Origin of the sequence: Acinetobacter parvus DSM 16617 = CIP 108168 (assembly GCF_000368025.1) — a bacterium.
Taxonomy (GTDB): Bacteria; Pseudomonadota; Gammaproteobacteria; order Pseudomonadales; family Moraxellaceae; genus Acinetobacter; species Acinetobacter parvus.
Genome location: NZ_KB849212.1, coordinates 361,673 through 419,343, shown reverse-complemented (window position 1 = coordinate 419,343; position 57,671 = coordinate 361,673). Strand labels below are relative to the sequence as shown.

59 protein-coding genes, 4 tRNA genes and 3 pseudogenes (2 of these 66 running past the window's edge) are annotated in these 57,671 nt (G+C 41.8%); 38 read left to right on the top strand and 28 right to left on the bottom strand.

Translation table 11 applies throughout. The annotated features are described in order from the left end of the window. Positions 1 to 70 carry the 5' portion of a replicative DNA helicase gene (gene dnaB / locus F988_RS08515; RefSeq protein WP_004682499.1) on the bottom strand. It extends 1,376 nt beyond the left edge of the window, so 70 of the gene's 1,446 nt are visible here — the first part of the coding sequence; it begins with the start codon at positions 68 to 70; its stop codon lies beyond the left edge, outside the window. A 119-nt stretch (positions 71 to 189) separates the two neighbouring features. Beyond that, complete coding sequence (locus F988_RS08510; RefSeq protein WP_004682497.1) at positions 190 to 525, bottom strand: winged helix-turn-helix transcriptional regulator; 336 nt, start codon at positions 523 to 525, stop codon at positions 190 to 192. A 134-nt stretch (positions 526 to 659) separates the two neighbouring features. Between F988_RS08510 and F988_RS08505 the strand changes: the two genes are divergently transcribed. Further along, a complete protein-coding gene (locus F988_RS08505) occupies positions 660 to 1,214 on the top strand; it encodes an NAD(P)H-dependent oxidoreductase (protein WP_004682496.1) in 555 nt (184 codons plus the stop codon). An 85-nt stretch (positions 1,215 to 1,299) separates the two neighbouring features. Here F988_RS08505 and rplI read toward each other — a convergent pair whose 3' ends face one another. From rplI to F988_RS08485, 4 genes are all read right to left on the bottom strand, one after another. Beyond that, entirely contained in the window at positions 1,300 to 1,746 is a 447-nt protein-coding gene (rplI, locus tag F988_RS08500) for a 50S ribosomal protein L9 (RefSeq protein WP_004676981.1), read from the bottom strand. A gap of 9 nt (positions 1,747 to 1,755) precedes the next feature. Beyond that, on the bottom strand, positions 1,756 to 1,983 hold the full coding sequence (gene rpsR / locus F988_RS08495) for a 30S ribosomal protein S18 (protein ID WP_004676982.1): 228 nt from the start codon (positions 1,981 to 1,983) through the stop codon (positions 1,756 to 1,758). Positions 1,984 to 1,994: 11 nt separating this feature from the next. Then, on the bottom strand, positions 1,995 to 2,378 hold the full coding sequence (gene rpsF, locus F988_RS08490; protein WP_004676984.1) for a 30S ribosomal protein S6: 384 nt from the start codon (positions 2,376 to 2,378) through the stop codon (positions 1,995 to 1,997). A 189-nt stretch (positions 2,379 to 2,567) separates the two neighbouring features. Further along, entirely contained in the window at positions 2,568 to 3,212 is a 645-nt protein-coding gene (locus F988_RS08485; protein WP_004682495.1) for a TetR/AcrR family transcriptional regulator, read from the bottom strand. Between the two features lie 107 nt (positions 3,213 to 3,319). Between F988_RS08485 and F988_RS08480 the strand changes: the two genes are divergently transcribed. Genes F988_RS08480 through F988_RS08465 form a run of 4 tightly spaced genes read left to right on the top strand, consistent with a single transcriptional unit; the run spans position 3,320 to position 8,367 of the window. Continuing rightward, a complete protein-coding gene (locus tag F988_RS08480) occupies positions 3,320 to 4,330 on the top strand; it encodes an HlyD family secretion protein (protein WP_004682493.1) in 1,011 nt (336 codons plus the stop codon). 6 nt (positions 4,331 to 4,336) lie between these two features. Further along, complete coding sequence (locus tag F988_RS08475) at positions 4,337 to 6,109, top strand: ATP-binding cassette domain-containing protein (protein WP_004682491.1); 1,773 nt, start codon at positions 4,337 to 4,339, stop codon at positions 6,107 to 6,109. Continuing rightward, complete coding sequence (locus F988_RS08470) at positions 6,106 to 7,230, top strand: ABC transporter permease (RefSeq protein ID WP_004682489.1); 1,125 nt, start codon at positions 6,106 to 6,108, stop codon at positions 7,228 to 7,230. Before F988_RS08475 ends, F988_RS08470 begins: the two co-directional genes overlap by 4 nt. An 18-nt stretch (positions 7,231 to 7,248) precedes the next feature. Further along, complete coding sequence (locus F988_RS08465; protein ID WP_004682488.1) at positions 7,249 to 8,367, top strand: ABC transporter permease; 1,119 nt, start codon at positions 7,249 to 7,251, stop codon at positions 8,365 to 8,367. A 40-nt stretch (positions 8,368 to 8,407) separates the two neighbouring features. On the opposite strand, the gene cyoE is transcribed toward F988_RS08465, so the two are convergent. From cyoE to F988_RS08435, 6 genes are all read right to left on the bottom strand, one after another. Next, a complete protein-coding gene (cyoE, locus tag F988_RS08460) occupies positions 8,408 to 9,286 on the bottom strand; it encodes a heme o synthase (RefSeq protein ID WP_004682485.1) in 879 nt (292 codons plus the stop codon). 10 nt (positions 9,287 to 9,296) lie between these two features. Further along, positions 9,297 to 9,626, bottom strand: coding sequence for a cytochrome o ubiquinol oxidase subunit IV (locus tag F988_RS08455; RefSeq protein WP_004676987.1), 330 nt, complete (start codon positions 9,624 to 9,626; stop codon positions 9,297 to 9,299). Then, positions 9,626 to 10,282: a cytochrome o ubiquinol oxidase subunit III gene (gene cyoC / locus F988_RS08450; RefSeq protein ID WP_004682484.1), complete on the bottom strand. Its 657-nt coding sequence runs from the start codon at positions 10,280 to 10,282 to the stop codon at positions 9,626 to 9,628. The genes F988_RS08455 and cyoC overlap by 1 nt, the downstream gene beginning before the upstream one ends. A gap of 4 nt (positions 10,283 to 10,286) precedes the next feature. Continuing rightward, positions 10,287 to 12,278 (bottom strand): cytochrome o ubiquinol oxidase subunit I, encoded by a 1,992-nt coding sequence (gene cyoB, locus F988_RS08445; RefSeq protein ID WP_004682482.1) that lies wholly within the window; start codon positions 12,276 to 12,278, stop codon positions 10,287 to 10,289. A 3-nt stretch (positions 12,279 to 12,281) separates the two neighbouring features. Then, on the bottom strand, positions 12,282 to 13,337 hold the full coding sequence (gene cyoA, locus F988_RS08440) for a ubiquinol oxidase subunit II (RefSeq protein ID WP_004682480.1): 1,056 nt from the start codon (positions 13,335 to 13,337) through the stop codon (positions 12,282 to 12,284). 311 nt (positions 13,338 to 13,648) lie between these two features. Further along, a complete protein-coding gene (locus F988_RS08435) occupies positions 13,649 to 14,422 on the bottom strand; it encodes an RDD family protein (RefSeq protein WP_004682479.1) in 774 nt (257 codons plus the stop codon). 189 nt (positions 14,423 to 14,611) lie between these two features. On the opposite strand from F988_RS08435, the gene F988_RS08430 reads away from it, so the two are divergent. After that, positions 14,612 to 15,046: a hypothetical protein gene (locus F988_RS08430; protein ID WP_004682477.1), complete on the top strand. Its 435-nt coding sequence runs from the start codon at positions 14,612 to 14,614 to the stop codon at positions 15,044 to 15,046. A gap of 72 nt (positions 15,047 to 15,118) precedes the next feature. Here F988_RS08430 and ppsA read toward each other — a convergent pair whose 3' ends face one another. Next, positions 15,119 to 17,497: a phosphoenolpyruvate synthase gene (gene ppsA / locus F988_RS08425; RefSeq protein ID WP_004682475.1), complete on the bottom strand. Its 2,379-nt coding sequence runs from the start codon at positions 17,495 to 17,497 to the stop codon at positions 15,119 to 15,121. Positions 17,498 to 17,654: 157 nt separating this feature from the next. On the opposite strand from ppsA, the gene ppsR reads away from it, so the two are divergent. Further along, positions 17,655 to 18,491, top strand: coding sequence for a posphoenolpyruvate synthetase regulatory kinase/phosphorylase PpsR (gene ppsR, locus F988_RS08420; RefSeq protein ID WP_004676999.1), 837 nt, complete (start codon positions 17,655 to 17,657; stop codon positions 18,489 to 18,491). Between the two features lie 88 nt (positions 18,492 to 18,579). Here ppsR and F988_RS08415 read toward each other — a convergent pair whose 3' ends face one another. Beyond that, positions 18,580 to 19,581 carry an LLM class flavin-dependent oxidoreductase gene (locus F988_RS08415; RefSeq protein ID WP_004682473.1) on the bottom strand — a complete coding sequence of 334 codons (1,002 nt, stop codon included), beginning with the start codon at positions 19,579 to 19,581 and terminating at the stop codon, positions 18,580 to 18,582. A gap of 153 nt (positions 19,582 to 19,734) precedes the next feature. Then, a complete protein-coding gene (locus F988_RS08410) occupies positions 19,735 to 20,232 on the bottom strand; it encodes a hypothetical protein (protein ID WP_004682471.1) in 498 nt (165 codons plus the stop codon). A 245-nt stretch (positions 20,233 to 20,477) separates the two neighbouring features. Here F988_RS08410 and F988_RS08405 point away from each other — a divergent pair, with 245 nt between their 5' ends. Then, positions 20,478 to 21,191 (top strand): pseudouridine synthase, encoded by a 714-nt coding sequence (locus tag F988_RS08405; RefSeq protein WP_004682469.1) that lies wholly within the window; start codon positions 20,478 to 20,480, stop codon positions 21,189 to 21,191. Positions 21,192 to 21,275: 84 nt separating this feature from the next. On the opposite strand, the gene F988_RS08400 is transcribed toward F988_RS08405, so the two are convergent. The 4 genes from F988_RS08400 to F988_RS08385 all read right to left on the bottom strand — a co-directional run bounded on the left by F988_RS08400 (position 21,276) and on the right by F988_RS08385 (position 23,772). Continuing rightward, on the bottom strand, positions 21,276 to 21,719 hold the full coding sequence (locus F988_RS08400) for a GNAT family N-acetyltransferase (RefSeq protein ID WP_004682468.1): 444 nt from the start codon (positions 21,717 to 21,719) through the stop codon (positions 21,276 to 21,278). A 98-nt stretch (positions 21,720 to 21,817) separates the two neighbouring features. Further along, positions 21,818 to 22,126, bottom strand: a complete 309-nt coding sequence (locus F988_RS08395) for a type II toxin-antitoxin system RelB/DinJ family antitoxin (protein ID WP_004682467.1) — start codon at positions 22,124 to 22,126, stop codon at positions 21,818 to 21,820. A gap of 109 nt (positions 22,127 to 22,235) precedes the next feature. Beyond that, a complete protein-coding gene (locus F988_RS08390; RefSeq protein WP_004682466.1) occupies positions 22,236 to 23,144 on the bottom strand; it encodes a pseudouridine synthase in 909 nt (302 codons plus the stop codon). A gap of 1 nt (position 23,145) precedes the next feature. Next, positions 23,146 to 23,772: a hypothetical protein gene (locus F988_RS08385; RefSeq protein ID WP_004682464.1), complete on the bottom strand. Its 627-nt coding sequence runs from the start codon at positions 23,770 to 23,772 to the stop codon at positions 23,146 to 23,148. A gap of 106 nt (positions 23,773 to 23,878) precedes the next feature. Between F988_RS08385 and tsaE the strand changes: the two genes are divergently transcribed. The 5 genes from tsaE to F988_RS08360 all read left to right on the top strand — a co-directional run bounded on the left by tsaE (position 23,879) and on the right by F988_RS08360 (position 28,776). After that, entirely contained in the window at positions 23,879 to 24,355 is a 477-nt protein-coding gene (gene tsaE, locus F988_RS08380) for a tRNA (adenosine(37)-N6)-threonylcarbamoyltransferase complex ATPase subunit type 1 TsaE (RefSeq protein WP_004682463.1), read from the top strand. After that, positions 24,345 to 26,288 carry a DNA mismatch repair endonuclease MutL gene (mutL, locus tag F988_RS08375; RefSeq protein WP_004682461.1) on the top strand — a complete coding sequence of 648 codons (1,944 nt, stop codon included), beginning with the start codon at positions 24,345 to 24,347 and terminating at the stop codon, positions 26,286 to 26,288. The genes tsaE and mutL overlap by 11 nt, the downstream gene beginning before the upstream one ends. A gap of 6 nt (positions 26,289 to 26,294) precedes the next feature. After that, positions 26,295 to 27,236 (top strand): tRNA (adenosine(37)-N6)-dimethylallyltransferase MiaA, encoded by a 942-nt coding sequence (miaA, locus tag F988_RS08370; RefSeq protein WP_004677019.1) that lies wholly within the window; start codon positions 26,295 to 26,297, stop codon positions 27,234 to 27,236. Positions 27,237 to 27,329: 93 nt separating this feature from the next. Next, positions 27,330 to 27,836 carry an RNA chaperone Hfq gene (hfq, locus tag F988_RS08365; protein WP_004682460.1) on the top strand — a complete coding sequence of 169 codons (507 nt, stop codon included), beginning with the start codon at positions 27,330 to 27,332 and terminating at the stop codon, positions 27,834 to 27,836. A 79-nt stretch (positions 27,837 to 27,915) separates the two neighbouring features. Continuing rightward, positions 27,916 to 28,776: a DMT family transporter gene (locus F988_RS08360; RefSeq protein WP_004682458.1), complete on the top strand. Its 861-nt coding sequence runs from the start codon at positions 27,916 to 27,918 to the stop codon at positions 28,774 to 28,776. A gap of 87 nt (positions 28,777 to 28,863) precedes the next feature. On the opposite strand, the gene nfsB is transcribed toward F988_RS08360, so the two are convergent. From nfsB to F988_RS08345, 3 genes are all read right to left on the bottom strand, one after another. Further along, the gene (gene nfsB / locus F988_RS08355) at positions 28,864 to 29,517 is read right to left on the bottom strand and encodes an oxygen-insensitive NAD(P)H nitroreductase (RefSeq protein ID WP_004682454.1); all 654 of its coding nucleotides are present in this window, start codon (positions 29,515 to 29,517) and stop codon (positions 28,864 to 28,866) included. Positions 29,518 to 29,623: 106 nt separating this feature from the next. Continuing rightward, complete coding sequence (locus F988_RS08350) at positions 29,624 to 30,340, bottom strand: UDP-2,3-diacylglucosamine diphosphatase (RefSeq protein ID WP_004682453.1); 717 nt, start codon at positions 30,338 to 30,340, stop codon at positions 29,624 to 29,626. Positions 30,341 to 30,361: 21 nt separating this feature from the next. Further along, entirely contained in the window at positions 30,362 to 30,871 is a 510-nt protein-coding gene (locus tag F988_RS08345; protein WP_004677029.1) for a peptidylprolyl isomerase, read from the bottom strand. 167 nt (positions 30,872 to 31,038) lie between these two features. On the opposite strand from F988_RS08345, the gene F988_RS08340 reads away from it, so the two are divergent. The 9 genes and pseudogenes from F988_RS08340 (at position 31,039) to F988_RS08300 (ending at position 38,368) form a co-directional block, all read left to right on the top strand. After that, positions 31,039 to 32,766, top strand: a complete 1,728-nt coding sequence (locus tag F988_RS08340; protein ID WP_004682452.1) for a glutamine--tRNA ligase/YqeY domain fusion protein — start codon at positions 31,039 to 31,041, stop codon at positions 32,764 to 32,766. A 266-nt stretch (positions 32,767 to 33,032) separates the two neighbouring features. After that, a complete protein-coding gene (locus tag F988_RS08335; protein WP_004682451.1) occupies positions 33,033 to 33,680 on the top strand; it encodes a hypothetical protein in 648 nt (215 codons plus the stop codon). An 18-nt stretch (positions 33,681 to 33,698) separates the two neighbouring features. Further along, positions 33,699 to 34,664: a 2-hydroxyacid dehydrogenase gene (locus F988_RS08330; RefSeq protein ID WP_004682450.1), complete on the top strand. Its 966-nt coding sequence runs from the start codon at positions 33,699 to 33,701 to the stop codon at positions 34,662 to 34,664. A 104-nt stretch (positions 34,665 to 34,768) separates the two neighbouring features. Next, positions 34,769 to 35,089: pseudogene (locus tag F988_RS08325) on the top strand (1-acyl-sn-glycerol-3-phosphate acyltransferase); the annotation flags it as partial. A 47-nt stretch (positions 35,090 to 35,136) separates the two neighbouring features. Continuing rightward, positions 35,137 to 35,888 (top strand): IS5 family transposase gene (locus F988_RS14635; protein WP_112987637.1). Its coding sequence is split into 2 segments (ribosomal slippage): positions 35,137 to 35,473 and positions 35,473 to 35,888, totalling 753 coding nucleotides; the frame shifts between segments, so codons are not numbered across the junction. Beyond that, positions 35,889 to 36,173: pseudogene (locus F988_RS08310) on the top strand (1-acyl-sn-glycerol-3-phosphate acyltransferase); the annotation flags it as partial. A 182-nt stretch (positions 36,174 to 36,355) separates the two neighbouring features. Beyond that, entirely contained in the window at positions 36,356 to 37,738 is a 1,383-nt protein-coding gene (locus tag F988_RS08305) for a M48 family metalloprotease (RefSeq protein WP_228127231.1), read from the top strand. An 18-nt stretch (positions 37,739 to 37,756) separates the two neighbouring features. Next, positions 37,757 to 37,964: pseudogene (locus tag F988_RS14630) on the top strand (hypothetical protein). Positions 37,965 to 38,008: 44 nt separating this feature from the next. Next, entirely contained in the window at positions 38,009 to 38,368 is a 360-nt protein-coding gene (locus F988_RS08300) for a hypothetical protein (RefSeq protein WP_004682442.1), read from the top strand. A gap of 81 nt (positions 38,369 to 38,449) precedes the next feature. On the opposite strand, the gene F988_RS08295 is transcribed toward F988_RS08300, so the two are convergent. Continuing rightward, a complete protein-coding gene (locus F988_RS08295; protein ID WP_004677044.1) occupies positions 38,450 to 38,896 on the bottom strand; it encodes a GatB/YqeY domain-containing protein in 447 nt (148 codons plus the stop codon). A 23-nt stretch (positions 38,897 to 38,919) separates the two neighbouring features. After that, positions 38,920 to 39,135 carry a 30S ribosomal protein S21 gene (rpsU, locus tag F988_RS08290; protein ID WP_004652785.1) on the bottom strand — a complete coding sequence of 72 codons (216 nt, stop codon included), beginning with the start codon at positions 39,133 to 39,135 and terminating at the stop codon, positions 38,920 to 38,922. Positions 39,136 to 39,280: 145 nt separating this feature from the next. On the opposite strand from rpsU, the gene tsaD reads away from it, so the two are divergent. Both tsaD and F988_RS08280 read left to right on the top strand, forming a co-directional pair. Beyond that, positions 39,281 to 40,288, top strand: a complete 1,008-nt coding sequence (gene tsaD, locus F988_RS08285) for a tRNA (adenosine(37)-N6)-threonylcarbamoyltransferase complex transferase subunit TsaD (RefSeq protein ID WP_004682440.1) — start codon at positions 39,281 to 39,283, stop codon at positions 40,286 to 40,288. A 181-nt stretch (positions 40,289 to 40,469) separates the two neighbouring features. Next, on the top strand, positions 40,470 to 40,967 hold the full coding sequence (locus tag F988_RS08280) for a hypothetical protein (RefSeq protein ID WP_004682438.1): 498 nt from the start codon (positions 40,470 to 40,472) through the stop codon (positions 40,965 to 40,967). A gap of 80 nt (positions 40,968 to 41,047) precedes the next feature. Here F988_RS08280 and F988_RS08275 read toward each other — a convergent pair whose 3' ends face one another. The 3 genes from F988_RS08275 to F988_RS08265 form a co-directional block, all read right to left on the bottom strand. Next, complete coding sequence (locus F988_RS08275; protein WP_126038012.1) at positions 41,048 to 41,587, bottom strand: IS630 family transposase; 540 nt, start codon at positions 41,585 to 41,587, stop codon at positions 41,048 to 41,050. Then, a complete protein-coding gene (locus F988_RS08270) occupies positions 41,583 to 42,059 on the bottom strand; it encodes a helix-turn-helix domain-containing protein (protein WP_004677047.1) in 477 nt (158 codons plus the stop codon). Before F988_RS08270 ends, F988_RS08275 begins: the two co-directional genes overlap by 5 nt. A gap of 88 nt (positions 42,060 to 42,147) precedes the next feature. Further along, a complete protein-coding gene (locus F988_RS08265) occupies positions 42,148 to 43,020 on the bottom strand; it encodes an ATP-binding protein (RefSeq protein WP_004682436.1) in 873 nt (290 codons plus the stop codon). A gap of 176 nt (positions 43,021 to 43,196) precedes the next feature. Between F988_RS08265 and F988_RS08260 the strand changes: the two genes are divergently transcribed. The 6 genes from F988_RS08260 (at position 43,197) to F988_RS08235 (ending at position 46,203) form a co-directional block, all read left to right on the top strand. Then, the gene (locus F988_RS08260; RefSeq protein ID WP_004682434.1) at positions 43,197 to 44,705 is read left to right on the top strand and encodes a DUF3336 domain-containing protein; all 1,509 of its coding nucleotides are present in this window, start codon (positions 43,197 to 43,199) and stop codon (positions 44,703 to 44,705) included. Further along, positions 44,680 to 45,498 carry a protein kinase domain-containing protein gene (locus F988_RS08255; RefSeq protein WP_004682432.1) on the top strand — a complete coding sequence of 273 codons (819 nt, stop codon included), beginning with the start codon at positions 44,680 to 44,682 and terminating at the stop codon, positions 45,496 to 45,498. The genes F988_RS08260 and F988_RS08255 overlap by 26 nt, the downstream gene beginning before the upstream one ends. 107 nt (positions 45,499 to 45,605) lie before the next feature. After that, positions 45,606 to 45,690 (top strand) — tRNA-Leu (locus F988_RS08250). Positions 45,691 to 45,757: 67 nt separating this feature from the next. Next, positions 45,758 to 45,831 (top strand) — tRNA-Trp (locus F988_RS08245). Positions 45,832 to 45,977: 146 nt separating this feature from the next. Beyond that, positions 45,978 to 46,062 (top strand) — tRNA-Leu (locus tag F988_RS08240). Between the two features lie 67 nt (positions 46,063 to 46,129). Beyond that, positions 46,130 to 46,203, top strand: a tRNA-Trp gene (locus F988_RS08235). A 277-nt stretch (positions 46,204 to 46,480) separates the two neighbouring features. On the opposite strand, the gene F988_RS08230 is transcribed toward F988_RS08235, so the two are convergent. After that, positions 46,481 to 47,641 carry a ribosomal protein uL16 3-hydroxylase gene (locus tag F988_RS08230; RefSeq protein ID WP_004682430.1) on the bottom strand — a complete coding sequence of 387 codons (1,161 nt, stop codon included), beginning with the start codon at positions 47,639 to 47,641 and terminating at the stop codon, positions 46,481 to 46,483. A 166-nt stretch (positions 47,642 to 47,807) separates the two neighbouring features. Here F988_RS08230 and dnaX point away from each other — a divergent pair, with 166 nt between their 5' ends. The 8 genes from dnaX to F988_RS08190 form a co-directional block, all read left to right on the top strand. Next, positions 47,808 to 49,886, top strand: coding sequence for a DNA polymerase III subunit gamma/tau (gene dnaX, locus F988_RS08225; protein ID WP_004682428.1), 2,079 nt, complete (start codon positions 47,808 to 47,810; stop codon positions 49,884 to 49,886). Between the two features lie 187 nt (positions 49,887 to 50,073). Beyond that, positions 50,074 to 50,709: a vWA domain-containing protein gene (locus tag F988_RS08220; RefSeq protein WP_004679788.1), complete on the top strand. Its 636-nt coding sequence runs from the start codon at positions 50,074 to 50,076 to the stop codon at positions 50,707 to 50,709. 34 nt (positions 50,710 to 50,743) lie between these two features. Then, the gene (locus tag F988_RS08215; RefSeq protein ID WP_004682427.1) at positions 50,744 to 51,799 is read left to right on the top strand and encodes a TerY-C metal binding domain-containing protein; all 1,056 of its coding nucleotides are present in this window, start codon (positions 50,744 to 50,746) and stop codon (positions 51,797 to 51,799) included. Positions 51,800 to 51,836: 37 nt separating this feature from the next. After that, entirely contained in the window at positions 51,837 to 53,681 is a 1,845-nt protein-coding gene (locus F988_RS08210; RefSeq protein ID WP_004682425.1) for a protein phosphatase 2C domain-containing protein, read from the top strand. Beyond that, complete coding sequence (locus F988_RS08205) at positions 53,674 to 55,203, top strand: helix-hairpin-helix domain-containing protein (RefSeq protein ID WP_004682420.1); 1,530 nt, start codon at positions 53,674 to 53,676, stop codon at positions 55,201 to 55,203. Before F988_RS08210 ends, F988_RS08205 begins: the two co-directional genes overlap by 8 nt. Beyond that, on the top strand, positions 55,200 to 56,261 hold the full coding sequence (locus tag F988_RS08200; protein ID WP_004682418.1) for an ATP-grasp domain-containing protein: 1,062 nt from the start codon (positions 55,200 to 55,202) through the stop codon (positions 56,259 to 56,261). Before F988_RS08205 ends, F988_RS08200 begins: the two co-directional genes overlap by 4 nt. A gap of 43 nt (positions 56,262 to 56,304) precedes the next feature. Then, positions 56,305 to 57,444 carry a phosphoribosyltransferase domain-containing protein gene (locus F988_RS08195; RefSeq protein WP_004682417.1) on the top strand — a complete coding sequence of 380 codons (1,140 nt, stop codon included), beginning with the start codon at positions 56,305 to 56,307 and terminating at the stop codon, positions 57,442 to 57,444. Next, positions 57,437 to 57,671, top strand: the 5' end (the start) of a protein-coding gene (locus F988_RS08190) for an HAD family hydrolase (protein ID WP_004682412.1). Its footprint extends 587 nt past the window's final position; 235 of the gene's 822 nt are visible here — the first part of the coding sequence; it begins with the start codon at positions 57,437 to 57,439; its stop codon lies off the right edge, out of view. The genes F988_RS08195 and F988_RS08190 overlap by 8 nt, the downstream gene beginning before the upstream one ends.

The following is a 57,671-nucleotide window of genomic DNA, read 5'->3' as shown; positions in this document are numbered from 1 at the left end:
GACCTGAGTCATTCACGTTACTCTCTGTCTTTGGAGTATTTTTTGCAAAACTGGCATTTGCCTGTGACATAACAAGACCTAATAAAAAGATGAAACCGTAAAAGAGTGACTATCTTAATCCAAATGGAGGTCAACGCGACAATTTAATTCATTGAAAATTGTGTAAGTGGTGAAAAAGTGTGGGTGAGTTCAGAGCCGATTGGCTGCCCCCCATTGGCACATCATATCTAATAGAGGAATCAATGATAGTCCTCGTTCTGATAAGCTATATTCAACTTTAGGGGGAATTTGTGGATATTCCTTACGGATAATTAGTTGATCTTTTTCCATTTCTTTCAAGGTTAAACTTAAGGTTTTGAATGAAATATTACCAATTGAGCGTTTTAACTCATTGAATCGCATAATAGATTTATGTTGATAAAGCCAATACATAATAATCATTTTGTATTTACCATTGATTAAGGAAAGCGTATATCCAAAATCAGTTTGTCCTAAGTCAATATGTGGTGGTGCGCAGGTTTCCATCGTTATCTTCTGACACTAACTTTTGGTTTAGTATATAACCATAATGACCGTACTTATATAATTTGTAGCATGCTTTTATAATTAATTTCATACTTGTTAGTGAAAGACTTAAATGTCTGTTGTGATGGTTTGAAATGAAGAAAACACTCGTGATTGTTGCTCATCCAGATATTGAAAACTCTGTCATAAATAAACGATGGATTGAGGAGTTAAGCCAATATTCAGATGAATTTACTGTGCATCAACTGTATCAACAGTATCCTGATGGCCATATTGATGTGGCAAAAGAACAAGCATTGGTTGAATCACACCAAAATTTGGTTCTTCAGTTTCCGATTTATTGGTTTAACTGTCCGCCATTATTGAAACAGTGGCTTGATGATGTACTGACTTATGGTTGGGCCTATGGTTCAGCAGGAAATCAGTTAAAAGATAAGAAAATAACGCTAGCAGTTTCTGCTGGCATTAAAGAAAAAGATTATGCAGCAGATGGTCGCTATCAATTTTCTCTAAAAGAGTTGTGTTTACCTTTTGAATTAACTGCGCGATATGTAAAAGCCGATTATCAACCCATGTATGTTTTTTATGGAATGGATACAAATCCTGAAGAAGGAGAGACTCAACCTACGAGGAATGAAATCAATCAGAGTGCGGTGGATTATGTGAAATATTTATTGCAGATAGGTTAGCTGTATGTTCAATAAATAGAATAATTTACAAATCAGCAGACATAAAAAAAGAGCATGTAAAACATGCTCTTTTTCTTTGCAGAAATTACTCAGATACGATAGTAACGAGAACTTCAGCAACAACATCATGATGCAATTGGATTGCGATGTTGAATTCACCAGTGTGACGAAGCGCACCGTTTGGTAAACGAACTTCTGCACGGTCTACAGCAAGACCAGCATTGGTCAAGGCATCAGCGATGTCACGAGTACCGATCGAACCGAAAAGTTTACCTTCATCACCAGCTTTAGCTGTGATGACGATATTCACTTCGTTTAATTGTTCAGCACGTGCATTTGCAGCAGCCAAAATAGCAGCTTCCTGTTTTTCAAGTTCAGCACGACGAGCTTCAAAAGCAGCAGTGTTTGCTTCAGTTGCAGCTACAGCTTTACCTTGAGGGATCAGGAAGTTACGACCGTAACCAGCTTTAACTGATACTTTGTCGCCCAATTTACCAAGGTTCTTAATGCGTTGTAATAAGATAATATCCACGGCTCAACCTCACTTATGATTGTCAGTGTAAGGAATCAACGCTAAATAGCGCGCTTGTTTAATCGCTAACGCTAATTGACGTTGATAACGAGCTTTAGTACCTGTAATACGGCTAGGAACAATCTTGCCGTTTTCAGTGATGTACTGTTTTAAAGTGTCGATATCTTTGTAGTCGATGTACGCAACTTTCTCAGCTGTAAAGCGGCAGAACTTGCGACGACGGTAAAAACGTGCCATTGATGTTCTCCTTATTCAGCTTCTTGAACTGCGTGTTGTGCTTCTTCACGTTGCGCCTTACGGGCACGTTTTTCTTCAGCACTTTTCGCAAGTAGAGATTCTTCAGTGATTGCGTGTTCACGACGGATGATGATGTTGCGAATGATCGCGTCGTTATAACGGAACAATTCTTCTAGTTCATCAAGAGTCGTTTGACCACATTCAACATTCATAAGAATGTAGTGTGCTTTATGAATCTTGTTAATTGGGTAAGCCAATTGGCGACGGCCCCAATCTTCTAAACGGTGAATTTGACCTTCAGCTTCTTTGATCTGAGAGATATAGCGTTCAACCATACCTACAACTTGATCGCTTTGGTCTGGGTGTACCAATAGTACGATTTCGTAGTGACGCATTGTCAGCTCCTTACGGTTTAAGCAGCCCCTGACTTGATAAAGCCAGAAGCAAGGAGTCATAACTAATTTAGTTATGTCGCAAATTGCGAAGCGACAATTCTAGTCATGTTTGGCTCAAATCGCAAGTTATATTGGCGTTTTGTGATGATCTAAACAATGGAAAATACATATTGGCAAGGGAGAAGTAGCTTATTTTATGTGGTTTGGGAAATTAGCTTGTAACCCAGCTAAAGCAAACTGACTAAAATGTCGGGCTAATTGTTCTGGTGGTAGATGGATAATGGGAAGCAATGGACTATGTGGAATATTGGTACTGGTGGCAATAATTAACATCATACAGGGCGCAACTATGCTTAATGTCATTGGTAGTAACATAGGATGCTGTTCATCTATTCCCGAAATCTGACAAATGATATTTTGTATTAATTGTAGTTTTCTAGCCACTTCATGCTGCATAAAATCCTGTAAGTGAATAGATGAAGACAAGAGTTCCCGAATAAAAACTTTGCTATGCCATTGTCCTGTATCACAGATTTTTTCAATTAAAGTTTTAAAAAATTGCTGTAACTTTTCTTCTGGTATCAATGCACTTTCTACCAAATCAATGAGATATTGCTCATCAATATAATGTGCATGGGCTTCGATTAATACGGCTTTATATAAGCCATCACGTCCATTGAAATGATAGTTAATCGCTGCCAAATCGACTTCGGCAGCTTGGGCAATGGCTTTGTTACTGGTCTGGGCAAAGCCATGTAGGGCAATCAGGTTGCCTGCGGCATCCAGAATTTTGGCTTTGGTTGCATCACCATCACTGCGTCTATTACAGGACATGATTGCCTCACGATATTTTTCTAGCCCAAGTATATCTTTTTTTGCCAATCTGGTGTAGTTTAAATTTAAATTTAATTTAAACTTTAGGGTAAAAAGGTTTGCAGCTCATGAAAAAAACTGCCATTGCTGTATCTGTGCTGATTGCGATTGCTATTTTGGCAGTTGCGATATGGTTTTTTCAACGGGATGAACAGAAAGATGCTGCGCTCACCTTATATGGCAACGTTGATATTCGTCAGGTGTCACTGGCATTTGAGGAGTCGGGACGGATTCAAAGTTTAAATGTGCAGGAGGGCGATAAGGTACGGCAAGGGCAGCTATTGGCACAGTTGAATACCGATGCGTTAAAAATTCAGGCAAAACAAGCTCAAGCCCAGTTAGATGTGCAGAAACAAGCCATCATTAAACAGGACGTAGGCACACGCCCCGAAGAAATCACCCAAGCGAAAGCCCAGATTGTTTCGGCGCAAGCCCAACTGGAAAAAGCCAATAAGGATTTGCAGCGTTTACAGGTTTTAAATCAAAGTACCGCAGGGCAAGCGATTAGCAAGCAGGAACTGGATTATGCCAAAAGTAATCAGGCAACCGCAGCAGCGACTTTAAAAGAGCGTGAAGCCAATCTACAACTTTTACAAAAAGGCACGAGAGCGGAAGATAGGGCAGCAACTAAAGCCCAATATGAAGTGAGTCAATCCAGTCTGGATTTAATTCAATACAGGATTGCACAAAGTGCATTACGTTCACCTGTCAATGCTGTGGTGCGTGCCAGATTGCAGGAAGTGGGCGATATGACCACACCGCAAAAAGCAGTTTATACACTGGCTTTAACCGACCCGAAATGGGTACGCGTGTATGCCAGCGAGAAGGATTTAAGTCAGATAAAAATGGGTTTAACCGCACAGGTTATTCGTGATGCTCAACCAAATCAACCAATGACGGGTCAAGTCGGTTATATTTCTTCGGTCGCTGAATTTACCCCGAAAACCGTACAAACCGAAGATATTCGCACTACGCTGGTCTATGAAGTACGGGTGTATGTTGATGACCCGAATGACCAGTTAAAAATGGGACAACCTGTGACGGTTAAAATTGCTCAATCAGCCATAGCACAAGAGTAAAACACCATGCGTGATTCTCGTGTTGTGGTGGCGTGCGATTTACAGCAAACCTTTAAATCTGACAATAAAAAAGTGCCCGATATTGCAGCATTGCAGGATTTAAATATGCAGATTCAGGCAGGGCAGCTTACTGCCTTGGTTGGTCCTGATGGTGCAGGAAAAACCACTTTTTTACGTCTGATTGCAGGTTTATATCAACCGACCTCGGGTTCGCTGGAAGTGCTGGGGATTGATGTGGCAAAAAATCCACAGGCTGTACAAGACCGCATCAGCTATATGCCGCAACGCTTTGGCTTATATGAAGATTTAAGTATTCAGGAAAATCTGGATTTATATGCCGATTTACATGGTGTGCCGCAAGATGTAAGGAAAGAACGCTTTGCCCGTTTATTGAGCATTACTGATTTAGCCCGATTTACTGAACGTCCTGCTGGAAAATTATCTGGTGGTATGAAGCAAAAACTGGGTTTGGCGTGTACTTTGGTGCGTTCGCCTGAATTGCTGTTGTTAGATGAGCCAAGTGTTGGGGTAGACCCATTATCCAGACGGGATTTATGGCTGATTATCGAGCAGTTGGTGCGGGAAGAAAATTTAAGCGTCATCATCAGCACGGCTTATATGGACGAAGCTGAACGCTGTGCCGAAGTTTATGTGATGTATGAGGGTAAAGTTTTAAAGCAAGGCACACCACAGCAACTCAGCGAACAAGTACGAGGGCTAACATGGCAGGTGCAACCGCCTGAAAAGATGAAAGCCCGAACTTTACAGGCGTATTTACTGGATAATCATCAATATATTACCGATGCTGTACCGAAAGGTGATGTAGTACGTTTTATTAGCAAAGTGGATTATCCACAATTTCCCATTGAACACTTGCCACAAGGTGCGGTTGTACACGCCAGACCGCCCGAACTGGAAGATGCCTTGATGTTATTTTTACATCAGGCACAACATCAGGATAAACCACAAAACAATCTTGATGATACATTAATTTTACCGAGCCAAACTGAAATTTCAGCACAGCAATCGCCTGTGATTATTGTGAAAGATTTGGTTCGCAAATTTGGTGATTTTACCGCAGTTGCCAGCACCTCATTTGAAGTACAACGTGGCGAGATTTTTGGTTTATTAGGACCAAATGGTGCAGGAAAAACCACAACTTTCCGCATGTTATGCGGGTTGTTACCTGCCAGTAGTGGCATGTTGCAAGTGGCAGGTATGAATTTACGCACCGCACGAGCCGAAGCACGGGCAAAAATTGGCTATGTATCACAAAAATTTGCTTTGTATGGCAATTTAACCGTACTGGATAATCTTAAATTTTTTGGCGGTGCGTATGGTTTATCGGGCAAAAAACTGAAACAACAGATTGACCAAGCCTTACAACAATTCGAGTTAAAACCACATGCTAAAAGTGGTGATTTACCCAATGGTTTTAAACAGCGTTTGTCGATGGCAGCAGCCTTATTACATCAGCCTGAAATCGTGTTTTTAGATGAACCGACCAGTGGCATTGACCCTTTGGCAAGACGTGCCTTTTGGTACATCATTGGCGAATTAGCCAATCAGGGTATGACCATTATCATCACCACGCATTTTATGGAAGAAGCGGAATATTGCGACCGTATTGCCATTCAGGACGCAGGAAAAATGCTGGCATTGGGTTCACCGCAACAGGTACGACAGCAGGTCGGCAATGCAGGAGCAACCGATATGAACAGTGCCTTTATTGCCATTGTGGAACAGGCTCGTTCACAGCAAGAAAGGGGAAGTAAATGAAATTTACGCCCTTTTTTCGACGTTTAATTGCCTTGACTGGTAAAGAAAGTCATCAGCTATTGCGGGATAAAAGCAGTTTAATGATTGGACTAATTTTACCGATAGTTTTGATTTTATTGTTTGGTTATGGTTTATCTTTTGATTTAAGTCATGGGCGAGTAGGCGTGGTGGTGCAAAACAGTAGTCCACAAAGCCAACAACTCATTGCAGGTTTAAAAGGAACACAATATCTCGATGTCAGCCAGTATTCAAATTTTTATCAGGCACAGCAGGCAATCGGGCGGGCTGAAATAGATGCGATTGTCAATTTGCCGAGTGATTTTGCCCAGCAAAGCGCCAAAGGTACAGCGACCATACAGGTGATTACAAATGGTCGTTCCACCAGTATTGCATCAGCTTTACAGGGGTATATTTCAGGGGCATTGGCAACCACACAGTCCATTCAGGCAGACCGTCAGACGACCTCATCCAGTGGTGTGGTGACGGTTGAACAACGTATGTGGTTTAACGAATCGGCAAATAGTACTTGGTTTATTGTTCCTGGATTGATTGTGTTGATTCTGACTTTAATCGGGGCATTTTTAACTGCCTTATTGATTGCTCGTGAACGGGAACGAGGCACATTGGAAGCCTTATTTGTCACACCTGTGCGTCCACTGGAAATTGTCCTTGCCAAACTGATTCCCTATATCTTGATTGGCATGATAGATATTGTGGTCTGTCTAATCGCAACACATTTTTTGTTTGCAGTACCCATGCGTGGTTCGTTACTGTCGATAATGAGTGCTGCATTCCTGTATTTAATGGTGTCCCTGTTGATGGGGTTGACTATTTCGGGTTTTGCCCAGAATCAGTTTAAAGCCAGCCAGATTGCATTATTGGTCAGTTTTATGCCTGCCATGATGCTGTCTGGTTTTGTGTTTGATACCCGTAATCTGCCTTTTGTTATCCAAATCATCAGCCAGATTTTACCTGCAACCCATTTTATGGTGCTGATTAAAACCCTGTTTTTAGGGGGAGATAACTGGACATTATGGCTCAAGGAATGTGCTGTTTTAATGCTGTATGTGATGATTTTTATTGTGGCGTCCTGTAGGTCGCTGCAAAAACGCTTGAACTGATTTTATAGAGATACGCCCATGATAAATAAAATCATTAACTGGCTAAATTATCTTCTGGTCTTGGTTAAAAAAGAATTTCTGATTATTTTCAGTGACCCTGCCAATCGGGCAATATTATTTGTGCCTGCATTACTGCAAGCTTTATTATATGGCTATGCGGGCACTTATAATGTGAATCATGTCGATTATGCAGTATTAGACCAGAGCAAAGGACAAATATCAGTACAGTTACTCAATCATTTAGATGGTTCAGGGATTTTTAAACGCACAGCGACACTGGATAATAATACCCAGATTCAACAGGTGATTGATGACCGAACTGCTTTAGCCGTGATTATCATTCCAGCTGATTTTGAGGATAAACTTAATCAGGAACAGGCTTCACCGATTCAGGTTATTCTGGATGGTCGGAATTCTTCAACTGCAAGTATGGCAGGGGTGTATATCAACAGTGTCGTTGCTAGAGTGAATCAGCAATATCTGGGAACGGGTACGGTGGTCAATGTGGAAACACGTACATGGTATAACCCCAATCTGGAATCACGATGGGGAATCATGCCATCTTTGATTGCAGCGTTAAGCATGATACAAACGTTATTGTTATCGGCTTTATCAGTAGCACGAGAGCGGGAACAAGGTACATTTGACCAGTTGCTGGTGACGCCTTATACCCCGATTCATATTATGATAGGTAAAGCCTTACCGCCTATTTTTGTCGGTTTGATGCAATCGACTATTATTCTGCTCATTATCCTGTTCTGGTTTAAGATTCCCATGAATGGCTCACTGGGTTTACTTTATTTTGGTTTACTGTGTTTTAACATTGCAACGGTGGGCGTGGGATTATCCATTTCGGCAATTTCCCTGAATATGCAGCAAGCCATGTTATTTACTTTCTTTTTAATTATGCCGTTGATGTTGTTGTCTGGTCTTTTAACCCCCGTACAAAATATGCCGTATGCTTTGGAAATAGCCACTTATGCCAATCCTTTACGGTTCGGAATTGATTTGGTGCAACGGGTTTATCTGGAAGGGGCAACTTTTCAGCAGGTCAAAGGCGATTTTCTGCCAATGCTAGTTTTGGCGGTAGTCACTTTGCCATTAGCGGCATGGTTGTTTAGAAATCGTCTGGCCTAGATATAATACTAAATAAAAAGATAGAGTGTTCTCTATCTTTTTAAAAAATAGGGAGGAATGGTGCAGGGCTTTTAAAGGTAAAGCTAAAGCTCAGACTAATGACAGTGATGAGAATCACGGAGAATAAGAAAAAGCGTTTTGCCCAAAGCTGATCATCCTCAGCCTTGAATCCTAAAATACCAATGTAGAACCAGTAGGCACAAAGCAGGTTACAGATCACCAGAAAAACAACATTGGTGTATCCATAAACATATAGCGCATTCATGGCAAAGGTAAATAAAACCACATAGATCAGTGATTCTATTTTCGTTCTATGGATAGAGCGAGCTACAGGTAAGATCGGCACTCCTGCATTTTTATAATCATCAAAACGATAGATTGCAATTCCCCATGAATGTGGCATTTGCCATAAGGCATAGGCTACAAAAATCAGTAGGGCCGCCATATCGAAATGGTGGCTTACAGCCGTATAACCAATGACAGGTGGACTCGCTCCAGAAATACTACCAATGACGGTTTGATGGATTGTGGTACGTTTGGTCCACAAGCTATAGAAACCGACATAGACCACAAAACCAATCACAGCGAATAAAAACGCATACGCATTGACATAAAACCAAAGCATGCCAAAGCCAATCATACCCAACACAAATGCATAAAGCAGTGCAATGGTAGGGGAGATGGTTTTCTTAACAAGGGCACGGTTCATGGTGCGTTGCATTTTTTGATCGATGTCTTGATCAATTACATTATTTACGACACAACCAGACGCAACCACAAAAGTCGTTCCAATCAGTGTAAGTAATAATAAGAGGCAGTCTATGGAGCCTTGGGCGGCTAGGAAAAAGCCGCCCAAGGTGGTAATAAAATTACCGAAGAGAATTCCTGGCTTAGTCAGGAATAAATACTTTTTAAACATGACGACCAGTTTAGATCATCATGTTGTAGTGTAGGTAGTTCATTACCCACACAGAACCGACTAAAAGTACCGCAATACAAAGAATCGTATAGATAAATGCAATCAGGTTCCAGCGTTGTTCAGATGAGGTATTCATGTGTAGGAAATACACAAGCTGTACAATAACCTGAGCAACAGCAGTGATTGCAATCACAGTCACTAAAACGCCACGACCGAAACCACCTGCCATCACCATCCCGAATGGGATGATGGTAAGGATGACAGATAGGATAAAACCAACCGTGTATTGCTTAAAGTTACCGTGTGATGCACCAGCAGCATTATGGTCATGACTACTCATTAGAGAACTCCCAGTAAGTAAACGACGCTGAATACACAGATCCAAACGATGTCAAGGAAGTGCCAGAACAAGCTTAAGCAAGCAAGACGACGTGTATTCGGAAGTGTCAAACCATTCTTCTTGATTTGATACATAAGCACGAGCATCCAAACTAAACCAGAGGTTACGTGGATACCGTGTGTACCAACCAAAGTAAAGAATGCAGATAAGAATGCACTTGTAGTTGGTCCAGCTCCATGAATAGTTTCACCCAATGAGTTTACATATTCATAATGGAAAGCTAAATGATTGAATTCATAGATTTCCATCCCAATGAACGATGCACCAAATAAGAAAGTAACAAACAACCAAGCAATCACTTGATTAACGTTCTTTTTATATGATGCAAGCACTGCAAAACCAAAAGTCACAGAAGAGATCAAAAGGGCAAAAGTTTCGGTTAAAACAAAACCTAAAGAATCACCAAAAAGATCTTTCGCACTTGGAGTACCAGGCGGAATATGACTGCTTAATACAGCGAACGCAATGAAGAGTGATCCGAAAAGAATCAAGTCACTCATCAAATATGTCCAGAAACCAAAGACCGTTAAGTCTGTGTCATCGTGTTCGTGATGACCGCCATGACCGTGGTTGTCGTGATGAAGTACTTCAGCCATTTCCTTAGTCCTTCTTCAAGTGTTTTTCAAGTAACGCATAGCGTTCGTTTTCAATACGCTCTACTTCAGCAGCAGGAACATAATAATCAACATTCTTGGTGAATGAGCTTACGATCAAGCTAACAACTGCAGCAACGAATGAAACAACGACTAGCCACCAAATATGCCAGATCAATGCAAAACCAAGAACAGTAATGAACATTGCAATGATGAAACCAGCTGCACGATTAGTCGGCATATGGATATCTTCATATTTAGTATCGCGTGCGTATGCTACACCATTTTCTTTGTCAGTCCAGAAACGGTCAACACCGTCAGCTGCTGGAAGATGCGCAAAGTTATAGAATGGAGCAGGGGAAGACGTTGCCCATTCAAATGTACGGCTATCCCAAGGATCACCTGTATAGTCCATGTTGTCTTTGCGTTGTAGGAAGCCAACGATGATTTGCATAAGGAAACATGCAATACCGATAGCAATCAATACTGCACCGAACAATGCAATTGCCAAATATGGGTCCCATTCAGGGTTGTCATATGTATTCAAACGACGTGTCATACCCATGAAGCCAAGGATATAAAGTGGCATGAATGCAAAGTAGAAACCAATAAACCAGAACCAGAACGCAGCTTTACCCCAAGCTTCATTGAGCTTCCAGCCAAACATCTTCGGCCAGTAGAAGATGATGCCAGCAAACATACCGAACACCACACCACCGATAATCACGTTATGGAAGTGAGCAATCAGGAACAGTGAGTTGTGTACAAGGAAGTCTGCAGGTGGAACAGCCATAAGTACACCAGTTAAACCACCAATACCGAATGTTACTAGGAAGCCAAGCGTCCATAACATTGGAGTAGTAAAGGTGATGCGACCTTTATACATGGTGAATAACCAAGAGAAGATTTTCACACCTGTAGGAATCGCAATAATCATGGTCATGATACCGAAGAACGCATTCACGTTCGCGCCAGCACCCATGGTGAAGAAGTGGTGAAGCCATACAACAAATGCAAGTACAGTAATCGCAATAGTTGCATACACCATAGACTTGTAACCGAACAACGCTTTACGAGAGAACGTCGCCACGATTTCAGAGTATAGACCAAATGCTGGTAATACCAGGATGTATACTTCAGGGTGACCCCATGTCCAGATCAGGTTCACGTAAAGCATTGGGCTACCGCCAAGCTCATTGGTGAAGAAATGGAAGCCAAAGTAACGGTCTAGCGTCAACATTGCAATTGTACCTGTTAATACAGGGAATGATGCAATGATCAGTACTGCCGTACAAAGTGAAGTCCAGGTAAAGATTGGCATGTCCATTAATTTCATGCCAGGTGCACGCATTTTAATAATGGTAACGAAGAAGTTAACACCTGTTAATAGCGTACCTAAACCTGAAACTTGCAGTGCCCAAATGTAGTAGTCAACACCTACACCAGGAGAATATTGAATGCCAGATAGAGGAGGGTAAGCCATCCAGCCAGTCGCAGCAAATTCACCCAATACAAGTGAAACCATCATCAAACCAGCAGCGCCTGCGAATAACCAGAAACTTAAAGAGTTTAATAATGGGAATGCTACGTCACGAGCACCGATTTGCAATGGAACAGCAATGTTCATCATACCTACAACGAGACCCATCGCTACGAAGAAGATCATGATTACACCGTGTGCTGTAAAGATCTGATCGTAATGGTCTGGATGTAAGTAACCTTCGCCACCGCCTTTCGCGAGGAAAAGTTGTAAACGCATCATAATTGCATCGGCGAAACCACGCAGAAGCATGACTACTGATACGATGATATACATGATACCAATTTTCTTATGGTCTACAGATGTGAACCATTCGTTCCATAAGTATCCCCATTTTTTAAAATAGGTAATACCGCCTAGAACTGCAATGCCACCAAGAGCCATCATGACCATGGTAACGAGTACAATCGGCTCTGTTGGAATAGAATCCCAGCCTAATTTGCCAAAAATCATATCCATGTCTTATTCCCCTTGAGCAGCATGTTCAGCTGCAGCATGAGTTTCTGCTGTTGCATGTCCAGCAGCAGAGTGGTCAGCACCGTGATAATTACTCATATAGTGGTTGATAATTGTTTCAAACAATTTTGGCTCAACTGAAGAGTAATAAGTCACAGGGTGTGGCTTGTTCGGGAACGGTTTCATAGCTTCAGCTTTAGCAAGTGCTTCTTCATCACCAGCAGCCTTAGCACGGTTTACAAGAATTTCGATCTGATGTTTAGAACGATCGCCATCTTTAAGCGTTGCTAACTCAGCTTGGTCAAGTGTACCTTTTTGAATTGCTTCAGCATTGATACTTGTACCATTACCCGCTTTAATAGCTTCTACCCATTGTGCAAACTCTGGTTCAGTTACGCTATGCGCCTTGAAGCGCATTTGTGAGAAACCATAACCTGAATAGTTTGCTGAGAAACCAAGGAATACACCAGGTTCATCTGCCAATAAGTGAAGGTGAGTCTGCATACCCGCCATAGCATAGATTTGGCCGCCTAACTGTGGAATGAAGAATGAGTTCATTGTGAAGTTAGAGGTGATCTTGAAGCTAATAGGTGTTTTTTCTGGGAAGCGTACTTCGTTTACCGTTGCAATGTTTTGCTCAGGATAAATAAAAATCCATTTAAACTGTTCAGCGACGGCTTGAATAGTTAAAGGCGCTTTATCTGACTCTAACGGACGGTAAGGGTCGTACTTGTGGGAACCCCACCAAGTTAACCAAGCTAAAATACCAATAATAATGACAGGTACACCCCAAACAACGATTTCAATTGTCGTAGAGTGTGCCCAGGTAGGTTTATAGTCTGCATCTTTATTCGATGCGCGATATTTCCAACTAAACCATAATGCCATCACGATTGATGGAATCACCACCAACAGCATTAAATAGATCGCAGTCATCATCAGGCTACTTTGACCTTGACCTACTGGACCTTTATTGTTTAGAAGTACCATATCACCGCCACACCCTGTCAAGAGCGCAGCCATCGTTGATAAAGACAATACAGCTAAAATCGTTTGTCTCATTTTACAACCTCGGTGAAGAGTCCCATTCCCTAAATAAATTATGGGATAGCGATTAAAGTGTCGCACGATTGATAAGAAATAATTGTGAATTGCTTAGTAATCATGCGACACCGCTACGTTGTAGGGCATTATGCCTCATATTGAAAAACTAAGCTACTGATAAAGTGGTCTGAAATACTTGTTTTAAAACCCGATTTATTTAGCAGGGATTGGATTAAAGCCTGATCTTTTTTTTATATATCAACACGCTATATTGAAAGGCTGTATAAAATGTATTTTATATACAGCTTTGTGCAAATAATTGATGAGGCTTATTTCTGAACCACTTTGGTCTTTGCCAATTTGTCATGTAATGCCTGACGATTTTTCCCTAATGCAAACAGCGATTCAATCACGGAAATCAACGGCAAAATGATCATGTTTAAAATAACAAAAACCATACTTCTGAGCCAGAATCCCCTTACTGAGCTGACAGGAGCAGAGGTTTCAGCATCCACAATCTTGATTTTTAGCAATTTTTTGCCAATGCTTTGACCTGATTTTCCAATCAGGAAAGCCTGTACCATAAGCATGGCAATGATATAGACACACATGGCCATCCAGGCTTGGGTGGGAATAATCGCAAGAATTTCAGTCTGGACTTTCTGGGCTAGGGCAATGTCTGATGAGCGGTCTGCCATTAGTCGAAACAGTTGTTCATTCAACTGGGTAAACTTTTGTGCCTGTTCGGGTGTAAAAAAAGCGGTGAGTAGGAATGTTGCGGGAAACCATAAAAATACATCAATCAGTTTTGCAAAAAAACGTGAATGGATGGAGGCTAACTGAGATGTCTTTTGTTCGACTTTGATATTAAATGCTGAGTTGGGATGAGTCTCAGTTTTAATCTGGGCACTAAAGGGAGCGTAACCAATAGGCTCATAAACAAGTTTACCTTGTGTAAGTTCACCAAGCGCTTTCCATTCCGTTAATCCTTGATGCCAAGCTAAATCTGTTAAAAGTACTTGCTGGCTTGCAAGCATTTGATTCAGTTGTTCAATTGAATACGGACCAGCTTGTTGGTTATTTCTCGCCAAGTAAATTTGCATAAAACTCAATTCTCAAAATAAATCTAAAAGTACAAAATTGGTAGATGAAAATGAACATAACCGCAACTTTGTTCACCTACTTTTTTAAACCACTATGTATACTAGATTTTTGAATGTATTAACATTAAATTTACACGAAATCTTAAAATATCAAGAAAAATTAACCTATTTAGCAGGAGAGCGGTAACTGTGAAACTTCGTTTATCATTTAATGTAAGTGGCGAAAACTTTAATACACAATTATGTATCGAACGTTTGTATTCAAATGAGTTAAAGGCAGAATATGATGTTGATTGTCCAAATCATCTTTCATGGGTGCATCCAGATGAATTTACAGATTATCGTGATTATGAGAGTCGTTCAGCTTATGAGAAAGCATACTTAAACTTTATTATTACCAATATAAATATTCTAGATAGGTGTGGGGCGGATGATTTCTCTATATTTACAGAAATATATATACAGGCTGATGAGCAGTGTAATTTCGAAACATTAAGTGAAGGTTTTTATCCATATATCTGGAAATATACGATTCGTATGCCTACAAGTGTTTATATTTGCGATGAAGAAGGTGGGTGTGCACAAGATTTTCTTTTAACCAATCCTAAATCTGATATTTTATAGAATATTAAAATCAAAGTTTAAAAAATATACATAAAAAAGACCCTGCTAGAGGGTCTTTTTAAACAGCTTTGATTAAGATTGTTTAATCTTTTCTTCTGCAAGGAAGAACCAAGTATCTAAAACTGAGTCTGGGTTTAATGAAACAGATTCAATACCTTGTTCCATTAACCATTTTGCAAGATCTGGGTGATCAGAAGGGCCTTGACCACAGATACCTACATATTTACCCGCTTTACGGCAAGCATGAATTGCCATAGAAAGTAATGCTTTTACTGCTGGGTCACGTTCGTCAAACAAGTGAGAAACGATACCAGAGTCACGGTCTAAACCAAGTGTTAACTGAGTTAAGTCATTTGAACCGATAGAGAAACCATCGAAGTGTTCAAGGAACTGTTCAGCCAATAATGCATTGGTTGGCAATTCACACATCATGATGATTTTCAAGCCGTTCTCACCACGTTTCAAGCCATTTTGAGCAAGTAGCTCAATCACACGTTTCGCTTCATTTACAGTCCGAACGAACGGGATCATGATTTGAATGTTGGTGAGACCCATTTCATCACGTGCTTTTTTCAAGGCACGGCATTCAAGCTCGAAACAGTCGCGGAAATTGTCAGAAACGTAACGGCTGGCACCACGGAAACCAAGCATTGGGTTTTCTTCTTCAGGCTCGTAAAGCTTACCACCAATCAAGTTCGCATATTCATTTGACTTAAAGTCAGACATACGCACAATCACTGGTTTTTCAGCAAATGCGGCTGCCAGCGTTGAAATGCCTTCCACCAGTTTTTCAACATAGAATTCGATTGGGGAAGAATAACCCGCAGTACGTGTCATTACAGCGGCACGCGTTTCACGTGGCAGGCTCTCAATATTCAACAATGCTTTTGGATGCACACCAATCATACGGTTGATGATGAACTCAAGACGTGCAAGGCCAATCCCTTCATTTGGAATCTGGGCAAAGTCAAACGCACGGTCAGGGTTACCCACGTTCATCATGATCTTGAACGGAAGCTTCGGCATCGAGTTGATCGAGTTACGTTGAACCTCAAAGTCCAGTGCACCCTCATAGATGAAGCCCGTATCACCTTCGGCACAGGAAACTGTCACTTCCTGACCATCCGTTAACAGTTCAGTGGCATTGCCGCAGCCCACAATTGCAGGAACACCCAGTTCACGTGCAATGATTGCCGCGTGACAGGTACGTCCACCACGATTGGTGACAATCGCAGCGGCACGTTTCATTACTGGTTCCCAGTCTGGGTCAGTCATGTCGGATACAAGAACATCACCGTCTTGTACTTTATCCATTTCTTTAATTGAGGTGACGACACGAACTTTGCCCGAACCGATACGTTGACCAATTGAACGACCTTCACAGATGACTGTGCCACGTTGTTTTAATAGGTAACGTTCCATTGTGCCGACATTTTGACGGCTTTTCACAGTTTCAGGGCGTGCCTGAACGATATAGATTTGACCATCATCACCATCTTTTGCCCACTCGATATCCATCGGTGAACCGTAGTGTTGTTCAATGATTAATGCTTGTTTTGCAAGTTCATGAAGCTCATGGTCGTTTAACGCGAATTGTTGGCGCTCAGGTTTTTCAACATCAACTACAACAACAGATTTACCCGCAGCACCTTCTTCACCATAAATCATTTTCTGGTGCTTGGAACCCAGGTTGCGGCGTAGGACAGCGTGTTTACCACCTTTTAAAAGTGGTTTTGACAGATAGAATTCGTCAGGGTTGACGGCACCTTGCACCACCATTTCACCCAAGCCATAGGATGCGGTAATAAACACCACATCACGGAAACCTGATTCTGTGTCTAGTGTAAACATTACACCTGCAGCACCCGTTTCAGAGCGAACCATGCGTTGCACGCCCGCGGAAAGAGCAACCACACTGTGTTCAAAACCTTGGTGTACACGATATGCAATCGCACGATCGTTATATAATGATGCAAAAACTTCTTTAATCGCGATCAGGATATTATCGATACCACGAATATTGAGGAATGTTTCCTGTTGGCCCGCAAATGAGGCATCTGGTAAATCTTCAGCGGTGGCAGAAGAGCGTACCGCCACGGCAATGTCTGGATTACCGTTTGAAAGTGCTGCAAATGCTTCACGAATTTCTTGTTCTAATGCGGCAGTCAGTGGAGTATCAACAATCCATTTACGGATTTTTGCACCTGTTTCAGCAAGTGCAAGCACATCATCAACATTCAGTTGAGTTAGTTCAGCCTGAATTCGAGCATTTAAGCCGCTTTGATCCAGGAATTCACGATAGGCGGCCGCAGTTGTTGCAAACCCCCCTGGTACCGATACACCAGCATTGGATAAATGACTGATCATTTCACCCAGAGATGAGTTTTTCCCACCTACGAGTTCGACATCGTGTTTCCCTAATTTTTCCAGACCGATTACGCGCGCTTCCAAAGTATTTACTCCACTTTTTTTGCAGTATGAATGACCATCATTGGTATGAAATTATACGAAAGTGCCTAGATATAGTGTTTACTAAGCGACAGTCATGTTAGATGAGTTTACTATAAAGATTATAGTGCACTAAGACAAATGTTTAAGGAGAATTTTGATGCCCGAAAGTAAACAAATTAAACGGAGCGTATTTTTTATATCAGATGGTACGGCAATCACCGCGGAAACCCTTGGACATTCACTACTTGCGCAATTTCCAAACGTGGATTTTGACATTCATATCATGCCTTATATTGCCACTGAAGAGGCTGCTATGGTCGCGGTTGCAGAGATCAATGCATGCCAGTCCCGTGATGGTTCCCTACCACTGGTTTTTGACACTTTAGTTGATCCATTGGTACGCGATATTATCAATACTGCCAAAGCCGTTAATCTGGATGTGTTTGAGGGTTTGATCAGTAAACTTTCAGAAGAGTTGGGAACGTTGCCAACCACATTGGTTGGGCAGACCCATGCGGTGACTGACTCTGAATATTATAAGGCACGTATTGATGCGGTTCATTTCGCGCTGGACAATGACGATGGTGCCCGAACACGTCACTACGATAAAGCCGATATTATCCTGATTGGCGTGTCACGTTCGGGTAAAACACCAACCTCGATCTATTTGTCATTACAGTTTGGTATCCGCGTGGCAAACTATCCACTTACTGAAGAAGACTTAGACGACAACCGTTTACCAAAAGTTCTAAAAGAGCATAAAAACAAGCTGTTTGGTCTGATGATTGATGCGGAGCGTCTGGTTGCGATTCGTAATGAACGTAAGGCCAATAGTCGCTATGCAAGTTTTAGCCAGTGTCAGATGGAACTGCGCGCCATTGAGGGGATTTATATTTCAGAAGGCATTAAGTATTTAAATGTCACTGAAATGTCGATTGAGGAAATCTCAACCCGTATTTTACAAATGACAGGTTTAAAACGCCGTATTGGCTAAATATGATATTCAAATGAGAAGCGTGGGGATGGGGGTGGTGAAATAAGCATTGCGGAACAGGGCAATGCTTATTTGAAAATAGGATTGTCTACTGGTTTTTCAGCTCCATGAGTAAGCTAAAGTTTTCCAGACGTTTATGTGTGTCGTAAATATCACAGGTGAAGATAAACTCATCCACATCATATTGTGCGGCAATTTTTTCCAACCCCGCTTTGACAGTTTCCTGCGAGCCAATTTGAGCCATTGCATGGAAATTCTGAATAGCGAGTTGCTCGGCGCTGCTTGCCAGACCTTGTGTTGATTCAATTGGCGGTTTGAGTTTTAGGCTATGTCCCCGAATCAGGTTTAAAATCCGCTGATAAGAACTGGTGGCTAAATATTGTGCATCTTCATCTGTAGCAGCAACAACGGTGGGTATGCCCATTGAAACATAAGGTTGATCCAAATATTCAGATGGCTGGAAATTATCCCGATAAATCTGGATGGCCTGTCCCAACATTCTTGGCGCAAAATGTGAGGCAAAGGAGTAGGGAAGTCCCAACTTTGCGGCAAGCTGCGCACTAAACAGGCTTGAACCTAACAACCAGATGGGTACATGGGTGCCCTGGCCTGGGGTGGCAATGATTTTTTGGTTGGGTTGCGGGTCTTTAAAATATTGCAGAATTTCCAGTACATCCTGCGGGAACTGATCTTCAGTTTCCTGACGGCCACGGCGTAAGGCCCGCATGGTCAGTGGATCAGTTCCAGGGGCACGGCCTAAGCCAAGCTCAAAACGGTTTGGGTAAAGTGTCGCCAGTGTACCAAATTGCTCAGCCACTACCAAAGGTGCATGGTTTGGAAGCATGACACCACCTGAACCTAGGCGAATCTTTTGGGTGTGGGCGGCAATAAATCCTAATAGAACGGCAGTTGCCGAACTGGCGATGCCATCCATGTTGTGATGCTCAGCTAACCAAAAACGTTCATATCCCAGCTTTTCAGCATGTTGAGCCAATTCAAGTGCGTGGCGTAGAGAAAACTCAATATTTTTATCCTCTCTAACAGGTGCCAACTCTAGAATGGAGAACTTTATATCTTTTAATATTTTCATCGCTGATTCTCGGAACTATATATCGAAATAATACGATATAAGTTTGGTTTTGTATATCGTTTTTATTCGATTTAATGTTTCTATATTTGTACATGAAAATGTATAAATAAAAAAAGGCACTCGAAAGTGCCAAAGGGGTAAGGATAAAATCTATTAACGATGTTTGTACCAGCCATGGTGCTTGCCATTGTCATGACGATAGTTATAGCGTGAGTTGTAGTAGCGGCGGTCATTGTACGAACGGCGGTTGTCATAACGACGGTCATAGCGTTCCTCTTCGGCACGATCCTGACCCACTTTTTGACCCAATGCGGCACCACCAGCCGCACCCAGTGCCGCACCGATGTAACCCCCATTGGTTCCACCCATGTTACGGCCTACGGTATAACCACCAGCACCACCTAGACCACCACCAATTGCGGCTTCAGTACGGCCACGCTTATTGCTGGATGCTGCGGCCCCACCTGCGCCACCAAGCGCAGAACCAATCATGGCACCTGTTTGTCCGCCAAGCTGTTGACCAATCGCGGTACCGACCACACTACCAAGGGCAGAGGTTGCTGCAGCACGTGTTGCGTTGTCTGCATGTGCAACAGACACTATTGACGTGGTTGCCAGGATAACGCTACATAACCAGATATTCGATTTCATGGGGAAACTCCTTGTCCTTTGTTTTGGGACAGCATTTTTTTACTTGAGACCAATTTAGCAGGACATTTGAGTGAAAATGTGGAGCAGCTCGTCCTGTGTACGATGTTTTAATGAGGGTTTTGTATCTGTTATATTGCAGATGGAGGAAATATGAACAAATTATAAAAATAAAGAATGAATGTCCAGCGAACAGCGGCGAACAGTTTAATCGAGTACAATAAAGTGATTTCGCTTAGGGTGCTTTTATGCTGCTGGAAAAAATTTTGCAATCTCAAGGCTTTGGTTCACGTAAATATTGCCAGCAGTTGATTAAGAATGGCTCTGTCCTTATTGAAAATCAGGTTTATGACAATCCCAAACAAAACTTGAATACGGATGATCTTAATTTCACTGTTTTTGGTGAACCATACCAATATAGGGAAAATGTCTATATTGCCTTGAATAAGCCACAGGATTATGAATGTTCGCATCAGGCGACACATCACCAAAGCGTATTTAGTTTACTACCTGAAATCCTGATTCATCGCGGCGTGCAATGTGTGGGGCGCTTAGATCAGGATACGACAGGATTATTATTATTAACGGATGATGGTCAGTATCTACAGTCACTGACGCATCCCAGAAAGCATGTACCCAAGATTTATCATGTCACCACAGCCGATCCAGTGACTCCTAAACAAATTCAGGCTCTGGAGCAGGGTGTCGAACTTCGTAATGAAAAAGGGATTTTCGCTGCAACAGATGTACAGTTGATTTCTGCGAACCAGCTTTGCATGACCGTTCATCAGGGGGTATATCATCAAGTTAAGCGTATGCTTGCAGCTGTAGGCAACAAGGTTGACGCGTTGCATCGCCATCAAATTGGGCAGCTTGAACTACCTGATTTAGCGGAGGGTGAATGGATATATTTAACGGCTTGGCAAAAACAGTTAAGTCAAAATATTGTGCTGGATTACTAGACTGCTTGCGAAAGTATAAAAAACCCCTTTGTTTTCCCCCTTGGCAAGGGGGAATTATAGGGGGTTTCGCAAGCAGTCTACTGATTATTTTAAAAAACAGTGGAAAATCTTGAACTCATCGTCCCGAATAAAGCCCATCTGTTCATAAAGACGGTGGGACTGGTAATTGTTCTTTTGTGTCTCGAGGCTGATACGCTGGGCATTTTCATGGCGTGCGAAGAGAATGGCTGTATCAATCAATTGTTTCGCTGAACCTTGTTTGCGATAAGTGGGAGTCACATAAACATCATCCAGAATATAGTAGGTTTCACAGGCCACAGAGGAAAAAGCGAGATAAAGCATAACAAAGCCTGTAAACACATCATCCTTAACATGGATAAAAATGACACTGTCTTTATTGTCGAAACGATGTTTGAGAAATTGATAGGATTGTTCAATATTTGATGATGCGCCATAGAACTGACGGTATTCGTCAAACAAGACAGCAAGTTGATGAAGATCTTCTTTGTTGGCTCGCTTAACAATCATCCTGACCTACCCTTAACCTTATTGTTTTAGTTGGAATTACAGGATAGCGAAAAAAAATCAGCTTAAAAAATAAAAACTTGTGTATAAATGCAACATTGTTAAGTTTTGTCACTTTCACCTAAAAGTGCGTTGAGTTCTTTAAACAGGTCTTCGTGGTCATCTTCAAGGTGATTGGAAGCTGAATCTTCGGTTGTTTGGTTTGCTTTGGATTTACGCAGTTTAAGCAACTGTTCCATATTGATATTCTGGTTTTCAATCGCAAAGGGAATGGATTTGGTCAGTACCACCTGTTTAAAGAAAAGTCGCACAGCCTGAGCAGGGGAGATACCGAGCTGCTTAAAAACGGCAAATGCCTGTTTCTTTTCCTGAGAATCAAGACGAACCTGATAAACTTCTGTTTTTCGCATGAAAGATATGACCAAATATTTTTAGTTATCGCCATGTATTTTAAACGATCACAGGCTAATTTCAATATTTTTGAAGTGAAAATAGTAATTTTTTGTCATTACGTTGTGTTTACAGTGTGAGTTCAAAATTGGAAATAAAATGCATTTTCTGTTGGGAAATGGGATCAACAAACTGAATCTGCTTGGCCAGTAATTGCAATGGGCAGCTAAAGTCATCATCTGCCTTATGCTGGACAGTTGGGTAAAAAGGGTCGTGGAGGATTGGGATACCCAGGTAATTGAGGTGTACACGGAGTTGGTGTTGTTTGCCCGTTTTGGGTTTAAGCAGATATTTGGCTTTGTGCTGTGTATGTTCCAACAGTTCTATGTGTGTTTCTGTATTGCTTGGTTTTTCTGGATTAATTTGCATGGTGTAAAAAGGATTACCCTTTTCTAGATGCAGTTGAACAGTCTGTGGAAATTTGAGTTTGGGATGATAGGCAGCAATCGCATGATAGACTTTCTGAACTTTGCGTTCGGCAAAAAGTTGTTGGTAGATTCCCCGCGATTCAGTTTTTTTGCTGAATAAAACCACGCCTGCCGTTTCCCGATCCAGTCGATGAATCGGGGTTAGGTCTTGATTAGTTGTTTGTCTTTTCAGGCGAACCAGTAAGGTTTCCTGAACGTATTGTCCAGTTGGTGTCATGCTCAGGAAGTGAGGTTTATCCACCACCAGTAAATTTTCATTTTCAAATAAAATTTCATGTTGAAAAGGCACATGAATTTCATGGGCCAGAAAACGATAATAAAAAATATGGCTATTGGGCGTATAGATACTGTCTATTTTTAATTTTTCACCGTTCGCAGCATAGATTAATTCATCGCTAAAACGTTGTTGCCATTCGCTTGATTGAATATGTGGAAAGTGTTGGCAAAGATAAGCAAAAATGGTAGGTGCAGAAATGTCATCGGGTAAAAAGACTTTACTGGCACTGACACCGTTGATCAGTGGTGGAGTAAAATTTTCAATGATATTCATATTATTTGAATGAGGCTGAATGGTGAAAACGAGGTATAAATCCCTCATCAAATGCTTTGACAAAAGATTCTGGCGTGAGTACGTTCACAATCAGGTCATTTGGTAATTCAACTTCCTGTTGATAGCCATCAAAAGACCAAACCAAATAATGATTGTCTGTAAAAACCACGATTGCTTTTGAGTCATGCTCAAAGAAAGTGCCAATTGGTAAATCAGAAATTTTAGCTTGAAATGTTTTCTTGTCTTTATCCGCTGTTAGGCGGTCTTGATGAATTTTTTTATCCATCTCTTTTACAGGTAGTGAAATACCAATGTTGTTTGCATAAATCCATGCATTTTTAAACTGTTTATAGCGTTGGTTCTGACATTCTCCACAAGGACGGTGACCTGCCGCCAAGGCAGTTGCTTCATCTAGAAAGAACAGTTCAGAATAAGACTGTCCAAAAACCTCTCTTTTGACATTACCGAATGTGGTTAAGCAGTTGATCCAGGATTGAGTGGAAAATTGCTTAATGATTTGCTTGTCTGCATTATGCAGCTTACCACCACGATTCCCCATTAAAGTCGCACTTTTTGAGGGATGCGTATTCAATTTCCCCCAAGGATCAACCCGATTTTGTAGAGTCATGTCTTCTCTTCAATGTTGTAAAAAAGAACCAACGTATTGCTATGGATTAGGCTTTACCTCAGGGCAATGTTATCATAGCGGTTATCCCAATTTTATTCTATTTGCCATGTCATATTCAGTGAAATTTACTTTAAATCATGAACAAGACACTCAAAAATTTGCGCAAGTGCTCTCACAACAAGTGCATTCAGGCGTTATATATTTGATTGGTGATTTAGGGGCTGGAAAAACGACATTTACGCGTTACTTTATCCAGAATCTTGGGCATCAAGGTTCAGTAAAAAGTCCAACTTATACCTTGGTTGAACCCTATACCATTCAAGGCAAAGAAATTTTCCATTTCGATTTATATCGTTTAGATGATCCCTATGAATTAGAGTTGATGGGAATCCGTGACTATTTAGAAACACCTGATGCTTTATTCCTATTTGAATGGCCATCGAAAGGTGGAAATGAAATTCCTCAAGCCGATGTAATCATTGATATTCAAAAATCAGATGATGAGTTAACTCGATTTGTGACATTGACCACAACATCTGAGCCTTTAGCTCAAATTTTGCAGGAACAATTGAATGGTGCATGATTCAACTCGTCGTATTCATACACTTGATGCAGCCTTAGCCAATCAGATTGCAGCGGGCGAGGTCATTGAACGTCCGTCTTCAGTGGTTAAAGAGTTATTGGAAAACGCGATTGATGCTGGAGCAACCGAACTGATTATTCGGGTGGCACAAGGTGGTTCAACACTGATTGAAATCATTGATAATGGTCATGGTATTCATGCTGAAGACTTACCATTAGCCGTGATGCGTCATGCGACGAGTAAAATTCAAACTGCTGAAGATCTACATGCGATTGTCAGTTTAGGATTTCGTGGGGAAGCGTTGGCTTCGATTGCAGCAGTGTCTCGTTTAACTTTAACCAGTAGTCAAGATGAGCAGGGTATCGGCTATCAAGTTGAAGTCAATGGAACGGCTTTTGATCATCAGCAAATACAGGCCGTTGCAGCACAAAAAGGTACACATATCCGTGTGCAGGACTTATTTTTTAATGTGCCTGCTCGCCGTAAATTTTTAAAAAAACCAAGCACAGAATTTGGTCATATTGAAGAAATAGTTCGCCGTTTGGCTTTGACTCATTTTGAAATTCGTTTTGTACTCGAACATAATGATAATATTCGTTTGAATTTACCCATCGCAGATAGTGGTGAATTACGTTATCAACGAGTGCAACAATTATTGGGTCAAGCATTTATCCAAAATGCATATTGGATGGATGCTGAAAGTATCAATATGCGGTTATCAGGCTGGTTGGGGCATCCGTCTGATGCACGGGCACAGGCTGATTTGCAGTATGTCTATGTGAATGGTCGTATTGTGAAAGATAAAACCATTTCGCATGCTTTGCGTATGGCCTATGAGGGGATTTTGCATGGACACCAATATTCCTCTTATTTGCTGTTTTTAGAGGTTGATCCTGAAAATATTGATGTCAATGTACATCCGACCAAGCATGAAATTCGTTTTCTGAACCAGCGTGAAGTACATGAATTTGTACGGCATTATGCCAAAGCAACCTTGTCTCAATTTCAAACCGCAACTGCTGATTTAGCACAAGCGATGAAAATGGATGATGCCGCGACAGAGAATTTTAATTATCAGCCACAACCAAAATATCAGGAACAATTTAATTTACATCGTGCTGAAGTTGAACCTGAACCACAGCTCAATCAGCAAGTAGAAATATCAACAGATTTGCTGACTGAGTTTAATCAAAGCCGTCCGCAAGCAGTTCAATATAATGCATCGCAACCACAACAGCCGCGTTACAGTGGTTCCGTACAACTCAACAATGCCTTAAAAAGTTATCTGGCTCCCTTGCGTGAAGAGGTTGATTCTGAGCAGGACCAGACAGTAGCAAAGGTAGATGAATTTCCACTAGGTATTGCGATTGCACAACTTCATGGCATTTATATTTTGGCGCAAAATACTGAAGGTTTGATTATTGTCGATATGCATGCAGCGCATGAGCGTATTCTGCTACAACAAATGAAAGCCGCATGGGATAAACCAGAATTCTGGACTTCACAACAGTTACTGATTCCAAAAATAGTGTCGATCACACGAATGCAAGCCACCCGTGTTGAGGAGTTGCAGTCACAATTGCAACGTTTAGGATTGGAAATTGATCAGTATGGTGATGAGCAGGTGATTGTTCGTGGCGTGCCTGCGATTTTGCACAAAGCAGATTTTGGTCATTTAATTCCTGAATTGTTAAATGATCTTGACCCGAATGATGAAGTGAGAGGTTTATTACAAAAACGTGATGAACTGTTGGCTGGAATGGCCTGTCATGGGGCTGTAAGAGCACACCGACAACTCAGTCTGTCTGAAATGAATGCATTGTTGCGCCAAATGGAGCAAACCGAGTTTGCCAGCCAGTGTAACCACGGTCGCCCCACCTGGCGGGCATTTCCACTACATCAACTAGATAAATTATTTGCTCGAGGAGAGTAGGGTTTCATGTCAAATCAATTGCCCGTGATTAATTTAATGGGGCCTACCGCAAGTGGTAAAACCGCTTTGGCATGTGAACTGTATGAGCGTGGAAATTTTGAACTGATTTCTGTGGATTCAGCTTTAGTTTATAAAGACATGGACATTGGAACGGCGAAACCGACTAAAGAAGAGCAGCAACAATATCCACATCATTTGATTGATATTATTACACCATTGGAAGTGTACTCGGCGGCCCAGTTTGTTGAAGATGTTTGCCCCTTGATTGACGATATGCACGCACGGGGCAAGACACCAATTCTGGTCGGCGGAACCATGCTGTATTTCAAGTCGCTGCTTGAGGGACTTGCCGATAACCTGCCCAATGCGGATCAGGCGATTCGTGATACCATTATTGCCAAGGCTGAACAGGAAAGCTGGCAGGCGGTTTATGATGAACTGGTTGCTGTTGATCCCATCGCAGGTCAAAAGTTTAAGGTTTCAGATCGGCAACGTATTATTCGGGCATTGGAAGTGTACCGAATTACGGGTGAACCAATAACAAAACTACAGGCAGAACAACCTAAAAATCAACCATATCGTTACAATTTTTATAACTACGCCCTTATGCCAGATCGGTTAGAATTACATCAACGCATTGAGCAAAGATTGAGCAAGATGTGGAATATTGGTTTTTTAAATGAAGTAGAGGAATTAATTAAAAAATACGATTTAAATGATAATTTACCCGCTATGCGGTCTGTAGGTTATCGTCAAGCTTTAGATTTTTTATTGAAAAGTGACTTGAGTCTCAAAAATAGGGTTGAAATGGAGACTAGAGCACTATTTGCGACACGACAACTTGCCAAACGTCAATACACTTGGTTACGTTCTTTGCAAGAATTACACGATTTTAAAACTTATGTGACGATAAAGCAGGCGAAAGAAGACTTGCGAAACTTCTTTTGATAACGCAAAATTCGCAGGCTGTCTTTTTATAATTTTTAGTTAAAAAATAAAGATAGTTTTTTTGCGCTGATTTAAAATTTTTTGGAGTTAAAAATGTCTAAAGGTCAAACTTTACAAGATCCGTTCTTAAATTCTCTCCGTAAAGAACGTATTCCAGTTTCTATTTTCCTTGTTAACGGTATTAAACTACAGGGGCATATTGAATCTTTTGACCAATATGTGGTTTTACTTAAAAATACAGTAAGCCAAATGGTTTATAAGCATGCGATTTCGACTGTCGTTCCTGCACGCAATCCACGTCCAGCTGGTGCTCAGGGCACTGGTGGCTTCCCTGCACAGGGTGCTGCTGGCGGCTTTGGTGGTGGTCAGGCTACAGGTGGCGGCTTCGGTGGTCAGGGCGGCTTCGGTGGTCAAGGCGGCTTCGGTGGTCAGGGCGGCTTCGGTGGTCAGGGCGGCTTCGGTGGTCAGGGCGGCTTCGTTGGTCAGGGTGGCTTCGGTGGTCAGGGTGGCTTCGGTCATCAGGGCGGCTTCGGTGGTCAGGGCGGTTTCGACGGCGAAACTAAATTTGAAGATGGTCAAGAAGACGAAAATAATCGTTAATTGATTGATGATCTTTAAAAAATGCCAGTCTGTTTTCAGACTGGCATTTTTTTATGTCTAAAAAGCTAGAATAGATCTCATGGAAATTATTGTTGCGGCTGCCTGTTGCAGCGTTATCGTGTCAATTTTGCTGAAATATCTGAAAGAAAAAGGTTTTGATGTTTGGCAAATGATTGCGTGGAACTATTTAAGTGCCAGTGTGTTATGCGCCTATTGGTTTAAAACGGATATCACCCATGTTTCATGGCAACATACGCCGTGGTGGCTGATTTTAATTTTGGCGGTGTTGTTACCTAGCATCTTTCTATGTTTAGCCAAGTCATTGCAGTTTGCGGGTATTGTGAAAACGGAGATTGCCCAGCGTTTGGCAGTGATTCTTTCTTTATTGGCTGCCTATTTTATATTTGGTGAGCAGTTTAGCCTGTTAAAGCTGATTGGCGTTGCTTTAGGTGTGGTGGCAATTTTTTTCATTATTCTTGGGCAGGCGGCGGAGAAAGCCACACAAGGCCTAAATCTAAAATCTGCCCTATTTCTGTTTTGTGTCTGGGCAGGTTATGCTGCGGTTGATATCTTACTTAAATATAGCAGTAGCCTGGGTCTACAGTTTGCAGTCACATTAAATCTCATCTTCATTGTGGCGTTTGTTTTATCAATTGCGTATCTCGCCATCACCCAGCCGAATTGGCAGCCCAAGAATATTTTTGCAGGTCTAGTCCTTGGTGCAATCAATTTTGCCAATATTGCCCTGTATGTGAAAGCACATATGATGTTGAAAGACACACCAGCGATTGTGTTTGCAGGCATGAACATTCTTGTGGTGATTTTTGGGGTAATTAGTGGGGTGGTGCTGTTTCGGGAACGGCTTAAAGCCTATACATGGATTGGTCTAGTATGTGGAGTACTGGCTGTATTGTGTTTGGCAAAAGCGATGATGTTGTAGCGGTTAATGTTCTCATTCCAGCAGAACACAGTTTAATTTGGGCAGATGGTTATCTGCCCTTACAAACAACCACAATCATTATGATGATTATAAACGGGTAAAAATCACATCATTCGCAAGGCGTGATTTGGGTAGCTTCGCATTAAAATCATTTTCGCTACGATAGCCCAAAGCCACAATTACGGAGGCTTTCAAGCCTTTTTCAGCCAAACCAAATTCCTGATTAATAATATTTCTGTCAAAGCCTTCCATTGGTGTGGCATCAATGTGTTCAAGGGCTGCGGCGAATAACAGTTGTCCAAGGGCGATATAAGTCTGGTTTTCCATCCATGCTGAAAGGTTCTTCAATTCATTTCGGTAAAACTCAACATAACCCGAACGGGTATCTTTTTGTCCCTGTTTTGCTGCCTCATCCTTAAAGCGGCCACTGACATCATCTTGTTCAAGTAACTGCTCAAGATATTCATTGGAAATATCGGTACGTGTACAGAAAACAAGGGTATGTGAACAATTGAGCACTTTTGCGGCATTATAAGCATAGCCACCTGTTAAACCTGCTGCAATACGTTGTTTTGCCTCATCTGTTTCTGCGATCAGAAAATGCCAGGGTTGAATATTTACCGAAGAGGGGCTGAAACGTAAAATTTCTAATAATTTTTCAAACTGTTCTTTTGGAATCTTTTTACTCGCATCGTATGCCTTGGTGGTGTAACGTGTTTTTGCGGTGTGTAGGGAATCCATTTATGATTAACCAAAATAAAAAAATCAGTTTATTTTACTGGATCTAGCAGGTATGAAAAGTGTCTAAATGTGATTTAAATATAGATAAAGTCGAATGGAGCAAAGGTCAATAGAGCCACTTTTTAAAATCCAGGCTACTATTTTCTTGTTCGTTAATTTCTAGAATCCATGCAGAGTCTGCTCGCCAGTCACCCAAAACAATACGCTGTTTATTGCCCAACAAATGAATTTCTGGACGATGGGTATGACCGTGAATTAAAAAATCCACCTGTTCTATCACTGAATCTACAGCCTGGGCATTCACATCCATGATGTCATAGTTTTTGAGCTGTTTGGTTTCACTGCTCTTTTTACGGAAACCATTGGCAAGTTTCTGTCTAAAGCTTAATGGGGTCCGTTTCAATAAACTCAGCAGAACTGGATTGCGGATTACGCTTCTAAAGCGTTGATAGGCAATGTCATTAGTACATAGGGCATCGCCATGCTCCAGACGGAATTTTTGATGGTTAATTTCCAGCGTATAGACATCAGGGAGTAGGATTCCATTAAATTGGTTGAGGAAATTTTTTCCTAAAACAAAATCACGATTACCGACCTGAAAATAAACCTGATTGCCTGCCTGATTGAACTCTTTTAAAGCCTGAACGATTTCATCTAGCCAAGGGGCGGTGTAGTCGTCCCCAATCCATGCGTTAAACCAGTCACCTAAAATATAGAGCTGGGTGTTTTTATCTTGATATTGTTTTAGTAAGTCTAAAAACCCTCGAACCAGTCGAGGGTGATCAGGTGACAAATGCAAATCTGATATAAACAGATGGGTCACAAAGAATCCTGTTGGATCAAATTATTCAGAGATAATTTTAGCAGATTCAATCACGACGTTCTCTAAAGGAACATCTGCGTGATAACCACGGTTACCTGTACGTACGCCTTTAATTGCATTTACAACGTCCATGCCTTCAACAACCTTACCAAATACCGCATAACCCCAGCCTTGTGCAGTTGGTGCTGTATGGTTCAGGAAAGAGTTGTTTTTAACGTTGATGAAGAATTGGGCAGATGCAGAGTGAGGCGCCTGGGTGCGTGCCATTGCAATGGTGCCTTCATCGTTGCTTAAGCCGTTGTCTGCTTCATTTTCGATTGAGTCACGGGTTGCCTTTTCTTTGAAGTTTTCGTCCATGCCACCGCCCTGGATCATAAAACCATCAATCACACGGTGGAAAATCACACCGTCATAGAAACCGTCACGTACATATTCTAAGAAATTTTCAACCGTTTTTGGCGCTTTTTCAGCGTTAAGCTCAAGAACAATACGACCTTTATTGGTATTTAATTCGACTTGAGGAAAACTCATTACATTAATCTCCTAAACATGGGCTTGTGACCATGGGTTTTTGGTTGAGAGAAGCATAAGCAAACTGTAAACTACAAGGCAAGTAAAAAACGTTAAAATCTTTGATAAAAAGCAAAGATTGCGTTTTTATGTTCTATTTTTTTACCGTAAGAAGTGATTTACACCCTATGAAGCCAAATGATGTTGTTTCAGAACTGCCAAAGACCCCGACACCGAATACTCATGCCTCTGTCGATGCTGCGCAGCAAGAACAACAGGCAGGCTTGGACTTTGTACGTCAGGTGATTACCGATGATTTAAAAGATGGCCGCACCCAGAAAGTGGTGACACGTTTTCCACCTGAACCAAATGGTTATCTGCATATTGGTCATGTCAAAGCAATTTGTTTGAACTTTGGTATTGCCGAAGAGTTTGACGGCGTATGTAACCTGCGTTTTGACGATACCAACCCTGATGCTGAAGAGCAGGAATATGTGGATGGCATTGCCAACGATGTGAAATGGCTGGGTTTTCACTGGAATGGTGAACCTCGCTATGCTTCAAGCTACTTTGACCAGCTTTATGCATGGGCTATTCAATTGATTGAACAGGGCGATGCTTATGTGGATTTGCAGACACCTGAAGAAATCAAGTTGAACCGCGGTAGCTTTGTGGAGCCAGGTAAAAATTCGCCATACCGTGATGCGACGGTGGAAGAAAACCTGTCTCGTTTTGAGCAGATGCGTAATGGTGAATTGGGCGAGGGTAAAGCGGTTTTACGTGCCAAAATTGATATGGCAAGCCCGAATGTACACATGCGTGATCCAATCCTTTATCGTGTGTTGCACTCAGAACACCACCAGACAGGTGACAAGTGGAAAATGTATCCAATGTATGACTATGCTCATCCATTGTCTGATGCAATTGAGGGTATTACCCATTCACTCTGTACCCTGGAGTTTCAGGACCATCGTCCGTTCTATGACTGGGTGATTGAGAAAGTGCACTCTCAGGCTGTGCCACGCCAATACGAATCATCGCGTTTAAACATTGACTATACCATCACATCTAAACGCAAGCTGCGTAAGCTGGTTGAGGGGAGTTATGTCAATGGTTGGGATGATCCGCGTATGCCAACTGTGGTGGGGATGCGTCGTCGTGGTTTTACCCCAGAGGGCTTGCGTGATTTCTGTAAGCGTGTGGGTGTGTCAAAAACCGATGGTATTGTGGATGTGGCAATGCTGGAGTTCTGTATTCGCCAGTCTCTGGAAAACACCGCAGCCCGTGGTATGGCAGTGTTGAATCCTTTAAAAGTGACGCTCACCAATTTGCCAGAAGAACTCGATTTAACCCATGCTCGTCATCCGAATGTGGATATGGGTGAGCGTGTGATTCCCTTGACACGTGAAATCTATATTGACCGTAAAGACTTTGAAGAAGTGCCACCAAAAGGTTTCAAACGTTTAATTCCAGAGGGTGAAGTGCGTTTACGCCATGCCTATGTGATTAAATGTGATGAAGTCATTAAGGATGCCAACGGTGAAGTGGTTGAATTGAAGTGCTCAATTGACCCTGAAACTTTAGGCAAAAATCCTGAAGGACGTAAGGTTAAGGGCGTGATTCACTGGGTATCGGCAACAAAAGGTATTCCAGCCGAAGTTCGTATTTACGATCGTTTATTTAGCAAAGCTGCACCTGATGCCGATGATGATTTCCTGGCAAATCTAAATCCTGAATCATTAAAAGTCGTTCAAGCGGTGATTGAACCAGCTTTGGCACAGGCAAAACCAGAAGATCGGTTCCAGTTTGAACGTGAAGGTTATTTTGTGGCAGACCAATATGATCATGTTCCTGCAAAACCTGTATTTAACCGTATTCTTGATTTAAAGGATAGTTTCAAGGTCGAGAAAAAATAACACCTATTCAAGAATGGATAGTCAACCGAGTTAAGCGATTAACTCGGTTTTTTATTTATTCATGGATTTGATATAGGTATATTTAAATTATCTAGAGCTGTTTATCCAACAGCGTGTAAGAAGTTGCCCTTGCCAATGATGTGATTGCACAAAAGCAAGCCATTTAGGGTGGAGTGGTTTATGCTAGACTATGAGGAATTGAAAGTAATGTTATAAATACTTTTAACATGACACATCCTGATAGATGAAAGGAATAAATAGCGAAGATGATCGGGCGGCAGCGAAACATATTGGCAACTTTGGGAATAGATGTTTGGATTCCTCGAGAAGTCGTATGCGAAAAAAATATCGCGCCGAGCTTATGGCGAGATCAAGAGCCTGAACAGATTCAGTCCTTGCCAATACAATTCGAAACGCCAGTACAAAACAAGCCTGAGCTGCAAATAAAGCATGAACCAGTTCAGCCGATCACGATGGTTGAACCGCGGAATAATGCTGAAATCATTGTGAAACCCAAAGCTGTTGAGATGATGTCTGACAAAGAGCAGGTTATTGTCACAACACAGGTCCAAAGCTTTGAGTTGCAAATGTATATTCTGGAAAGCTGTGCAATCCTGGTGGAAAGCAGTCGATTCAATGAAACACAGCAACAACTCTGGCACAATATTCAGAAAGCGAAACTGGGGCATTATGCCGAGTTAAAATGGCCTTTTCCATTGGCTGATTTTCAGGAAAGCCGCGGCTTGCCCTCCTATATTCAGGGCTTTCTGGATGCGACTGCCATGAATAAAAAGATTCTATGTCTAGGTCATCTCGATTTTATCCAGCACTCTAATATTCTACATTTAGCAAGTTTAGAAGAAATGATTGCCCAGCCTTTATTAAAAAGACGACTGTGGCAACTGATGCAATAAAAGATCGGAATTGTAACAATGAAGAAAGTTGTCGTATTCAGTCAAATAGATCAAGATGTTCTAGCACGGTTACAGCAAAATTATCAGGTGGTAGTGCTCAACCCAAAACTCGGTGAGATCAATGAGCAAATCCGTACTGAAGTGGTTGATGCCGATGCCATGATTGGTGCAGGACGTTTACTCAATGAAAGCAATCTGGCACCTGCACAAAAACTCAAGATTATTTCGACCGTCTCCGTTGGTTATGACAATTATGATGTGAATTATCTAAATCAGCGAAAAATCTGGCTGGCAAATACCCCGCATGTGCTTACCGAAACCACCGCCGATTTAGCCTTTAGCTTACTTTTGAGTGCAGCACGTAAGATTCCACAACTGGATGCATGGACCAAACAGGGGCAATGGAAGCGTACCGTTTCGACTGAACAATTTGGTGTGGATGTATTTGGTAAAACGCTGGGAATCATTGGTCTGGGCCATATTGGCGCAGCCATTGCAAGACGTGGCTTTTATGGCTTTAACATGAATATTCTGTACCATAACCGCCGTGAAAAAATTGAGGTGGCCCAGGCTTTCAATGCGCAATATCGTAATTTAGACCAGCTTCTACAGCAGTCTGACTTTATTGTGGTTGCGGTTGACTTAAATCATGATTCACAGGCACTGATTGGAGAGGTGCAGTTTGACCTGATGCAGAAACATGCTGTATTTATCAATATTGCGCGTGGTTCGGTGGTTGATGAAAATGCGCTTATTGATGCGTTGCAGCAAAATAAAATCTTTGCTGCGGGTTTGGATGTATATGCCAAAGAACCATTACAAAGCTCTGCATTATTTGACCTGGCAAATGTTGTGACTGCGCCACATATTGGTTCAGCCACCGCCGAAACACGCAAAAAAATGGTCGATCTGGCCTATCAGAACCTAATTGATGCTTTAGAAGATCGTACACCCCGTTATCTTGTCAATCCAAAATTTGAATAAATGCTTACAAATTTATTGCTGAATTATTCAGCTACAGCATCTTTTTAAACTGGTGAATATTGATACAATTGCGCCCTTTGTAATTTATTTTGGGGTGTCTGCTTGTGTTTGAGAAATTGGCTGAGAAAAGTTTAAATTTAATGGGGTGGGAACTGGATAATCACTGGGACCTCAATGTGGACCAGTGTGTCATGATTGCCGCCCCGCATACCAGTAACTGGGATGCTTTATATGCGCGTTTGGCATTGAAAGCCTTGGGTGTCAATGTGCGTCTAACCATTAAAGACAGCTACATGAAACTGCCATTTGGGCCTTTTGTCCGTGCAATGGGTGGTATCGGGATCGACCGTCGTGTGAAGCAAGCGGGGCAGGAACGTCCAAGCATGGTTCAACTGATGAGTGACCTGTTTAAAACACATCCTAGGGCTTGTTGAGAATTAACAAAGGCTACTGATTAATTTATAATAGTACTATGGATAGATACATACTTACTGATGCCCAATGGGCAAAAATGGAACCTTTTTGCCTAGGTAAAGTGACCGATCGAGGTCGTAGTGGAAAAGATAATCGATTATTTTTAGAAGCAGTCCTATGGATTGCCCGTACGGGCAGTCCATGGCGTGATCTACCTGCTCATTTTGGTAAATGGAATACCGTCTTTAAAAGATACCGTGACTGGGTTAAAGCTGGTGTATTTGAAACTATTTTTGCATCTGTAAATGAAGATGTTGATTTGGAATACGCCATGATTGATGGAACGATTGTTAAAGTTCATCGACATGGGCAAGGTGCAAAAGGGGGACTTTCAAACAGTCTATAGGTAAATCTCGAGGTGGAATGACCTGTAAAATTCTTGCCTTAGTGGATAGTCTAGGTAACCTCATTAAGTTTCGATTAATGCCTGGTCAATATCACGATTTAGTAGAAACCAAACCTTTAATCGAAGATGTTGATTTTCAAGCATTACTAGCGGATAAAGCATTTGATGCAGATTGGCTCATCCAAGAACTCAATGAACGTAAAGTGAAAGTGGTGATCCCACCCAAATCTAATCGAAAAGTAATGAGAGCATTTGATACGACTATGTATAAATGGCGTCATCTCATTGAAAACTATTTCTGTAAGTTAAAAGAATTTAAACGTATAGCGATGCGTAGTTGTAAAACAGATACGAGTTTTGAAGCCATGATTCAATTGTGTGCGAGTGTAATTAACTCTCGGTAATTCTCAACAGACCCTAAATTAGTCATGTTGGTCACACCTGAGGGAACTCGATCAAAACAGGAACAGTGGAAAACGGGTTTTTACCATGTCGCCATGACGGCAGGCGTACCGATTGCTTTAGCTTATATGGACTATGCCAAGAAAAAAACAGGGGTTGGAAAAATTGTCTATCCAACAGGAAACTATGAACAGGATATGGCTGAAATCATGGCATTTTATGCTGAAATCAATGCAAAGCATCCTGAAAAATTTAGCGTTGACCAACGCTATGCGAATAACAAATAATTTGGTTGATTTCAAAAATATAAACTAAGGCGGGATTTTCCTGCCTTTTATAACACTTCGTTGCAAATTTCTCCTATTTTCAATGCTATAGTCATTTTTTATTCATACCTTAGAGAAACCACTTGAGATCTTTATTGCTCGCATGTGGCCTTTTTGCCACTACCCAACTCAGCCATACCCAGATTTTTTTGCCTACGCAAAATATGGGTCAAACAGAAGTGCCTGACATTGGAAGCGGTATTGGTCTGCTTGATCAACAAAAAGAAAAGCTCATTGGTGAAAAGGTATATCGTGAAGTGCATCGCCAGATGCCCACCATTCAGGATGCATGGCTAGAAGATCAATTTCTACAGGTATTCTCAGGTATTTTAAGCCAAACCCAACTAGGGCAACCGATTGGACTGGTGATTATTAAAGACCCTCAGATCAATGCGTTTGCTGTACCAGGTGGCTTATTTGCACTCAATACGGGACTCATTACCTCAGCAAAAAATCTTGATGAGATTGCAGGGGTAATGGCGCACGAAATAGCACACGTTGCACAACGACATTATAGCCGTTCGCAAGAGGCATTTAAGGGACAGGGGCTATTGGCCTTGGCTGGTATTATTGTCGGGGCTGCGATTGCCTCACAGGCAGATAGTGATGTGGGTTCCGCCGTCATGCTTGGAACGCAGGCTGCTTTAATGGACAAGCAACTCAGCTATAGTCGGAATCAGGAACGTGAGGCTGACCGTATCGGCATGCAGTTTATGTACGCGGCAGGCTACAATCCGCAAAGCATGGCTGATTATTTTGAAACCATGCATCGGGCAACCAGTCGAGTTAGCTTTTTGCCTGATTTCTGGCTTACCCATCCACTTACTACAGAACGTATGAGTGAGGCGCGGTTACGTGCCAATCAGTTGCCTCAAGTCAGGTCTAAAATCTATGACCTCGATTTTGACATATTAAAATGGTACACACAGGTTGTCTCAAATCAGGCGACAGAAATCCAGTTACAGGCACTGGCCAATCAGAAGAATATCGCGGGCTTATTGGCGCTTAGCAAGTTTTATCTGATGCAGGGGGACTATACTCAGGCACAGTCCAACCTTGATCTGGTCAAGATAAAATTAAAATCGCATATTCTGATTCCCCTGATTCAAACCGATATTTATCTGGGACAAAACAAGTTCGATCAGGCATATGACAGCATGAGTTCACTACAAAAAACCATGCCTGAAAATCGGGCTTTATCCTATAAGTTGGTTGAGGTTTTAATCCGCCAAGGCAAGATTGATCAGGCACAAACTCTGGTACAGCGCTTTATAAGAAAAAATCAGCGTGATATACAGGGATGGCAGCTTTTACAGCAGGCGACTAATCTGGATAAAAGTTCACCACTGCAAGCGGTAAATGTGTTGTGCTATCGTGCGGAAGCTGAATATTGGTCTGGTTATGAAGAAAATGCGATTAAATCCATGCTACATGCCCAACGTTTGGCAAAAGGTAACTTGGCAATGTCAGCAAAAATTGACTCACGCTTGAAACAGATGCAAGATGATCGCCGTATGAAAATTTAAAAATTAGGAGAAATAGAAATGATTAAAGGGCAGTGTCTATGTGGGGAAATCGAAAATAGTATTTTGTGTTATTGCACAACATTGTGCCAGTCCAATCTATTCTTATCGTACCGATTTACCCCATATCATCCGCTTGCGTTTGGGAGCGGTGACGGAGGGGCATCTTCCAGCACCGAAAGAAGAATTTTTTACTGAACATAAGCCAGATTTTATTGAATTAAGATAAAATGCTAGTGATAAGTCATATTCATTGATGAAGTTAAAAGATTTATGAAGAAGTTTGTTTTTATTATTTTGATGACTGGTTGTATGGGGAACAGTTTTGCTGCATCCATTGAGCAATATGTCAATGCTGTACATAAAATCAGGGAAAGCTATGCACAGGACTTGCGTGGATTCTTGCGTAGCCTAGACCCTCAGCTCACTCAATTTAGTCCTGAGCAACAAGCTAAATATTGTGGCATTAACCAGCGTTATATTCAGGATATGTCAGGTGCAATTGAACAAAACCGTTCATCATTACCACCACAATATGCAAGTATGACCAAGCAGGATTTAATTAAACAAGTGGTTGAGTCTAAAGAGATGCAGATGCTTGCCAAATATAATGTTCAGTGTGATTTTAAATAATAGAAAGACTTTGGGTTCATTGTTAAAATGAATCCAGTTTTAAAATAAATAGCGGATATAAATAAAGAGGATTTAAGCTAATTAGCTTAATTTTGCTTTAATTTTGGCAGAAACTTGTGCAGGATCGGCACGTCCGGCTATGATCGGACGTAGAGAATTCATCACCTTACCCATATCTTTCATGCTAGTAGCTTCTTGAGCAGCAATCGTTTGCTCAATGATAGAATCAAGTTCTTCCTCAGTCATAGCGGCTGGTAGAAATTGAGAAATAACCTCAACTTCGGCTTGTTCTTTACTAGCTAAATCATCTCGACCAGCGCCAGAAAAGGCCTTGATCGATTCTTTACGTTGTTTAATTTGCTTTTCAATGACCGCAAGAACCTGAGCATCGTCAAGCTCAATGCGCTCATCGACTTCGATTTGCTTAATCGCTGCCTGTACACCACGAATAACCGTTACCGTTGCCATGTCTTTGGCACGCATAGATGATTTTAATACGTCGGTAATCTGGTCTTTTAAAGTGGTCATATCAGCAGTCAGTCACAAATTAATTAGTAAAGGCGAGTAGTACGTACAGATTCGCGAGTCAATTTCTTTTGATAACGCTTAACTGCAGCAGCTTTTTTACGCTTACGTTCCTGAGTTGGTTTTTCATAGAACTCACGCTTACGAACGTCAGCTAAAACACCCGCTTTTTCGCATGAACGCTTGAAACGACGGATAGCTACGTCTACTGGTTCGCCTTCTTTCAATTTAACTTGTGGCATGTAAAATCCTCTAAGATGATGGGATAGACCTAACGTACCATTACGCCAGATCACAAGTGAAGTGCACTATTTTACTCATTTACAACTCAGATCACAAGTCTATAATAGCCCCGACATTATTTTTAAACGATGTAAAGGCAGTTAAATGATTGTTTTGGGCTTGGAAACTTCGTGTGATGAAACTGGGTTGGCACTCTATGATAGTGAACTCGGCTTGCGTGGACAGGTTTTATATAGCCAGATCAAACTGCATGCTGAATATGGTGGTGTCGTACCAGAACTTGCTTCACGTGACCATGTCCGTAAAATGATTCCCCTGATCAATCAACTGCTTGAACAAAGTGGTGTTCAGAAAAACCAGATTGATGCGGTTGCCTATACGCGTGGTCCAGGACTCATGGGTGCCTTGATGACAGGTGCATTGTTTGGTCGTACTTTAGCATTTGCCTTTAATAAGCCTGCAATTGGTGTACATCACATGGAAGGGCATATGCTTGCACCATTACTTTCAGAGACTCCACCAGAATTTCCATTTGTTGCATTATTGGTGTCTGGTGGGCACACACAGTTGATGGCAGCCTACGGTATTGGTCAATATGAATTACTGGGTGAGTCAATTGACGATGCAGCAGGTGAAGCCTTTGATAAAGTCGCAAAAATGATGAAGCTACCTTATCCAGGTGGGCCAAACATCGCAAAACTTGCATTGCAAGGGGATGCCCTGGCATTTGAGTTTCCTCGTCCAATGTTGCATCAAGGTTTGGATTTTTCATTTAGTGGTTTAAAAACAGCGGTTTCTGTGCAGTTGAAAAAACTGGGTGAAGAAAACCGTGATGCTGACGTTGCTGCCTCTTTTCAGGAAGCAATTGTCGATACATTGGTTAAAAAATCGGTTAAAGCCTTAAAGCAAACAGGTTTAAAGCGTTTGGTGATTGCAGGTGGGGTGAGTGCAAATTTGCGTTTACGTGAGCAATTGGAAACCTCACTGAAAAAAATTAAGGCGCAGGTTTATTATGCTGAACCTGCCTTATGTACCGATAATGGCGCAATGATTGCATTCGCAGGTTATCAACGTTTAAAGGCTGGGCAGCATGATGGTTTGGCTGTCACCACAACGCCAAGATGGCCGATGACTGAGTTGCAACCAACCTGAAAATTGAATTGATGATTCTTGTTGGTTGATAGGCTTTAGATCGGTTTACGTTCTTATTTTATTTAAAAATCAAACCATTATTTATATGTATGGCAATGGCTTGGAGTCAACGCTATTGTGTTAAAGTATTGGATAAATTATTTATTTTGATGAGCTAAAACTCATTAGCGGAGTTCAGAAGTTGAAAATTTCTTATGTTTTTACCTGTGGTCGATTAGAGTCTTTGTTTAAGATTCTAAATCTTATTCAATCCAATGAAAATAAAGAAAAAAATGATAAAGTGATTGAGCAGTTTAGAAAGGATATTTCTTTAGGGCGAACTTTTGAGGAAACTGAACTTTATCAATTGATAGAAGACAGTGAGGAAAAAATTGTGGTCAATCGCTTGAACAATATTCTTCGGGACAAACCTGCCCATCAGAATGAATTTGATTTTCAGGAATATAAAACAGGTGCCTGGTCTGAATTTAACGATTATAAGCTGGCAGTTCGTTTCTCTAATGCCAAAACAGAGTTAAGTGAAAAGCACTTTGAAAAAACTGGTGAATACATGACTAGTCGAGGTATTGCAAAACTGACAGGTTTCAATCCAGCTAATATCAAGAATATGTTGCAACATAAAAGAGCTGTCGTGAAGAAAATGCTTATCACATTGGAAAAATTAGCAAAAGAATATTGATAATCTATAAAATAAAAAATTGATGCAGAGAAAATTTATTTTTCTGCATCGAGATTTAATTTCTGAATAATAAGTATCAACTAAAAAGTAAACATGTATTCATTACCAAAACCCTTTGAAATCTGCCCAACCCAACGCTCTATTTGATCTGCCTTCATCACCTTAAAATCCCGCCAGTTATACTTCATCTGCTTCCAAACCATCTCAATTCTATTCAGCTCAGGACTATACGCAGGTAGAAAATACAAAGTCGTTGAATACTCTTGTACAAGAAGCTTGCGCCAATCTACCATCTGTTTGCTGCGATGAATCGAGGCATTGTCAACAATCAACACCAAAGGAACTTGATAGCTGCGTTTCACCTGTGCTGCTACACCCATCAAATAGGCATAAAACCAGCGACTGTTAACGGACTCCTGTAGGCAACTGGTGATCAGATGACCCGTTGACAGCAGACAACCCATCACATTAACTCGCTTTAGTCTTACAGCATCAACCGCATGAACATCGCCTATCTTTGTCCATGCATAACGGTTATCTGGCGTAGCCGAAAATCCTGTTTCGTCCACATAGCCCAATACAATTTCACCACGTGCCGCTTGCTCACGTAATGCTTCAATCTGCTGTTGCGCTTGTCCAAATGCGGTCGGGTCTCTTTTTTTTCAAGCTGTGTCGGGTGCGTTTGAAGACCATGCCTGAATCTCGCAAAAACTTGCGAAGAGTTTCAACAGACACCGATACACCGTGTTTTTCATGCAGTTTGACTCGGATTTGTTCTGCATTGAGTGGGCTTGTGTTGACCCACTCTAAGATTTGAGCCTGATAGTTTGAGGTCAGTGTATTGGGACGGCCTGAGCGATGACCTTCTTGAATCGATTCAAACTGATGTAGCTCCCAATGTCGGCGTTGTAGCCTTATGGTTTCTGGGATACGCTCTTGTAACGCAGCAACTTCGGCAACAGTTTTACCTTCGGAAAGCCAGAGAATGGTTTGGGCACGTTGTCTTTCACGCCAATGTGCTGCATGCTTGGTCAAGAGAATTAGTTGTGCACGCTGTTCTAAGCTGAGTGGGACGGTAACAATCCGTGGCATGTGCAAACATCGTTTAACCAAAAATGTCTTTTCGCATGTTTAGTTGTTTTTGTCAACTTAATCAATTGATGGCTTTTTATTTGAGTAATTATACCATTTTTAATTGCTGCGAACCGATCCAGTGTTTTGAGAACTGATATGCCGCACGGCCTGAACGCTGTCCTCGTGCCTGACACCATCTCAGTGCCTCAGCCCGTACTGTGTCATTATATTCCAGATCAGCTTTTCGAATATAATGTTCCACAATGTCCAGATAGAGCTGTTGATCCATTGGATAGAATGAAAGCCATAGTCCAAAACGATCAGAAAGTGAGATTTTTTCTTCAATCGCTTCCTGTGGATGCAACTCGGTATATTGCGGAACATCAACCTTGCGCACTGGTGTATTTTCGTGCATAAATTCAGGCAATAGGTGGCGGCGGTTACTGGTTGCATAAATAACGAAGTTGGTTGAACCAGATTGCAGCGAACCGTCCAAAACACTCTTTAAACTACGGTAATTTTCATCTTCCGCATTAAAGGCCAGGTCATCACAATAGACAATAAACTTTTCTGGGCGCTCGGCAATCAGTTTTTGAATTTTTGGTAAATCTGATAAATCATCACGTTCAATTTCAATCAGGCGTAAACCCTGTGCTGAGTACGCCGTGAGCAGGGCACGTACAATGGAGGATTTGCCTGTACCACGGGAACCTGTCAGCAAAATATCATTGGCGGGGAAACCATTTAAAAACTGCAAGGTATTTTGGATAATCTTGTCTTTTTGGCGTTCAATTCCTTTTAAATCTTCCAGATACATTTTTTTAGGTTGTTGAATTGCGACCAGTTGCTGATTTTCCCAGCGAAAAGCAATTGCTGAAAAATCAGTAGGTTGTCTTGGAGCGGGGAGGACTTGCTGGAGCTGTGTTAAAACACTGGATAATGACTGGAGAATAGATTCGGGTAAATCAAGGATAGCCATAAATCAAACCAAACTCAGTGATCAATAAATAGGGATACTATCACTGCTATAGTTAAAATAAAGAAAATATCATCAAGAATATGGAAATAAGCTGATTTTACCCTTGATTGTTACAATAGGTTTTTGCATTGTATAGGTGCAGGATTAGAAAAACATGATGCACATCAGGATAACGAATGTTAAATAATGTCCAAGAAAAAAAGAATACATATCAAACATATAGGATAGATGTGTTACAGGAGCAATTACAACATGCCAGCTCTTATGAAGAATGGAGGGAAATTGCACTCAAATTGGACGAGGAATCAGGCAGGGAAGTATGGAAATATGACAATGAATCGCCTTATTTTGATGCTGAAGTTTTATCCAGGCGTTACAACCTGCTAAAAAGATATCGGCTGCATCACCGTACCCTTGACCTGATCTATGTATTGAGGGATGGACTAACCTACGATTTTGCCAATATTGGCCATCCCATGTTGTTTGCTGAAACGTATATCGGCACCAAAAAAATTATCGAAAACTATGTGGATGAGGTGAGTGACTGTTTGCGTTATTTGGCATCCAGCGAATGTATAACGTTTCAGCTCAAGGAGAAAATCCAGTTTTTTGAGGAATGTCAGAAAGCCTATGGTCAGCCTGCCTTGATGCTTTCTGGTGGCGCAACTCTGGGACTGTTTCATACTGGGGTGTGTAAGGCATTGCTGGAACAGGACCTGTTGCCGAAAGTGCTGTCAGGTTCAAGTGCGGGCGCAATCATGACGGGGATGTTGGGTACCTCATCCGCTGATCAAATTCCAGAATTATTGACAGGAAAGCATTTCTTTCATGAAGCATTTCGTTTTAGAAAGGTGATGGAACTCATTAAGGGGCATGGCGGTATTGCCGATGTGATGTACCTTAAAAAATTCCTGATTCACAATATGGGAGACCTGACCTTTGCAGAGGCGTATCAGCGTTCTGGTCTGCATATCAATATTGCGGTTGCACCTTACAATGCATCACAAAACCCGCTTATCCTCAATGCCTTGACTGCGCCGAATGCTTTGGTCTGGAGTGCGGTGATGGCTTCCTGCGCGGTTCCTGTTCTGTTTCCACCCGTTCATCTGACCAGCAAGCGCTACGATGGACAGCATACGCCCTATATGTCAAACACCAAATGGGTGGATGGGAGTATGCGTAGTGATTTTCCACAAGAAAAAATGGCTCGTTTGTATAATATCAACTACACCATTGCTAGTCAGGTGAATCCGCATATTGTTCCATTTATGCAGAGTGACTTACAGCGTTATCGTAATGATGTGTTGAGCTGGCCTGAGCGGATTATCCGTCATCAGGGTAAAACCATTGCACTGGATGTGATGGATTTAACCCGCCATTATGTGGGAAGATTTTTCCCGATTCGCCGTGCCCTGGATCATGGTTATGGTATTTTAGGACAGCGCTATTATGGGGATGTCAATATTATTGCCAAATATGGACTGCGCCACTATGGTTATATGCTCAAGAACCCTCGTCCCAAGTTGTTTAAGATTTTGCAGCAGGAGGGTGAACGGGCGACCTGGCCTAAAATCGCTTCTATTGAAACCCATGCGCGTATTGGTAAAACCATTGAACATTGTTTGGCATCATTGCGCAAACAGGCAGAAAAGCAGCAGAATGAGTTTTATTACGTGGACCTTTGATTCGCAACTTCCGTTGGATGATCTTGTATTAAAAACCAAACCCCAAAGTTATGCCTTTGGACGGCGTTTATATACATTCCAGATCGAACAGCAAAAATATTGGCTTAAATTTCATCAGGCCCATAGTTATCACGTTTTGGAACATGCTTTTCTGCATGAATTGGATTTTTATCAGCAGAATTCAATCTCCAGAAAGCAATTTATTGTTCCTCATCAAATCATTCAGTTTAAAGAAAACACGCCGTTTCATGAACTTGCCTCCACTGGAAAAGGGCTGATTCTGGTGGATACAGAAAATTTTTTTAACTGTGTGCCCAGCGATGTGCAAATAATTCAACAGCAAATATTAAGGGCATTGGAAACACTGGAAAATATGCACCAACTAGGGTGGGTGCATGGCGACCTTAAAATTGAACATTTCCGTTGCTATGAAAATAGCTGTAAGCTGATTGATTTTGAGCAGAGCTTTAAATCACCTCATGCAACCCAGAATTTAACTGCCACACCGCACTATATGGCGCCAGAGCTTTTTCATGCAGAAAGGAAAACAGTTCAGAGTGATTTATATGCTTTTGGTATTATTGTCTATGAATGGCTCACTGAAACAAGGCTACAGGCCAAGACCTACCATAATTGGGCGGTATTGCATTGCCAGCAAATGCAAATTCAGCTTCCTAAACAGCTTGAATGCTTTTTGCCATTGCTGAATGGGTTGATGCAGAAGCAGGTTGAACAGCGTTTTAAGTTGGTTTCAGATGCAAAAGACTGTCTAAACTCGACTATTTTGCTGTAAAAATAAACATAAATACTTGATTTGAATATTATATGTTCATTTGGTTGGTTTTTTTTAACAGAAACACTTGTCATCAAGGATGTTTCTCACTAATATGCATACCCATCGGGGGCGTGGCGAAATTGGTAGACGCACTGGATTTAGGTTCCAGCGCCGCAAGGTGTAAGAGTTCGAGTCTCTTCGCCCCCACCAAATTTAAAAAGCAAGGATAACTTGCTTTTTTTATGGTTAAGTCGTTATGATTTGATCATGCTGTTATAGAGGATTGGTGTAATGGTAGCATGACGGTCTCCAAAACCGTTCGTCAAGGTTCGAGTCCTTGATCCTCTGCCAAATTTAAAAGGGATTTTTTAGGAGTCCCTTTTTTATTGCCGTAATTTTTTATCTGTATATTAAAAAAGCATTAAGTTTCAGATGCATGGTTTTTTATAAAAAGGGCTTGTCATCAGAAACGTTTATCTCTAATATACACATCCATCGGGGGCGTGGCGAAATTGGTAGACGCACTGGATTTAGGTTCCAGCGCCGCAAGGTGTAAGAGTTCGAGTCTCTTCGCCCCCACCAAATTTAAAAAGCAAGGATAACTTGCTTTTTTTATGGTTAAGTCGTTATGATTTGATCATGCTGTTATAGAGGATTGGTGTAATGGTAGCATGACGGTCTCCAAAACCGTTCGTCAAGGTTCGAGTCCTTGATCCTCTGCCAAATATTAAAAAAGCCCTTGTATTTACAAGGGCTTTTTTATGTTCATCTTTTCAGATGACTTTTCTTTTGAAGTGGTCTACGTGTATTCTGCTAGTCTAGAGCCACTAGTTTAATACTTTTTTGAATCCGTCAATGCGTAAGTCTTATTCTAATTCAGGGAATAAAATGTAGCTCTTATCAAAAACAGGTTTTTGGGTCGTATTGGATTAATGAGGGCCTTTGATATTTTGCAGGCCCTCATTTTTAGTGATTCATTTAATAGCTATACTTTTCAAGTTTAATTGGGTGGTAACAGCATTAAAATGCCATCATTCAGCAACTGGGCGATATCTTCCAGTATTTCAATATGATTCAACTGTTCATCAAATATCAGGCTTTCACCATTGGCTAGTTGCTGCAATTGTTTCTCAAATGCTTCGGAAACACAAACAGGTTCGCCATTTGCCCAAAACTCCAATACTCCATTGTGCTGTCTGTAAAGTAGTTTCATGGCTGGTTCCAGCATCAGTTCATAGCCTGTACCTATGATTTCAATGAGCTCATTTGCCTCAATTTCTTCTGGTTCAGGAATATTGTCTGGATATTTGACTTCGCTCATATATGCCATAATTGCAGCATCAAATTCAGGCGCCTGACAGAGATAATCGAGTAACTGGTTTTTTAAATAGCTAAATTCGGTATGGTTGATTTCGCCAATTGCTGTGGCCTGCTGGCGGGGAATATCCAGCAAGGGATTTTTCAGTAAGCTATTTTCTGCAAACTGGTCACTGATCCGATCCATCATGTGTGCAAGGTTAGGCATACGGAAACCAAACGAAAAGGTCAGGCATTCATCTTCCGCAACACCATAATGGGAAAGTCCAGGTGGTACATAGAGCAAGTCGCCTGGCGCAAGAACTTCATCAAAATGAACATCCATTTCAGGCAATAATTTTAAGGGTTGATCTGGCACAAACTCGGTTGATTCGTCACACATTTGACCCAACTGCCAACGGCGATGACCATGTCCCTGCACCAGAAACACATCATAAAAGTCGAAGTGTTTGCCCACTGATCCTCCTTTAGGTGCGTAGGACACCATAATGTCATCACGCCGCCATTGGGGAATAAAAGGAAATTTTTTCCACAGTTCTGAAATATCAAAGGAATAGTGATCAATCGCTTGTACTAAAATTGTCCATAAATTTGGCAATTTTTGAAAATCACCTTTGGTTAAAGGTGAGGATTTAACGTGCCATTCATTTGGTTTTTTGTTTTTTTGACGGATCAAACGTGCGCTGACTTGCTCTTCCAATGCCAGCTCCCTGACATCATCAGGTTCGATGAGTCCAATAATTTCGGGCATTGCGTTACGCACCAGCAGTGGTTTTTTTTGCCAGTATTCAGTTAAAAATTGTTCTGCGGTAATACCGCCCAATACCGTTAAAGGTTGTGACATGATGATGAAGCCAAAAATAAATCAATAACGTGTATTGTCCCTTGAGTTGAAAGGCGGTGCAAGCCTTGTATCACAGCCAACAAACCCTAATTTTGATCAATCAGTTCGGGATTCATTCACAGCTTCTTAAAAACACAGTATGCTAAAGCGGCTATAAGGAGTATTCATGTATCAAGTATTGGCAAGAAAATACCGTCCACGTAATTTCAATGAGTTAGTGGGGCAGAATCATGTCTCCCGTGCGTTGACCAGCGCATTGGAACGTGGACGATTGCATCATGCTTATTTATTTACAGGGACACGTGGTGTGGGTAAAACTACAATTGCCCGTATTTTAGCCAAGTGCCTGAACTGTGAAACGGGTGTGACCTCAACGCCGTGTGAAGTTTGTGCCACCTGTAAGGCCGTGAATGAAGGGCGTTTCATTGATTTAATCGAGATTGATGCTGCGTCACGTACCAAAGTTGAAGATACCCGTGAGTTACTGGACAATGTTCCTTATGCACCAACTCAGGGTCGCTTCAAAGTCTACCTGATTGACGAAGTGCACATGCTTTCAACGCATTCATTTAATGCTTTATTAAAAACGCTGGAAGAACCGCCAGAGCATGTGAAGTTCTTGTTTGCAACCACCGATCCACAGAAATTACCCATTACGGTGATTTCTCGTTGTTTGCAGTTTACCCTGCGTCCTTTGGCTGTTGATGAGATTACCACGCATTTAACCGCAATTTTAAATAAAGAGCATATTGAAGCTGATCAGGATGCGATCTGGCAAATTGCTGAATCGGCACAGGGTTCATTACGTGATGCATTATCCTTAACGGATCAGGCCATTGCCTATGGTCAGGGAGCTGTACATCATCAAGATGTCAAAGACATGCTGGGGCTGATTGACCGAACCATTATTTATGACCTGATTTTAGCAATTCATCACAACCAACAAGCGCATGTCAGCCAGTTGTTGTTGCAGTTTAGGCAACAGGCTTTAGATGTTTCTCTGGTTCTGGATCAGTTGGTTTCAACCTTGCATGAGTTGGCGTTGTTGCAGTATCTGCCTGATCTTGCCTTGAAATACAGTGAAGAAATCAATCGAAAAATTCTACATTTGTCCAAACTGATTTCTGCTCAGGATTTGCAGCTTTACTATCAGATTGCATGTAAGGGACGATCTGATCTGCAACTTGCAGTCACGCAAGAGCAAGGTTTTGAAATGTGTGTCTTGCGTTTGCTCGCATTTAGACCGTTATCTGCTGGTGAAATTACTGTTGGGGGCACAAACCCACAAAATATTGTAGTTTCTCATCAGCAAGTCGTTTCAACTGAGCCAAGTCCAGCAGAAATTCAGCAATTGCAGCAAGTTACTATTGTTGAAGAACAGCTTGTGGTTCAGCAGGAAATGGTTAGTGTTGAACCTGAACCTGAACCTGAACCTGAACCTGAACCTGAACCTGAACCTGAACCTGAACCTGAACCTGAACCTGAACCTGAACCTGAACGCATTATTCAGAATGAAAATGTTATGGTTTTTGATGCAGCGGATGGGCAACTGATTGGGTTGGATCATTCAGCTATCCATCAGCAAAATGCTCATTCCAGTGAATTCAAAGAATCAGATGAGGTATTGATTTTTCCCGTAGAGGAACAAACTGAAGTTACACAAATCATCAATCAAGCACCTGAGCCAAACGTTAAGGCTGAACCTGAATTGTTTGAAGAAACATTTATTGCTACGGAACAGCAAATTGACAACCAATTTGCCATGCCTGTGGTTGATGTAGTTCAACAGGTTGAAACGATGCATTTGGCAGACCAAGCTAATCTCATGCCTCAAGATATTCTTAAACTTCGTGAACAGGTTTTGGAGGGTGAGTGGAATCTGGATAAATGGGAATACTGGTTTAGAAATAGTGAACTTTCGCCAGCCGTCCAGGAGTTGGCACAGCATGGCATCATGCAGGGGCATATTAATGGCTCATCTGTGTTTCATATTCCGCAGAAATACGAGGGCATGTTGTCACAATTAAGGCAGGCGTTGGAAGATGCACTTAAGTCACAGTGGCCGAATACGCAGTTTAATGTGCAATATCAAGATATTGATTCGATAACACCTTTTACCATGCAGGTCATGCGTAAGGAAAAGGCGTTTCATCGGGCTGTTGAGTTATTACAGCAGGAACCTGCCATTAAAAGTTTAATTGAAACCTTTGATGGTGAGTTACAGAATATTCAACTCAAGTCCTGATGCTTGAGTCCCCTTAAATTTAATATTTGGCTTGTGGTTTCTATCTAACTGCTTGTTGCAAATACTTATTAAACATACAGAATTGTCTATTTATTTTAAGTAATTAAGGGCTGGTGCATAGTAGAACCAAAAAAATTATGTTAAAAAAAGAAAGCGAATAATATACTGAAAATAAGGAAAAATAATAATGCGCCGTTTGCCTGTTTATATTTTATTGGATACTTCGGGGTCAATGCGAGGAGAGCCAATTCATTCCGTGAATGTTGGATTGCAGTCGATGCTTAGTGCATTACGGCAAGACCCTTATGCACTGGAAAGTGTGCATTTAAGTATCATTACTTTTGATTTAGAGGCAAAGGTCTATTTGCCACTGACCCCACTCGATCAGGTTCAATTGAACAATATTGATGTGCCAAGTGCAGGGGCAACCTTTATGGGCGCTGCTCTGGAGTTGTTGGCAGAACAAGTGAGCCAGCAAATTCAAAAAAGTAGCGATGAGATTAAAGGGGACTGGAGACCTTTATTATTTGTCATGACAGATGGCTCACCCTCAGATGTGTATGCATATCAGCAAGCAGTTCCTGTGATTCAGCAATTAAACTTTGCCAGTATTGTTGCCTGTGCGGCAGGGCCCAAAGCCAAAACTGAACATTTATTGCAACTGACAGATAAAGTTGTGGTATTGGATACCATGGATGCTGCATCATTTTCAGGATTCTTCAAATGGGTATCGGCAAGTGTGGTGGCAGGCAGCAGCAGTGCAGGCATTTCAAGCTCGATTTCATTGCCACCACCACCGCCTGAAGTGCAACTGGTTTTATAAATAACGGTATAAATTATTAAGGATATTCAGCTAGATGCGACGTTTACCTGTTTTTTTTGTGTTGGATTGTTCTGAATCCATGGTGGGGAAAAATATTGAGCAGATGCAGCAGGGTATTCAACTCATCATGCAGCAGTTACGCAAAGACCCTTATGCCCTGGAAACAGTATATGTGTCAATGATTGCCTTTGCGGGAATTGTGCGTACCTTGGTGCCTTTGGTGGAAGTGTTTGCTTATTATCCAGTGAAATTACCTTTGGGCGGTGGTACACACTTAGGTAAAGCGCTGGAACATTTAATGAATGAGTTTGATCGTCACTTGATTAAGACCACAACAGAAACCAAAGGTGACTGGAAGCCAGTCGTATATTTATTTACAGATGGGCGACCAACCGATGAATGCAAGGATGCAATTTATCGCTGGCAAAAAAAGTATGCCCGCCGTTGTACACTGATTGCACTGGGAATGGGTAGAAATGTCGATTATCACACTTTAAAGCAACTGACGGAACACTGTATAGCCTTTGATGAGTTGAATGAAAAAGATTTCCAAAAGTTCTTCCAATGGATCAGTGCCTCAGTCGTCGCGCAAAGTAAAAGTGTGGGAGATGGTGAACAGCAGCAACATCTACCGCCTTTGGATGAGCGCTATATGCGTCTGGTTAAAGATGTTCAGCCACGAACTTTGCTGGATGAGCAGTGTGCAACTTTTGTTGGGCGTTGTGGAAAGTTAAATCGCCCTTATTTGATGAAATTTGAACGTGAAATTCAGTATCAGGCCCCTAAAGACTTAGATATTAACCTCAATTTGTATCACTACCAACTGAAAGAGTGCTGCAAAATTGATGAGGATTATTTTACCTGGTCAGATCAAAGCCAACACCAACAGCAAATCAATACCACTTTGCTTGAAGGCACGCCTGAGTGCCCACATTGTTTGGCAGAAACCGCATTTGCCATGTGTGGCTGTGGTCAATTAATGTGTTATGACGGTTTTAGTGAAGAAGTCAGTTGTCCGTGGTGCCGCCGTCAGGTGAGTTTTGGCTATGGCGGTTCGGATGGGTTTGATGTGCAGCGTGGTCGAGGCTAGGGTATTCGTCTTAAGGCTAAAAAGGAATTTTTTATTTATGCTTCAGCCATTAACACCAGAATTAAAACAGGCCCTTGCTGATACATTAGCACAACTTTTAAATCATAAAAGCCAGTCATTAAATCAGATGCAAAATCAGGAATGGTGGCAGCAATGTGTACAAAATAAGCGTCTTTACAATGCCTATCATGATCTGGCAGAACAGTTTTATGATGCGGTGGGTTTTCAACTGGAGCAGTTGCCAGACTTTCAGGGATGTTTGTTACAACAAATATTGCAACAGGGACGTTTGCCGATTTATGCGCCTGTGCAAAATAGCCCATGTGAAAAGCATGGGGTGTCAAAGAATGCTGTAGAACCTCTGGGCTTTTATCCACAGCCTGATACTGCTCAAGCAGAATCTGTGCACCTTGAATCAGAACAGAAACAACCTTTGACACCACCAAATAATGACAATCAATCCATATTATCCGAAATGACAGATTTATCTGAATCTAATTCTGTTGTGCCTACACATTTACCGTTGGCCGTAACGACTCCAATCATTGAAAAACAATCCAGCCCTATTCCAGACAATGCCTCAACATCCCTGCAAACTGGGGTAAAAACGGTGAAAAAAATGCCTCACTTTCAGATTCCCAACGCTAGAGTGGGACAGAACTATCAAGCCAGCATTCAAATGCAACATCCCGTGAAACAGGATCTACAGATTCATCATGAAAGTGTCAGGATTCCTGAAAATCTGGGTATCTGTTTTGATGCAGTGACACAGCAACTTTCAGGCATACCCACACAGGCAGGTGAATTTAAACTCATTTTTCAATATAAAACGGCAAATGAGCAGGCAGGATGGTTGTCAGGGGAAGTCACGTTTATTGTCACGGCTGATCCGCGTAGTTTATGGCAGGTGAATGAGCCTGATCCAAATGCGATGTATTGGAAAGCAAATAATCGTTGTCAATTGATTCAGGCGGCAGATTTTAATATTGCTGCGTGTAGTCAGCGAGGACGTTCACATGAACATGCAGGAACATTCCGTGATGATGATTTTTTTGTTGCTCAGGTCGCGGATAGTAATTGGTCGGTATTGGTTGTGGCAGATGGTGCAGGAAGTGCCGAATTTTCCCGTGAGGGGTCGAGGGTTGCGGTGAATACTGTTGGTGAGTATTTAAAAGCTTTCATGCAAAAACAATCAGGTGAATCTGACCGATTGTTGGCACAGTGGCAAGTCGGAGCTAATGATGATCCTGAAACCAAAAATGCAGCGCATCAGTTAGGCAATCAATTTAGTGATGCGTTTTATTCAGCCGCAACACAAGCCATTGAACAAATTGAACATGAAGCCACTCGACAAGGCGTTGCCTCTAAATTGTTTGCTACAACATTATTGTTTGCAGTGGTACGGCAACAAGACAATAAAACCTTTATAAGTAGTTTTTGGGTCGGTGATGGAGCGATTGCAGTTTATGGTAAAGACCGCGTACGGTTAATGGGGAAACCTGATGGGGGGGAATTTGCAGGACAAACCCGCTTTTTAGATTATGGTTGTTTGGTACGAGATTTTAAACAGCGAGTCCATATTGGCTATTTTGATGACGCTCAGGCAGTAATTCTCATGACCGATGGGATTTCTGATCCGCGTTTTGAAACAGATGCAGGGCTGGAAAATCAAAAAAAATGGCAGGCACTTTGGCAAGAAATTGAACCACACTTACAACAGGAACAACCTGAACAGGCCTTATTGGAATGGTCGGCATTCTTTAGTGCAGGACACCATGATGATCGAACTCTGGCAATTTTATGGACGGTTTCGACAAGCTCAATCCATGACTCATCTATGGTGACTGAGCCTGTCGAAATAAACGGAGAAGAACATGAGTAAAGTCATTCAATGTCAAACGCTCGATGGCCGTCCAATTGCATTTATTGATGAAGTGATCGGTTCGGGTGCCATGAAAGATGTATATTTTTCTCCTGATAAATCTTATGTGGTGTGTTTTTTTAGCAAGGAAAAAAACCATTTTTATCAGTCTCAGGCTGAACTGGAACGGCAGAAAGATCGGTTAAAAGAAATTGTGGGCAATAAATGGCAAGGTATTTTTAACGGTGCGGGTGGTGATTACTGGAAAAATGTATTTTGCTGGCCTGATGGTTTGGTGGAATACAATGGCTTGCTGGGGATTACAGCACCTACTTATCAAAAGCCATTTTTCTTTGAGTTTGGTTCTAAAAATAATGATTTTTTGGGGATTAAAGGGAAAGAAAAAGAGGGAAAATGGTTTGCGAGTGCCAATAACCAGAAACGCTTTCTGGATGAACGGGAAAAAGGCACATGGCTGAACTATCTCAAGATTTGTATTTTAATTGCGCGTGCAGTGCGCCGTATGCATGCGGCTGGTTTGGCCCACTCCGATTTGTCCTATAAAAATATCTTGATTGATCCTGTCATGGGGCGTGCTTGCGTCATTGATGTGGATGGTTTGGTTGTTCCAGGCAAATATCCGCCTGATGTGGTGGGAACACCAGATTTTATTGCGCCTGAAGTGGTGATGACCAACCATCTTAAAAAAGATGATCCTCAACGGCATTTGCCCAATATCATGACGGATCGTCATGCTCTGGCTGTGCTGATTTATATGTATTTGCTCTATCGCCATCCATTACGTGGTGGCAAAGTACATGATGTCAATGACCCACAAAAAGATGAAAATCTGGCAATGGGTGAAAATGCATTATTTATTGAACACCCATCGGATGCAAGTAATCGGGTTAAAGTGGCGCAGGTTCGTCCGAGTGCATTACCGTGGGCAGACCCCGAAAAAATTCCATTTACAGTGACAGGGCCATATTTAAAGGAACTCTTTCTACAGAGTTTTGTTACAGGTCTGCATCAACCGCAGCAACGGCCCTCTGCCAATGACTGGGAAACGGCATTGGTGAAAACGGTTGATTTAATGCAGCCCTGCCTAAATCCAGATTGTGGTCAAAAATGGTATGTATTTGACAACAGCACCAAGCCTGTCTGCCCATTTTGTGGCACGGCATTTCACGGCAAATTGCCTGTGTTAAACCTATATTCGGCACGCAGGGAGGGGAGCTTTAGACCTGATAATCACCGTTTGATGGTCTGGACAGGCCAGTCAATCTATCAATGGCATGCCAATAACTTGATTGCGCCAAATGAACGTTTAAGTGTAGAGCAAACCAAACGGGTGGGTTATTTTATTTTCCATCAACAGCAATGGTGGCTGGTCAATGAGAATTTACCTGAACTGATGGACGTGGCAAGCAAAGAGATTATTCCGATAGGTGGAAAAATTGAATTGACCGATGGGAAGCAGATTTTATTGTCACGTCAGGATGGCGGACGTTTAGTGGTGGTACAAATGGTGGAATGTGAATGAATGCAGCTTTAGAAGTGACGGGAACAAATACAGAAATGAATATCGCTGAAAACTCTATTGGAATCTGGTTTACCCAAGCCCATTCCTGTCAGCGAGATTTAATTTTGGCAGCAAAACATACACCTTTTAATCTACCTATTCATGTGGTGGCCTCCCATCCCGAGTGGCGGCCTGAAATCACATCTGTTGCAGATATTGCGTTACAGGAGCCTGCCGTTGCTGAGCGCGTGGAGTGGGTGCTACAACAGGCACAGCGCCTAAAGGTAAAGCTAATTATTGCAGGGCGTTTTGGACGAATTTATCTGGAACAGAAACACCGTTTCGAGGCTTTGGGTATTCGGATTATGGCTGGCTGCGATCACATGGAGCAGATTGCCCAATTACATGATAAATCAGTATTTACCCAAACCTGTTTACACCATCAGATTGCGGTTGTCCCTGCCACCACTGTATATCATGCTGAAGAGTTGCAAGCCGCCTATGAAAGTTGGTCGAAGAAAGGTGAAGTATGTGTAAAGCCTGTGACAGGTGTATTTGCATCAGGTTTTTGGCATCTGGATACAAAGGCGACATCATTTGATATGTTTGCCAATAGTCAGAATTTTAGGGCACATCCACAAACATTTATTGAAAGTTATCGACAATCGCCGAATCCGCCTGCCTATTTGGTGATGCCATTTTTATCGGGTCAGGAATGTTCAGTGGATATGTTTTGTGTGCATGGGCAAGTCCGATGTGCGGTTGTCCGTTGTAAACAGCGCGGTGGTTACCAGCAACTGAAACTCGAAGGTGAGGCCATTGAACTGGCCAGACAGGTTGCTGAATTGTTTGGTTGTGATGGTTTGGTGAATATGCAGGCCCGTTATAATGATCATGGACAATTATTTATTTTGGAAGTTAATCCTCGCCCTTCGGGTGGAATAGGGCACACATTTTATAGTGGTGTCAATCTGGTCCACGCTGCTATTGCAGAAACATTCGGATTGGATTATCAGCCTGAAAAAATTGAAAATACTGTTATGGTTCGACATATTAGCCAAAGTGTTTGTGTGGTATAAAAAACGGTATAAATATAATTTTTAAGTTAGATTTAAGATATATATGATTGAGATTGAATTACAGAGGGGAGTATTAAGCTTACAACCCAATGATAATAGCCACTGGAAATGGCAGGATTTATTGGGTTTTGCCGAACGCATTAATCCAAAGCGTGCATTTTTATTTGTATCGAAAGTATTAGGGCGGCATATCCCCGTCAGTCCCCACATTATGCGCCATGCCTTTACTGATTTGGCTGAGCTGGTTCCTGATGATTTACCTGAACCTGTGTTGGTTATTGGCATGGCGGAAACGGCGGTTGGGCTGGGCGCAGGCGTTCATCAGGTGTTGCAGCAACGTTATCCTGAAGCGATTTATGTGACAACAACACGCCATCCAGTACATGGTGCGCCATTACTGGCACGTTTTTTAGAAGAACATAGCCATGCACAGGATCAATTGTTATATGGTTCACCCGATGCAGAGCTTCAACAACAGATTCTAAACAGCAAAAGCATTGTACTGGTAGACGATGAAGCATCAACTGGCAAGACCTTTGTCAATTTAATCCATGCTTTACAACAGGCAGGGCTGAATCGAATTTCTCATGTGGTGACTGCCACGCTGGCAGATTGGTCATCAGGCATTCATATTGCCGATCTAAACTGTCAGTCTGTAGCATTAATGACAGGCAAATGGCAATGGCGTGATGCTGAGAATCCAATCCAGATCAATATGCCAAAGGTGGATACAGTCGCCTTTGGCGCGTTTGATACTTTAGCACAGCCGACCTGGGGGCGTTTACCCATTCAGGACAGTGGTGCGCATATTCGGTTGGCGGTACAACCTGATGAACGTATTCTGGTGTTGGGCAGTGGCGAGTATGTCTGGTCTTCTTTCCTGTTGGCAGAGTATTTGCAGCAGCAAGGCGCAGATGTGAGGTTCAGTGCAATTACCCGTTCACCGATTGCTGTTGGACATGCCATTCAGTCTGCCTTGGCATTTGCGGATAACTATGGGCTAGGTATTCAAAATTTTGTCTACAACATCAATCCACAGGATTATGACCGAGTCTTGATTACTGTCGAAACCGCAACACATTCAGTCGCGAAAAGCCTGCTTGAAGCGTTGCCAAATGCTGAAGTGATCAGTGCTGTGGACTATCCTCATCAAAATTTTAACTTGTGTGTTGTAAATGACTGATTTTTTATTTGACTCCAGTGAAATTCGTACACCCTTAATGTTGGTGGATCTGGATGACACGTTGTTCCAGACCCATCGCCGCATTACACCTGAAGCTGACTTTAAAATGGTCACCACTGATAAGCAGGGACAAGCTCTGGCCTATATGAACCCGATACAACAGCATTTTGTACAGTGGTTATTGCATAGTACCCATGTGATTCCAGTGACTGCACGCTGTGCCGAGG

Coding starts and splice junctions, on each gene's coding strand:
- mutL (WP_004682461.1), top strand. CDS start 24,345: ATGGTGCATGATTCAACTCGTCGTATTCATACACTTGATGCAGCCTTA.
- F988_RS08330 (WP_004682450.1), top strand. CDS start 33,699: ATGAAGAAAGTTGTCGTATTCAGTCAAATAGATCAAGATGTTCTAGCA.
- F988_RS08455 (WP_004676987.1), bottom strand. CDS start 9,626: ATGAGTAGTCATGACCATAATGCTGCTGGTGCATCACACGGTAACTTT.
- F988_RS08400 (WP_004682468.1), bottom strand. CDS start 21,719: ATGATTGTTAAGCGAGCCAACAAAGAAGATCTTCATCAACTTGCTGTC.
- F988_RS08265 (WP_004682436.1), bottom strand. CDS start 43,020: ATGGCTATCCTTGATTTACCCGAATCTATTCTCCAGTCATTATCCAGT.
- rpsU (WP_004652785.1), bottom strand. CDS start 39,135: ATGCCACAAGTTAAATTGAAAGAAGGCGAACCAGTAGACGTAGCTATC.
- F988_RS08390 (WP_004682466.1), bottom strand. CDS start 23,144: ATGAATATCATTGAAAATTTTACTCCACCACTGATCAACGGTGTCAGT.
- F988_RS08410 (WP_004682471.1), bottom strand. CDS start 20,232: ATGAAATCGAATATCTGGTTATGTAGCGTTATCCTGGCAACCACGTCA.
- F988_RS08200 (WP_004682418.1), top strand. CDS start 55,200: ATGAATGCAGCTTTAGAAGTGACGGGAACAAATACAGAAATGAATATC.
- F988_RS08485 (WP_004682495.1), bottom strand. CDS start 3,212: ATGTCCTGTAATAGACGCAGTGATGGTGATGCAACCAAAGCCAAAATT.
- F988_RS08210 (WP_004682425.1), top strand. CDS start 51,837: ATGCTTCAGCCATTAACACCAGAATTAAAACAGGCCCTTGCTGATACA.
- dnaX (WP_004682428.1), top strand. CDS start 47,808: ATGTATCAAGTATTGGCAAGAAAATACCGTCCACGTAATTTCAATGAG.
- F988_RS08480 (WP_004682493.1), top strand. CDS start 3,320: ATGAAAAAAACTGCCATTGCTGTATCTGTGCTGATTGCGATTGCTATT.
- F988_RS08470 (WP_004682489.1), top strand. CDS start 6,106: ATGAAATTTACGCCCTTTTTTCGACGTTTAATTGCCTTGACTGGTAAA.
- F988_RS08205 (WP_004682420.1), top strand. CDS start 53,674: ATGAGTAAAGTCATTCAATGTCAAACGCTCGATGGCCGTCCAATTGCA.
- miaA (WP_004677019.1), top strand. CDS start 26,295: ATGTCAAATCAATTGCCCGTGATTAATTTAATGGGGCCTACCGCAAGT.
- F988_RS08300 (WP_004682442.1), top strand. CDS start 38,009: ATGAAGAAGTTTGTTTTTATTATTTTGATGACTGGTTGTATGGGGAAC.
- F988_RS08415 (WP_004682473.1), bottom strand. CDS start 19,581: ATGAAAATATTAAAAGATATAAAGTTCTCCATTCTAGAGTTGGCACCT.
- F988_RS08465 (WP_004682488.1), top strand. CDS start 7,249: ATGATAAATAAAATCATTAACTGGCTAAATTATCTTCTGGTCTTGGTT.
- tsaD (WP_004682440.1), top strand. CDS start 39,281: ATGATTGTTTTGGGCTTGGAAACTTCGTGTGATGAAACTGGGTTGGCA.
- tsaE (WP_004682463.1), top strand. CDS start 23,879: ATGTCATATTCAGTGAAATTTACTTTAAATCATGAACAAGACACTCAA.
- F988_RS08385 (WP_004682464.1), bottom strand. CDS start 23,772: ATGACTCTACAAAATCGGGTTGATCCTTGGGGGAAATTGAATACGCAT.
- cyoC (WP_004682484.1), bottom strand. CDS start 10,282: ATGGCTGAAGTACTTCATCACGACAACCACGGTCATGGCGGTCATCAC.
- F988_RS08295 (WP_004677044.1), bottom strand. CDS start 38,896: ATGACCACTTTAAAAGACCAGATTACCGACGTATTAAAATCATCTATG.
- F988_RS08215 (WP_004682427.1), top strand. CDS start 50,744: ATGCGACGTTTACCTGTTTTTTTTGTGTTGGATTGTTCTGAATCCATG.
- F988_RS08260 (WP_004682434.1), top strand. CDS start 43,197: ATGTTAAATAATGTCCAAGAAAAAAAGAATACATATCAAACATATAGG.
- F988_RS08395 (WP_004682467.1), bottom strand. CDS start 22,126: ATGCGAAAAACAGAAGTTTATCAGGTTCGTCTTGATTCTCAGGAAAAG.
- F988_RS08510 (WP_004682497.1), bottom strand. CDS start 525: ATGGAAACCTGCGCACCACCACATATTGACTTAGGACAAACTGATTTT.
- F988_RS08195 (WP_004682417.1), top strand. CDS start 56,305: ATGATTGAGATTGAATTACAGAGGGGAGTATTAAGCTTACAACCCAAT.
- hfq (WP_004682460.1), top strand. CDS start 27,330: ATGTCTAAAGGTCAAACTTTACAAGATCCGTTCTTAAATTCTCTCCGT.
- cyoB (WP_004682482.1), bottom strand. CDS start 12,278: ATGGATATGATTTTTGGCAAATTAGGCTGGGATTCTATTCCAACAGAG.
- rpsR (WP_004676982.1), bottom strand. CDS start 1,983: ATGGCACGTTTTTACCGTCGTCGCAAGTTCTGCCGCTTTACAGCTGAG.
- F988_RS08345 (WP_004677029.1), bottom strand. CDS start 30,871: ATGAGTTTTCCTCAAGTCGAATTAAATACCAATAAAGGTCGTATTGTT.
- ppsR (WP_004676999.1), top strand. CDS start 17,655: ATGCCCGAAAGTAAACAAATTAAACGGAGCGTATTTTTTATATCAGAT.
- rpsF (WP_004676984.1), bottom strand. CDS start 2,378: ATGCGTCACTACGAAATCGTACTATTGGTACACCCAGACCAAAGCGAT.
- F988_RS08475 (WP_004682491.1), top strand. CDS start 4,337: ATGCGTGATTCTCGTGTTGTGGTGGCGTGCGATTTACAGCAAACCTTT.
- F988_RS08270 (WP_004677047.1), bottom strand. CDS start 42,059: ATGCCACGGATTGTTACCGTCCCACTCAGCTTAGAACAGCGTGCACAA.
- nfsB (WP_004682454.1), bottom strand. CDS start 29,517: ATGGATTCCCTACACACCGCAAAAACACGTTACACCACCAAGGCATAC.
- F988_RS08435 (WP_004682479.1), bottom strand. CDS start 14,422: ATGCAAATTTACTTGGCGAGAAATAACCAACAAGCTGGTCCGTATTCA.
- F988_RS08255 (WP_004682432.1), top strand. CDS start 44,680: ATGAGTTTTATTACGTGGACCTTTGATTCGCAACTTCCGTTGGATGAT.
- F988_RS08230 (WP_004682430.1), bottom strand. CDS start 47,641: ATGTCACAACCTTTAACGGTATTGGGCGGTATTACCGCAGAACAATTT.
- F988_RS08220 (WP_004679788.1), top strand. CDS start 50,074: ATGCGCCGTTTGCCTGTTTATATTTTATTGGATACTTCGGGGTCAATG.
- F988_RS08405 (WP_004682469.1), top strand. CDS start 20,478: ATGCTGCTGGAAAAAATTTTGCAATCTCAAGGCTTTGGTTCACGTAAA.
- F988_RS08360 (WP_004682458.1), top strand. CDS start 27,916: ATGGAAATTATTGTTGCGGCTGCCTGTTGCAGCGTTATCGTGTCAATT.
- cyoA (WP_004682480.1), bottom strand. CDS start 13,337: ATGAGACAAACGATTTTAGCTGTATTGTCTTTATCAACGATGGCTGCG.
- F988_RS08335 (WP_004682451.1), top strand. CDS start 33,033: ATGATCGGGCGGCAGCGAAACATATTGGCAACTTTGGGAATAGATGTT.
- F988_RS08505 (WP_004682496.1), top strand. CDS start 660: ATGAAGAAAACACTCGTGATTGTTGCTCATCCAGATATTGAAAACTCT.
- F988_RS08340 (WP_004682452.1), top strand. CDS start 31,039: ATGAAGCCAAATGATGTTGTTTCAGAACTGCCAAAGACCCCGACACCG.
- cyoE (WP_004682485.1), bottom strand. CDS start 9,286: ATGTTTAAAAAGTATTTATTCCTGACTAAGCCAGGAATTCTCTTCGGT.